The organism is Variovorax sp. 10L426, assembly GCF_056395305.1.
Window position 1 is genome coordinate 56616 of sequence record NZ_JBFTJF010000011.1, and the last position, 55654, is coordinate 112269.

The 55654-nt window shown below is 65.0% G+C and carries 56 protein-coding genes (1 of these 56 running past the window's edge); 30 read left to right on the plus strand and 26 right to left on the minus strand.

The window, feature by feature from the left end:
- The 11 genes in view from nuoG to AC1DHL_RS17095 are tightly spaced (at most 36 nt apart) and all read left to right on the plus strand, a layout consistent with a single transcriptional unit that may run on beyond the window.
- On the plus strand, positions 1–61 hold the end of the coding sequence (nuoG, locus tag AC1DHL_RS17045; protein WP_478162721.1) for an NADH-quinone oxidoreductase subunit NuoG. 2090 nt of this gene lie to the left of the window's left edge; the window shows 61 of its 2151 coding nt (coding positions 2091–2151); its start codon lies off the left edge, out of view; its stop codon occupies positions 59–61.
- Positions 58–1134, plus strand: coding sequence for an NADH-quinone oxidoreductase subunit NuoH (gene nuoH, locus AC1DHL_RS17050; protein ID WP_478162722.1), 1077 nt, complete (start codon positions 58–60; stop codon positions 1132–1134). The genes nuoG and nuoH overlap by 4 nt, the downstream gene beginning before the upstream one ends.
- A gap of 5 nt (positions 1135–1139) precedes the next feature.
- Positions 1140–1682 (plus strand): NADH-quinone oxidoreductase subunit NuoI, encoded by a 543-nt coding sequence (gene nuoI, locus AC1DHL_RS17055; protein ID WP_478103547.1) that lies wholly within the window; start codon positions 1140–1142, stop codon positions 1680–1682.
- 36 nt (positions 1683–1718) lie between these two features.
- On the plus strand, positions 1719–2366 hold the full coding sequence (locus AC1DHL_RS17060) for an NADH-quinone oxidoreductase subunit J (RefSeq protein WP_478103526.1): 648 nt from the start codon (positions 1719–1721) through the stop codon (positions 2364–2366).
- Positions 2363–2671, plus strand: coding sequence for an NADH-quinone oxidoreductase subunit NuoK (gene nuoK / locus AC1DHL_RS17065; protein WP_086922746.1), 309 nt, complete (start codon positions 2363–2365; stop codon positions 2669–2671). Before AC1DHL_RS17060 ends, nuoK begins: the two co-directional genes overlap by 4 nt.
- A 10-nt stretch (positions 2672–2681) precedes the next feature.
- Positions 2682–4709: an NADH-quinone oxidoreductase subunit L gene (nuoL, locus tag AC1DHL_RS17070; protein WP_478162723.1), complete on the plus strand. Its 2028-nt coding sequence runs from the start codon at positions 2682–2684 to the stop codon at positions 4707–4709.
- Positions 4710–4735: 26 nt separating this feature from the next.
- Positions 4736–6211, plus strand: a complete 1476-nt coding sequence (locus AC1DHL_RS17075; RefSeq protein WP_478162724.1) for an NADH-quinone oxidoreductase subunit M — start codon at positions 4736–4738, stop codon at positions 6209–6211.
- A gap of 24 nt (positions 6212–6235) precedes the next feature.
- Complete coding sequence (gene nuoN, locus AC1DHL_RS17080) at positions 6236–7723, plus strand: NADH-quinone oxidoreductase subunit NuoN (protein WP_478103521.1); 1488 nt, start codon at positions 6236–6238, stop codon at positions 7721–7723.
- 9 nt (positions 7724–7732) lie between these two features.
- Positions 7733–8035 carry a DUF2818 family protein gene (locus tag AC1DHL_RS17085; RefSeq protein WP_478103520.1) on the plus strand — a complete coding sequence of 101 codons (303 nt, stop codon included), beginning with the start codon at positions 7733–7735 and terminating at the stop codon, positions 8033–8035.
- 10 nt (positions 8036–8045) lie between these two features.
- Positions 8046–8660, plus strand: coding sequence for an NUDIX domain-containing protein (locus AC1DHL_RS17090; RefSeq protein ID WP_478162725.1), 615 nt, complete (start codon positions 8046–8048; stop codon positions 8658–8660).
- Between the two features lie 7 nt (positions 8661–8667).
- Positions 8668–9108: a DUF1178 family protein gene (locus AC1DHL_RS17095; protein ID WP_478103517.1), complete on the plus strand. Its 441-nt coding sequence runs from the start codon at positions 8668–8670 to the stop codon at positions 9106–9108.
- A gap of 22 nt (positions 9109–9130) precedes the next feature.
- Here the strand turns inward: AC1DHL_RS17095 and AC1DHL_RS17100 are convergent, their stop codons facing one another.
- Positions 9131–10915 carry an ABC transporter transmembrane domain-containing protein gene (locus AC1DHL_RS17100; protein WP_478103515.1) on the minus strand — a complete coding sequence of 595 codons (1785 nt, stop codon included), beginning with the start codon at positions 10913–10915 and terminating at the stop codon, positions 9131–9133.
- A 75-nt stretch (positions 10916–10990) separates the two neighbouring features.
- Between AC1DHL_RS17100 and AC1DHL_RS17105 the strand changes: the two genes are divergently transcribed.
- The 10 genes from AC1DHL_RS17105 (at position 10991) to AC1DHL_RS17150 (ending at position 22187) form a co-directional block, all read left to right on the plus strand.
- Positions 10991–11545 carry a MarR family winged helix-turn-helix transcriptional regulator gene (locus tag AC1DHL_RS17105; RefSeq protein WP_478103514.1) on the plus strand — a complete coding sequence of 185 codons (555 nt, stop codon included), beginning with the start codon at positions 10991–10993 and terminating at the stop codon, positions 11543–11545.
- Positions 11526–13019: an efflux transporter outer membrane subunit gene (locus tag AC1DHL_RS17110; protein WP_478103513.1), complete on the plus strand. Its 1494-nt coding sequence runs from the start codon at positions 11526–11528 to the stop codon at positions 13017–13019. Before AC1DHL_RS17105 ends, AC1DHL_RS17110 begins: the two co-directional genes overlap by 20 nt.
- Before the next feature lie 29 nt (positions 13020–13048).
- The gene (locus AC1DHL_RS17115) at positions 13049–14362 is read left to right on the plus strand and encodes an EmrA/EmrK family multidrug efflux transporter periplasmic adaptor subunit (protein WP_478103511.1); all 1314 of its coding nucleotides are present in this window, start codon (positions 13049–13051) and stop codon (positions 14360–14362) included.
- A gap of 17 nt (positions 14363–14379) precedes the next feature.
- Positions 14380–15939 carry a DHA2 family efflux MFS transporter permease subunit gene (locus AC1DHL_RS17120; RefSeq protein WP_478103510.1) on the plus strand — a complete coding sequence of 520 codons (1560 nt, stop codon included), beginning with the start codon at positions 14380–14382 and terminating at the stop codon, positions 15937–15939.
- Positions 15940–16321: 382 nt separating this feature from the next.
- The gene (locus AC1DHL_RS17125) at positions 16322–17092 is read left to right on the plus strand and encodes an ABC transporter ATP-binding protein (protein ID WP_478162726.1); all 771 of its coding nucleotides are present in this window, start codon (positions 16322–16324) and stop codon (positions 17090–17092) included.
- A complete protein-coding gene (locus tag AC1DHL_RS17130; RefSeq protein WP_478103507.1) occupies positions 17092–17802 on the plus strand; it encodes an ABC transporter ATP-binding protein in 711 nt (236 codons plus the stop codon). Before AC1DHL_RS17125 ends, AC1DHL_RS17130 begins: the two co-directional genes overlap by 1 nt.
- Positions 17803–17836: 34 nt before the next feature.
- Positions 17837–19033: an ABC transporter substrate-binding protein gene (locus AC1DHL_RS17135; protein ID WP_478162727.1), complete on the plus strand. Its 1197-nt coding sequence runs from the start codon at positions 17837–17839 to the stop codon at positions 19031–19033.
- A 41-nt stretch (positions 19034–19074) separates the two neighbouring features.
- Complete coding sequence (locus AC1DHL_RS17140) at positions 19075–20271, plus strand: ABC transporter substrate-binding protein (protein WP_478162728.1); 1197 nt, start codon at positions 19075–19077, stop codon at positions 20269–20271.
- A gap of 38 nt (positions 20272–20309) precedes the next feature.
- Complete coding sequence (locus AC1DHL_RS17145; protein WP_478162729.1) at positions 20310–21185, plus strand: branched-chain amino acid ABC transporter permease; 876 nt, start codon at positions 20310–20312, stop codon at positions 21183–21185.
- Positions 21186–21197: 12 nt separating this feature from the next.
- On the plus strand, positions 21198–22187 hold the full coding sequence (locus AC1DHL_RS17150; RefSeq protein ID WP_478162730.1) for a branched-chain amino acid ABC transporter permease: 990 nt from the start codon (positions 21198–21200) through the stop codon (positions 22185–22187).
- 9 nt (positions 22188–22196) lie between these two features.
- On the opposite strand, the gene AC1DHL_RS17155 is transcribed toward AC1DHL_RS17150, so the two are convergent.
- The 6 genes from AC1DHL_RS17155 to AC1DHL_RS17180 form a co-directional block, all read right to left on the minus strand.
- Complete coding sequence (locus AC1DHL_RS17155) at positions 22197–23252, minus strand: lipocalin-like domain-containing protein (RefSeq protein WP_478162731.1); 1056 nt, start codon at positions 23250–23252, stop codon at positions 22197–22199.
- Between the two features lie 2 nt (positions 23253–23254).
- Positions 23255–24325, minus strand: a complete 1071-nt coding sequence (locus tag AC1DHL_RS17160) for a PLP-dependent cysteine synthase family protein (protein WP_478162732.1) — start codon at positions 24323–24325, stop codon at positions 23255–23257.
- Positions 24326–24352: 27 nt separating this feature from the next.
- Positions 24353–26905: an ABC transporter permease gene (locus AC1DHL_RS17165; protein ID WP_478162733.1), complete on the minus strand. Its 2553-nt coding sequence runs from the start codon at positions 26903–26905 to the stop codon at positions 24353–24355.
- Positions 26906–26934: 29 nt separating this feature from the next.
- Positions 26935–28176 carry an RNA polymerase sigma factor gene (locus tag AC1DHL_RS17170; protein WP_478162734.1) on the minus strand — a complete coding sequence of 414 codons (1242 nt, stop codon included), beginning with the start codon at positions 28174–28176 and terminating at the stop codon, positions 26935–26937.
- Positions 28173–28529: a YciI family protein gene (locus AC1DHL_RS17175; RefSeq protein WP_478162735.1), complete on the minus strand. Its 357-nt coding sequence runs from the start codon at positions 28527–28529 to the stop codon at positions 28173–28175. Before AC1DHL_RS17175 ends, AC1DHL_RS17170 begins: the two co-directional genes overlap by 4 nt.
- Positions 28530–28622: 93 nt before the next feature.
- Positions 28623–29393 carry a hypothetical protein gene (locus AC1DHL_RS17180; RefSeq protein WP_478162736.1) on the minus strand — a complete coding sequence of 257 codons (771 nt, stop codon included), beginning with the start codon at positions 29391–29393 and terminating at the stop codon, positions 28623–28625.
- 324 nt (positions 29394–29717) lie between these two features.
- Between AC1DHL_RS17180 and AC1DHL_RS17185 the strand changes: the two genes are divergently transcribed.
- A complete protein-coding gene (locus tag AC1DHL_RS17185) occupies positions 29718–30686 on the plus strand; it encodes a threo-3-hydroxy-L-aspartate ammonia-lyase (RefSeq protein ID WP_478162737.1) in 969 nt (322 codons plus the stop codon).
- An 11-nt stretch (positions 30687–30697) separates the two neighbouring features.
- Here AC1DHL_RS17185 and AC1DHL_RS17190 read toward each other — a convergent pair whose 3' ends face one another.
- The 4 genes from AC1DHL_RS17190 to mutL form a co-directional block, all read right to left on the minus strand.
- Entirely contained in the window at positions 30698–31351 is a 654-nt protein-coding gene (locus tag AC1DHL_RS17190) for an ABC transporter ATP-binding protein (protein ID WP_478103492.1), read from the minus strand.
- Positions 31348–32337: a tRNA (adenosine(37)-N6)-dimethylallyltransferase MiaA gene (gene miaA / locus AC1DHL_RS17195; RefSeq protein ID WP_478162738.1), complete on the minus strand. Its 990-nt coding sequence runs from the start codon at positions 32335–32337 to the stop codon at positions 31348–31350. The genes AC1DHL_RS17190 and miaA overlap by 4 nt, the downstream gene beginning before the upstream one ends.
- 25 nt (positions 32338–32362) lie before the next feature.
- Entirely contained in the window at positions 32363–33328 is a 966-nt protein-coding gene (locus AC1DHL_RS17200; RefSeq protein ID WP_478162739.1) for an alpha/beta hydrolase, read from the minus strand.
- A 169-nt stretch (positions 33329–33497) separates the two neighbouring features.
- Positions 33498–35363 carry a DNA mismatch repair endonuclease MutL gene (mutL, locus tag AC1DHL_RS17205; RefSeq protein WP_478162740.1) on the minus strand — a complete coding sequence of 622 codons (1866 nt, stop codon included), beginning with the start codon at positions 35361–35363 and terminating at the stop codon, positions 33498–33500.
- An 87-nt stretch (positions 35364–35450) separates the two neighbouring features.
- On the opposite strand from mutL, the gene AC1DHL_RS17210 reads away from it, so the two are divergent.
- Entirely contained in the window at positions 35451–36098 is a 648-nt protein-coding gene (locus tag AC1DHL_RS17210) for a DedA family protein (RefSeq protein WP_478103487.1), read from the plus strand.
- Between the two features lie 48 nt (positions 36099–36146).
- On the opposite strand, the gene AC1DHL_RS17215 is transcribed toward AC1DHL_RS17210, so the two are convergent.
- The 3 genes from AC1DHL_RS17215 to AC1DHL_RS17225 form a co-directional block, all read right to left on the minus strand.
- Positions 36147–36434 (minus strand): glycine zipper domain-containing protein, encoded by a 288-nt coding sequence (locus AC1DHL_RS17215; RefSeq protein ID WP_478103485.1) that lies wholly within the window; start codon positions 36432–36434, stop codon positions 36147–36149.
- Positions 36435–36567: 133 nt separating this feature from the next.
- A complete protein-coding gene (gene ctlX, locus AC1DHL_RS17220; RefSeq protein WP_478162741.1) occupies positions 36568–37506 on the minus strand; it encodes a citrulline utilization hydrolase CtlX in 939 nt (312 codons plus the stop codon).
- A 25-nt stretch (positions 37507–37531) separates the two neighbouring features.
- Entirely contained in the window at positions 37532–38581 is a 1050-nt protein-coding gene (locus AC1DHL_RS17225; protein ID WP_478103483.1) for an ornithine cyclodeaminase, read from the minus strand.
- Between the two features lie 146 nt (positions 38582–38727).
- On the opposite strand from AC1DHL_RS17225, the gene AC1DHL_RS17230 reads away from it, so the two are divergent.
- The gene (locus AC1DHL_RS17230; protein ID WP_478103482.1) at positions 38728–39150 is read left to right on the plus strand and encodes an Lrp/AsnC family transcriptional regulator; all 423 of its coding nucleotides are present in this window, start codon (positions 38728–38730) and stop codon (positions 39148–39150) included.
- Here AC1DHL_RS17230 and AC1DHL_RS17235 read toward each other — a convergent pair.
- The 8 genes from AC1DHL_RS17235 to AC1DHL_RS17270 all read right to left on the minus strand — a co-directional run bounded on the left by AC1DHL_RS17235 (position 39138) and on the right by AC1DHL_RS17270 (position 46389).
- Positions 39138–39926, minus strand: a complete 789-nt coding sequence (locus AC1DHL_RS17235) for a metal ABC transporter permease (protein WP_478162742.1) — start codon at positions 39924–39926, stop codon at positions 39138–39140. The genes AC1DHL_RS17230 and AC1DHL_RS17235 overlap by 13 nt on opposite strands.
- Entirely contained in the window at positions 39923–40846 is a 924-nt protein-coding gene (locus AC1DHL_RS17240) for a metal ABC transporter substrate-binding protein (RefSeq protein ID WP_478103479.1), read from the minus strand. Before AC1DHL_RS17240 ends, AC1DHL_RS17235 begins: the two co-directional genes overlap by 4 nt.
- An 80-nt stretch (positions 40847–40926) precedes the next feature.
- A complete protein-coding gene (locus AC1DHL_RS17245) occupies positions 40927–42363 on the minus strand; it encodes a hypothetical protein (RefSeq protein ID WP_478162743.1) in 1437 nt (478 codons plus the stop codon).
- A 69-nt stretch (positions 42364–42432) separates the two neighbouring features.
- A complete protein-coding gene (locus AC1DHL_RS17250) occupies positions 42433–42792 on the minus strand; it encodes a DUF2946 family protein (RefSeq protein ID WP_478103476.1) in 360 nt (119 codons plus the stop codon).
- 47 nt (positions 42793–42839) lie between these two features.
- Positions 42840–44603: a chloride channel protein gene (locus tag AC1DHL_RS17255; protein WP_478103475.1), complete on the minus strand. Its 1764-nt coding sequence runs from the start codon at positions 44601–44603 to the stop codon at positions 42840–42842.
- The gene (locus AC1DHL_RS17260) at positions 44600–45025 is read right to left on the minus strand and encodes a MarR family winged helix-turn-helix transcriptional regulator (protein WP_478103474.1); all 426 of its coding nucleotides are present in this window, start codon (positions 45023–45025) and stop codon (positions 44600–44602) included. Before AC1DHL_RS17260 ends, AC1DHL_RS17255 begins: the two co-directional genes overlap by 4 nt.
- A gap of 64 nt (positions 45026–45089) precedes the next feature.
- Complete coding sequence (locus AC1DHL_RS17265) at positions 45090–45668, minus strand: ferritin-like domain-containing protein (protein WP_478103472.1); 579 nt, start codon at positions 45666–45668, stop codon at positions 45090–45092.
- Positions 45669–45693: 25 nt separating this feature from the next.
- Positions 45694–46389, minus strand: coding sequence for an RNA polymerase sigma factor (locus AC1DHL_RS17270; protein ID WP_478103471.1), 696 nt, complete (start codon positions 46387–46389; stop codon positions 45694–45696).
- A 141-nt stretch (positions 46390–46530) separates the two neighbouring features.
- Here AC1DHL_RS17270 and AC1DHL_RS17275 point away from each other — a divergent pair, with 141 nt between their 5' ends.
- Entirely contained in the window at positions 46531–46998 is a 468-nt protein-coding gene (locus tag AC1DHL_RS17275) for a hypothetical protein (protein ID WP_478162744.1), read from the plus strand.
- A gap of 19 nt (positions 46999–47017) precedes the next feature.
- Here the strand turns inward: AC1DHL_RS17275 and AC1DHL_RS17280 are convergent, their stop codons facing one another.
- Both AC1DHL_RS17280 and tsaE read right to left on the minus strand, forming a co-directional pair.
- Positions 47018–48481, minus strand: coding sequence for an N-acetylmuramoyl-L-alanine amidase (locus AC1DHL_RS17280; RefSeq protein ID WP_478162745.1), 1464 nt, complete (start codon positions 48479–48481; stop codon positions 47018–47020).
- On the minus strand, positions 48478–48975 hold the full coding sequence (gene tsaE / locus AC1DHL_RS17285; RefSeq protein ID WP_478162746.1) for a tRNA (adenosine(37)-N6)-threonylcarbamoyltransferase complex ATPase subunit type 1 TsaE: 498 nt from the start codon (positions 48973–48975) through the stop codon (positions 48478–48480). The genes AC1DHL_RS17280 and tsaE overlap by 4 nt, the downstream gene beginning before the upstream one ends.
- On the opposite strand from tsaE, the gene queG reads away from it, so the two are divergent.
- Entirely contained in the window at positions 48961–50031 is a 1071-nt protein-coding gene (queG, locus tag AC1DHL_RS17290) for a tRNA epoxyqueuosine(34) reductase QueG (protein ID WP_478103466.1), read from the plus strand. The two genes, tsaE and queG, sit on opposite strands and share 15 nt — an antisense overlap.
- Here the strand turns inward: queG and AC1DHL_RS17295 are convergent.
- Together AC1DHL_RS17295 and AC1DHL_RS17300 are read right to left on the minus strand one after the other, a co-directional pair.
- Positions 50018–50446: a hypothetical protein gene (locus AC1DHL_RS17295; RefSeq protein ID WP_478103464.1), complete on the minus strand. Its 429-nt coding sequence runs from the start codon at positions 50444–50446 to the stop codon at positions 50018–50020. The genes queG and AC1DHL_RS17295 overlap by 14 nt on opposite strands.
- Positions 50447–50455: 9 nt before the next feature.
- On the minus strand, positions 50456–51364 hold the full coding sequence (locus AC1DHL_RS17300) for an AEC family transporter (RefSeq protein ID WP_478103463.1): 909 nt from the start codon (positions 51362–51364) through the stop codon (positions 50456–50458).
- 104 nt (positions 51365–51468) lie between these two features.
- Here AC1DHL_RS17300 and AC1DHL_RS17305 point away from each other — a divergent pair, with 104 nt between their 5' ends.
- The 4 genes from AC1DHL_RS17305 to AC1DHL_RS17320 all read left to right on the plus strand — a co-directional run bounded on the left by AC1DHL_RS17305 (position 51469) and on the right by AC1DHL_RS17320 (position 55586).
- Positions 51469–52443, plus strand: a complete 975-nt coding sequence (locus AC1DHL_RS17305; protein WP_478103462.1) for a tripartite tricarboxylate transporter substrate binding protein BugE — start codon at positions 51469–51471, stop codon at positions 52441–52443.
- A gap of 142 nt (positions 52444–52585) precedes the next feature.
- Complete coding sequence (locus AC1DHL_RS17310; protein ID WP_478162747.1) at positions 52586–53674, plus strand: hypothetical protein; 1089 nt, start codon at positions 52586–52588, stop codon at positions 53672–53674.
- 110 nt (positions 53675–53784) lie between these two features.
- Entirely contained in the window at positions 53785–54696 is a 912-nt protein-coding gene (locus AC1DHL_RS17315; protein WP_478103459.1) for a bestrophin family protein, read from the plus strand.
- 29 nt (positions 54697–54725) lie between these two features.
- Positions 54726–55586 carry a class I SAM-dependent methyltransferase gene (locus AC1DHL_RS17320; RefSeq protein ID WP_478103458.1) on the plus strand — a complete coding sequence of 287 codons (861 nt, stop codon included), beginning with the start codon at positions 54726–54728 and terminating at the stop codon, positions 55584–55586.
- Positions 55587–55654 lie beyond the last annotated feature (68 nt).

A 55654-nucleotide genomic window follows, 5' to 3' on the forward strand; every position in this document is an offset into this window, starting at 1 on the left:
GCAACTCACGGCCGATGCGCGACTTGCGCGGGCGTCGACCGCTGAGGAGGTGCTCGCATGATCGATGCGTTGCACGGTTTCGGTCTCGGACTGGTGTCTGCCGGGTGGTGGACGGCCTTTGCCTGGCCGGTCATCTGGACCCTCCTCAAGATCGTCGTGGTCGTGCTGCCGCTGATGGGGGCGGTTGCCTATCTGACGCTATGGGAGCGGAAGGCCATCGGCTTCACGCAAATCCGCATCGGCCCGAACCGCGTTGGCCCGCTGGGCCTGCTGCAGCCGATTGCCGACGCACTCAAGCTGCTGACGAAGGAGATCATTCTCCCGACGGTCGCGAACAAGGGCCTGTTTCTGCTGGGTCCGATCATGACCATCATGCCGGCGCTGGCCGCCTGGGCGGTCATCCCCTTCGGACCCGAAGTCGCTCTCGCGAACATCAATGCCGGACTGCTGTTCGTCATGGCCATCACCTCGCTGGAGGTCTATGGCGTGATCATTGCCGGTTGGGCATCGAACTCGAAATACGCCTTCCTGGGTGCGCTGCGTGCGTCCGCGCAAATGGTCAGCTATGAAATCGCGATGGGCTTCTGCTTCGTCGTGGTGCTCATGGTGTCGGCAAGTCTCAACATGACCGATATCGTGATGGGGCAGGGCAGGGGGCATTTCGCCTCGATGGGCATCGGCTTCCTGTCATGGAACTGGCTTTCCTTGCTGCCGATCTTTGTCGTGTACTTCATTTCGGGACTGGCCGAAACCAATCGCCACCCCTTTGACGTCGTCGAAGGTGAGTCCGAAATCGTTGCCGGCCACATGATCGAGTACTCGGGCATGAGCTTCGCGATGTTCTTCCTGGCCGAGTACGCCAACATGTGGCTCGTCTCGATCCTGTGCGCGGTCCTGTTCCTTGGCGGCTGGTTGCCTCCGTTCGACTTCCTGTCGTTCATTCCGGGCTGGATCTGGCTGGGCATCAAGACCTTCTGCGTGGTCACCATGTTCCTGTGGGTTCGTTCGACCTTCCCACGCTTCCGCTATGACCAGATCATGCGGCTCGGTTGGAAGATCTTCATTCCGGTCACTCTGGTGTGGCTGGTGGTGGTCGGCGCGTGGATGCAGACCCCGTTCAACATCTGGAAGTAATCGCCATGTCTGCGCAAACCACCAGCGCGCTTGCGCGCTCATCATCGAATGCGGCCCAGCCGTTCTCGCTCAAGGACTTCCTGCGCAGCTTCATGCTGTTCGAGTTGTTCAAGGGCCTGGCCATCACTGGCAAGTACGCCTTTAGCCGGAAGATCACCGTGCAGTTCCCGGAGGAAAAGACGCCGCTGTCGCCGCGTTTCCGCGGCTTGCATGCGCTTCGCCGCTATGAAAACGGCGAAGAGCGTTGCATTGCCTGCAAGCTCTGCGAAGCTGTTTGTCCCGCGCTGGCCATCACCATCGAATCCGAAGTGCGCGACGACGGATCCCGCCGCACCACGCGCTATGACATCGACCTGACCAAATGCATCTTCTGCGGCTTCTGCGAAGAAAGCTGCCCGGTCGACTCGATCGTCGAGACCCATATCTTCGAATATCACGGCGAAAAGCGCGGAGACCTGTACTTCACCAAGGACATGCTGCTGGCCGTGGGTGACCGCTACGAAAAAGAAATTGCTGCCAACAAGGCAGCTGACGCCAAGTACCGCTGAAGCGGTCTGGCCCGAACCTCGCAACGAATTCCATCCATGGACGCCAAGACCGGTCTGTTCTATCTGTTTGCCGCGGTGCTGCTTTTTGCATCGTTCCGCGTCATTACCGCGCGCAACCCCGTGTATGCCGCGCTCTACCTGGTGCTGGCCTTCTTCCAAGCATCTGCGATCTGGCTGCTGCTGCGCGCCGAGTTCCTGGCGATCACGCTCGTGCTTGTCTACGTGGGGGCGGTGATGGTGCTGTTCCTGTTCGTGGTCATGATGCTGGACATCAACGTCGACAGTCTCCGCGAGGGTTTCTGGAAGCACTTCCCGCTCGCTGCAGGCGTCGGTGCGCTCATCGCGCTCGAGATGGCAGCGGTCCTGATGGGCGGCTTCCGCCTGAGTGCACCGAAGAACCCGATGGCAACGGGGCCCGACACGTCCAACACGCTCGAACTCGGCAAGCTTCTCTATACCGACTATCTCTATCCGCTGGAGATCGCGGCAGTGATCCTGCTGGTCGCGATCGTTGCGGCCATCGCGCTCACGCTGCGAGCCCGCAAGGACAGCAAGTATGTGAATCCGGCCGACCAGGTCCGGGTGAAGGCGCGTGATCGTGTCCGCATCGTCCAGATGCCGGTCACTCGCGCGGCGCAACCCGTTGCCGAGGAACCCTCGGCTGCGGCGGAGACCAAGGCATGACGCTCACGCTCGGACATTTCCTCTCGCTGGGCGCGATGCTCTTCGCGCTTTCCGTGATCGGCATCTTCCTGAACCGGAAGAACCTCATTGTTCTGTTGATGTGCATCGAGTTGATGCTCCTTGCCGTCAATGTGAACTTCGTCGCCTTCTCGTATTTCCTCGGCGACATGCACGGCCAGATCTTCGTGTTCTTCATCCTGACGGTTGCCGCGGCCGAGTCGGCAATCGGGCTCGCGCTGCTGGTTCTCCTGTTCCGCAACAAGTCGAACATCAACGTCGACGAACTCAACGCGCTCAAGGGTTAAGGGTCTTCTCATGAGCGCAACACTTTCTGCATCCACTCTCCTTGCCGTTCCACTGGCTCCCCTGGTTGGCGCCGTCGTGGCGGGCCTGTTCGGCACGAAATTCGGTGGCAATCACATCGGTCGCCGCGTCACCCATTCGTTGACGATTTTTGGTGTACTGGTCTCCTTCATCATTTCGGCCATGACGCTGAACAGCGTGGTGTCCGACGGTGCGCATTTCAACGCGACGATCTACGAATGGATGACGGTTGGCGGGCTGAAGATGGAAATCGGCTTCCTCGTCGATGGCCTCACAGCGATCATGATGTGCGTCGTGACCTTCGTGTCGCTGATGGTGCACATCTACACCATCGGGTACATGCAGGACGATGACGGCTACAACCGTTTCTTCGCCTACATTTCGCTTTTCACGTTCTCGATGTTGATGCTCGTGATGAGCAACAACATGCTCCAGCTGTTCTTCGGTTGGGAGGCAGTGGGCCTCGTGTCATATCTGCTGATCGGCTTCTGGTTCAACAGGCCGACGGCCATCTTCGCCAACTTGAAGGCCTTTCTGGTCAACCGGGTTGGTGACTTCGGCTTCATTCTTGGCATCGGGCTGATCGCGGCGTATGCCGGTTCGCTGAACTACGGCGACGCTTTCGCGCAAGCAGACCAGTTGGCCAAGATCACCTTCCCCGGCACCGACTGGATGCTGATCACGGTGATCTGCATCTGCCTGTTCATCGGCGCGATGGGCAAGAGTGCGCAGTTTCCTCTGCACGTCTGGCTGCCGGATTCGATGGAAGGTCCGACACCGATCTCCGCGCTGATCCACGCGGCGACCATGGTGACGGCCGGTATCTTCATGGTGGCGCGCATGTCGCCACTGTTCGAGCTGAGCGACACCGCCCTGAGCTTCGTGCTCGTGATCGGTGGGATTACCGCGCTGTTCATGGGCTTCCTGGGGGTCATTCAGAATGACATCAAGCGCGTGGTCGCCTACTCCACGCTCTCGCAACTCGGCTACATGACGGTGGCACTCGGCGCATCGGCGTACTCGGTCGCCATCTTCCACTTGATGACGCACGCGTTCTTCAAGGCGCTGCTGTTTCTCGGCGCCGGCTCGGTCATCATCGGCCTGCACCACAATCAGGACATGCGTTGGATGGGGGGCGTGCGCAAGTACATGCCGATCACCTGGATCACGTCTCTGGTGGGCTCACTCGCGTTGATCGGCACGCCATGGTTCTCGGGCTTCTACTCCAAGGACAGCATCATCGAAGCGGTGCACGAGAGCCATCTCTGGGGTTCGGGCTTTGCGTATTTCGCGGTGCTGTCCAGCGTGTTCGTCACGGCCCTGTATTCGTTTCGGATGTACTTCATGGTCTTCCACGGCAAGGAACGCTACGACCAGAATCCCGACGCGCATCACCACGGAGCTGACGACGGTCATGGCCATCATGACGACCACCACGAGCCACACGAGTCGCCGTGGGTGGTGTGGGTACCTCTGGTGCTTCTGGCCATTCCATCGGTCGTCATCGGCTACATGACCATCGATCCCTTGCTCTTCGGTGATCTCTTCAAGGGTGCAATCTTCGTCGACGAAGGCAAGCACGAGGCGATGAAGGAATTGGCCGAGGCGTTCCACGGCCCGATGACCATGGCCCTGCACGGTCTCACCGCCGCGCCGTTCTGGCTGGCGCTCGCCGGCGTCGTGACAGCCTGGTACCTGTACCTCGTCAATCCGGCGGTGCCTGGGGCCATCAAGCGCGCCTTCGGTCCGATCTACCGTCTGCTCGAGAACAAGTACTACATGGACTGGTTCAACGAGAACGTCATTGCCCGTGCAACGCGCGCATTGGGTGTCGGCCTGTGGAAGGGCGGTGACGAGGGACTCATCGACGGCGCCATCGTCAATGGTTCCTGGAAGGTAGTCGGCCGCGTTGCCGGCGCCGTGCGCTGGCTGCAGTCGGGCTACATCTATCACTACGCGTTCGGAATGCTGCTGGGCGTCTTCGTCCTCATGTCGTATTTCGTCTGGTTCAAACGGTAAGCGGCTCTCGCTGGAGAAAAACAAAAATGGGTCTGTTGAGCCTTGCCATCTGGATGCCGATTGCCTTCGGTGTGGTGCTGCTGGCGTTTGGTCGGGACAGTCAGGCGACTGTCGTGCGTTGGATTGCGCTCGTCGGTTCGGTTGCGAGCTTCCTTGTCACGCTACCCCTCTATACGCATTTCAAGATCGGAACCGCGGAGATGCAGTTCGTCGAGAAGACGAGCTGGATCGAGCGCTTCAACATCAGCTACCACGTGGGACTCGATGGCATCTCGTTCTGGTTGGTGCTGTTGACGGCGTTCATCACGGTGATCGTGGTGATCTCGGCGTGGGAAGTGATCACCGAACGCGTGAACCAATACATGGGTGCGTTCCTGATCCTGTCGGGCTTCATGATCGGCACCTTTGCCGCACTCGACGGAATTCTGTTCTACGTCTTCTTCGAGGCCACGCTGATCCCGATGTACCTGATCATCGGCATCTGGGGCGGCCCCAACAAGATCTACGCGGCCTTCAAGTTCTTCATCTACACGCTGCTCGGCTCGCTGTTGATGCTGGTCGCGCTGATTTACCTGTACAACACCTCGGGCGGGAGCTTCGACATCCTGACCTGGCACAAGCTGCCACTGGGTGCCAGCGCGCAGACCTTCCTGTTCTTCGCGTTCTTTGCGGCCTTTGCGGTCAAGGTGCCGATGTGGCCGGTCCACACGTGGTTGCCGGACGTGCACGTCGAGGCACCCACAGGCGGCTCCGCGGTGCTGGCGGCGATCATGCTGAAGCTCGGTGCTTACGGCTTCCTGCGTTTCTCGATGCCGATTGCGCCAGACGCTTCGCACGAATGGGCCTGGTTCATGATCGCGCTGTCGCTGATCGCCGTGATCTACGTTGGCCTGGTTGCGCTGGTTCAGCAGGACATGAAGAAGTTGGTGGCGTACTCATCGGTGGCCCACATGGGCTTCGTGACGCTGGGTTTCTTCATCTTCAACGAGATCGGCGTGGCCGGCGGCATCGTGCAGATGATTGCGCACGGCTTCGTTTCGGGCGCCATGTTCCTTTGCATCGGCGTGCTCTATGACCGTGTTCATTCGCGCCAGATTGCCGACTACGGCGGTGTCGTCAACACGATGCCCAAGTTCGCGGCCTTCGTACTGCTGTTCGCGATGGCCAACTGCGGCCTTCCGGGCACTGCCGGTTTCGTCGGCGAATGGATGGTGATCCTCGGTGCCGTCAAGGCGAACTTCTGGCTCGGGCTGGGCGCGGCCACGGCGCTGATCTTCGGTGCGGCCTATACGCTCTGGATGTACAAGCGCGTCTACCTGGGCGCTCCGGGCAACGACCATGTCAAGGAACTGAGCGATATCAGCGCGCGAGAATTTCTCATGCTGGCGCTGCTCGCGATCGCAGTGCTGTGGATGGGTCTCTATCCCAGGCCTTTCACCGATGTCATGAATTCGTCGGTGACCGAACTGCTGCGCCACGTGGCCATTTCCAAGCTGCCTTAAATCCACGCTGAACGAGAGAACGAGATGATTGACAAACTCAGCTGGATGACGATCTACCCCGAGGTGGTGCTGCTGATCATGGCGTGCGTCATCGCGCTGCTGGATCTGTCCACCACCAGCCCCCGTCGTACCGCAACCTACATCTTGACCCTGCTCACGCTGGCAGTGATCGCCGTGCTCACCGGATTCAACGCCGCAGAAGGCAAGACCATCTACGGCTTCGGTGGCATGGTCGTGAGCGATCCGATGGGCAACTGGCTCAAGTGTTTCTCCACCCTGGCGTTGATGGTCACGCTGGTCTATGGCCGGCCATATTCAGCCGATCGCGGCATGCTCCGCGGCGGAGAGTTGTTCACGATCAGCATGTTCGCCTTGCTCGGCATGTTCGTGATGATCTCGGGCAGCAACTTCCTGCTGCTCTATCTCGGCCTTGAACTGCTGACGCTGTCGAGCTATGCACTGGTTGCCCTGCGCCGCGACAACGCGGTGGCGAGCGAAGCGGCCATGAAGTACTTCGTCCTCGGCGCAATGGCCAGCGGTTTCCTGCTCTACGGCCTGTCGATGATGTACGGCGCGACCGGATCGCTCGACATCAACGAGGTGTTCAAGGCCATCGCGAGCCGCAAGGTCAACCACCAGGTGCTGGTGTTCGGCCTGGTGTTCATCGTGGCCGGTCTTGCGTTCAAGGTCGGTGCGGCGCCGTTCCACATGTGGGTGCCGGACGTCTACCAGGGCGCGCCCACATCCGTCACGCTGTTGATCGGCGCCGCGCCCGAGCTTGCGGCGTTTGCGATCATCATTCGTTTGCTGGTGGAAGGCTTGCTTCCGCTCGCGTTCGATTGGCAGCAGATGCTGGCATTGCTGGCGATCGCTTCGCTGCTGATTGGTAATCTCGCGGCCATTGCGCAGACCAATCTCAAGCGGATGCTCGCGTACTCGACCATCGCGCAAATGGGTTTCATGCTGCTCGGCCTGGTGGCCGGCGTCGTCAACGGAAATACGTACAACGCGCAGTTCGCGTACAGCGCGTCGATGTTCTACATGGTGACCTATGTGCTCACGACGCTGGCGAGCTTCGGCATCATCCTGCTCCTGGCGCGCGAGGGCTTCGAGAGCGAAGAGATCACGGATTTGGCGGGCTTGAATCAGCGCAGCCCGCTGTACGCGGCCGTGATGGCCATCGCGATGTTCTCCCTGGCCGGCGTGCCTCCACTGGTGGGCTTTTACGCGAAGCTGGCCGTGTTGCAGGCGCTGATCGCTTCGGGCCAGGCAATGTACATCGGTCTCGCTGTGTTCGCGGTGGTGATGTCGCTGATTGGTGCGTTCTACTATCTGCGCGTGGTCAAGGTGATGTATTTCGACGCGCCTCTGACCGCGACCACGGTTTCGGCACCGCACGATGTCCGTACTGTGCTGACAATCAACGGCGCTTTGATTCTGGTTCTCGGGATCTTGCCAGGCGGTCTCATGACCCTGTGCGCGCGGGCGATCGTGGCCACCCTGGCGACCTGATCGAGCCCTGTGTCGCAAAGCGCATCGGTCTGGGTGGTCTTGCTGGTCGCGCTGCTGGCGGCCAACCTCCCGTTCCTGACTGAGCGCGTGATGGGGTTGGTGCCGCTGACCGGGCGAGCGAAGTCGCTGGCGGTCAGATTGACCGAACTGGTGGTGCTCTATTTCATCGCCGGTGGGATCGGACTGCTGTTCGAACGTCGCGCGGGCCAGATTGCGCCGCAGGGGTGGGAGTTTTATGCCGTCACCGGCGCTCTCTTCATCGTGCTGGCATTTCCGGGCTTCACGTGGCGTTATCTGATGAAGCATCGGTGAGGAAGCTCGCATGACCAAGACGACCCCAGTCGATGTCGACACGCATCTCCGGGAAGACTGCACGGCGAGCGAACTGCTTTTCCAAGGCAATTTCCTGCGCGCCAGGCGCGACACCGTCCGACTTCCCGATGGGCACACGGCGACACGCGAATACGTGGTCCATCCGGGTGCCGTCGTAGTGGTGCCCCTCCTGGACGATGGACAGGTGGTTCTCGAGCGCCAATATCGCTATCCCATTGGTCACGTGATGACCGAGTTTCCCGCGGGCAAGCTCGATGCCGGCGAAGATCCGTTGCTCTGCGGGCAGCGCGAACTGCTGGAGGAAACCGGCTACACCGCACGTGAATGGGCGCGAGCCGGTGCCATGCACTTGGCGGTCGCCTATTCGACCGAGATCATCCATATCTACTTTGCCCGAGGCCTTTCTCTCGGAGCGAGGCAGCTCGATCACGGTGAATTTCTCGACGTGATCACCGCCACCCCCGACGAACTGGTGGAATGGTGCCGCGACGGCACGGTCACTGACGCCAAGACCCAAACTTGCGCGCTGTGGATGCAGAACGTGCTGTCGGGCGCATGGACGCTCGATTGGCAAACCTTCGCCCCGGTCGACGGCAGCGGATAATCGGCCCATGAAGGTTCTCAACCTCCAATGCGCCCACGGACACGGCTTCGAGGGGTGGTTCGCGTCGCAGGACGCATTTGACACGCAGCTCGCTGCCGGCCTTGTCGAGTGCCCCGTTTGCGGCAACACGGCGATCACCAAGCTGTTGGCGGCTCCGCGCTTGAACCTCGGTAACGCGAAGCCGCCGGCTGAATCACAAACGACCGCATTGCCGGCCGCTGAATCACCGGAAGGTCGCCTGCTGCGCGCAATGCGCGAAGTGATCGCACAGACCGAGGACGTTGGCGATCGCTTTGCGGAAGAAGCCCGCAAGATGCACTACGGCGAAATCGAAGAGCGTGGCATTCGCGGCCAGACCACGCGCGAGCAGGCCCAGAACCTGATCGACGAGGGGATTCCGGTCTTTTCGTTGCCGCTGCCGCCGGCGCTCAAGGAGACACTGCAGTAACGCTGCAGCGATAGCGGCGGCCTCAGGCTGCGAATTGCAGCGCCGCCAGGCGCGCATAGACGCCGTTCTGCGCCACGAGCGTCGAGTGCGTTCCCTGCTCGACAATGCCGCCGTGGTCGAGCACCACGATGCGGTCTGCCTTTTGCACTGTCGCGAGGCGGTGCGCGATCACGATGGTGGTGCGGCCGGTCATCGCGGATTCGAGTGCAGCCTGGACCATGCGTTCGCTTTCGGCATCGAGGGCGCTGGTCGCCTCGTCGAGCAGCAGCAAAGGAGGATTCTTGAGCATGGCACGGGCGATGGCGATGCGCTGCCGCTGGCCGCCAGACAGGCGCACGCCGCGTTCACCCAGGAATGTGTCATATCCCTCGGGCAAGGCTCGCAGGAAGCCGTCCGCGAACGCGGCCTTCGCTGCCGCATGGACTTCCTCGACGCTTGCGTCGGGCCGGCCGTAGCGGATGTTCTCGAAAGCGCTGGCCGAGAAAATGACCGCGTCCTGCGGCACCAGGCCGATGCGATTGCGCAGTTCGTCGAGCGAGAGTGCCGAGAGAGGGGCACCGTCCAGCACGATGCGCCCGAATTGCGGGTCGTAGTAGCGCAGCAGAAGCTGGAAGACCGTGCTCTTGCCCGCGCCGCTCGATCCGACCAGCGCCACGGTCTCGCCCGGCGCCACGGTCAGGTTGAAGTCGCGCAGGGCAGGGGTGCCGGGTCGAGAGGGGTAATGAAAACCCACCGCTTCGAAGCTGACGGTGCTCCCTGCCTCGGGAATCGGCGCCTGGGCGGGCTGAGCGGGCGACAGGATCACCGGCTTTGCGTGGAGCAGTTCCATCAGGCGTTCCGTGGCACCGGCTGCGCGCAACAAGTCACCGTAGACCTCGCCGAGCACCGCCGCTGCGCTCGCCAGGATGATCACGTAAACCACCGTTTGCCCGAGGTGGCCCGCCGTGATCTCGCCGTGCAGCACCGCTTGTGTGCCTTGATACAGGCCCCACAGCAGGGCGGCCGATGTCGCGATGATGATGAAAGCCACCAGGACGGAACGTGCCTTCGTGCGGCGAACGGCGGTGTGGAAGGCGCTATCGGTCGAAGCATCGAAGCGAGCGGCTTCGCGAGCTTCCGCCGTGTAGCTTTGGACGACCGGGATGGCGTTGAGTACTTCCGCGGCAATCGCGCTCGAATCCGCCACGCGGTCCTGGCTGGCGCGCGACAACTTGCGTACGCGCCGTCCGAACCACATGCTGGGCAACACCACGAGCACCAGGATGCCGAGCACCTGCACCATCACGTAGGGATTGGTCCAGATCAGTATGGCGAGCGCGCCCACGCCCATGACTGCATTGCGCAACCCCATGCTCAGCGAGGACCCGACCACCGTTTGCACCAGCGTGGTGTCGGCCGTCAGGCGCGAGAGTACCTCTCCCGTCTGAGTGGTTTCGAAGAAGACGGGGCTTTGCCGCAGGACGTGTGAATAGACTGCGTTGCGCAGATCCGCCGTCACGCGTTCGCCGAGCCAGCTGACCGTGTAGAAGCGTGCGGCGGAAAAAAGTCCGAGCGCCACGGCCACGGCGAACAGGGCGACAAAGTGCTCGCGCAGCGCCATCGTCTGGGCACCCTTGTCGCTGGAAACAAGTCCGCCGTCGATCAGGCTCCGCAGTGCAACAGGGAAGACCAGCGTGGTCGCCGCCGCCAGAACGAGAAAAACGCCGGCGAGGACGATCTGGATGCGGTAGGGGCGGAGGAACGGAGCCAGCCCGGACAACGACTTTGGAGAGCCTTTGGCGGGCGCGGGGGAAGCAGAAGAGGCCATGGCCCGATTCTAGCTAACGGTTGCCTTTGCAAAAGTCGCCTTGACAGTAATTGTCGCGGCAATTAATATTCAGAGATGTCCGATTCCAAGAGTCACGAAACCAAGTCCCTGGTTTCCCAGGCCGGCAAACCGCTGCCCGTCAAGGCCTTCTACAAGGCCGAGAACTATCGGTCGGAGGAGAGCATTGGCTATCTGATGCGCCGCATCATGTCGGCGGTCGGCCAGGCTGTCGAACTCCGCATGTGCGAGCCCGGCAGCCCGACTTATCCGCAGTGGGTGCCGCTGCACAAGCTCCACATGGGGCAGGCGACGACGGTGGCCGAACTGGCGCGCGAATGCGAACTCGACACCGGCGCCATGACCCGGCTGCTGGATCGTCTCGAAGCAAAAGGCCTGTGCCGACGCGTGCGCTCGGTGGCCGACCGCCGCGTGGTCAACATCGAGCTCACCGACGAAGGGCGCGCTGCCGCCGAACAAGTACCGCATTTGCTCAGCCGCGTGCAGAACGAGCACCTTGCCGGATTCACCGACGAGGAATGGGAACAGCTCAAGAGCTATCTGCGCCGCATTCTTGATAACGCACAGGCCCTGTCGGCCCGTGGAGAAAAAAATGACACATCTTCTTCCTGAGGGCGCTCTGCGCCGAATGACCGCGGTGGCGGCAGCCGCGGTCGCAGTGGCGCTCGCAGGCTGTGCCGACATGGGCAATATTTCTTCGCAGGCAAAGATGAGCGATGCCGATTCGCTCGGACTGACTGTCCCGGCTTCCACGCCGACCGCCGCTCCGGCCGCAACGTCCAGGATCGACAGCCAGTGGTGGCTTGCCTTTGGTGATGCGCAGCTGAATGCGTTGGTCAATCAGGCGCTCGAAGGCAATCCCAATCTGCAGGTCGCCCGCGCGCGTCTCGCGCGGGCGCAGGCCGCGGTCTCGGTCGCCGAATCGGCTGACAGGCCACACGTCGACGGCGCGTTGGATCTCACCCGCCAGAAGTTTTCCGGCACCTACATCTATCCGGCCCCGCTCGGTGGCTCCACACAGCCAACTGGCAATTTGCAGCTGAACGCAGGCTGGGAGATCGACTTCTTCGGCAAGAATCGCTCCGCCCTCGACAGCGCCATCGGCTCGGCCAACGCCGCTGCTGCCGACGCCGACGCCGCGCGCGTGCTGCTGGCCAGCAATGTTGCGCGCGGCTACATCCAGTGGGCGCGTCTGCATGATCGCCTGACGGTAGCCGACCGCACGCTTGCGCAGCGCGAGGAGCTCTACAAGCTGGTTCGCGACCGGGTATCCGCCGGTCTTGATACACGGCTTCAGTTGAAGCAGAGCGAAGCCAGCATCCCCGAGGCCCGTCAGCAAATCGAGGCACTGAACGAGCAGATCGCGATTGCGCAGCATGCGCTCGATGCACTGGTGGCGAAGCCGAATGCCACGCAATCGCTCGTCCCGCCGGCCCTGGGCAACCTGAAGCCGATGGCACTGCAGTCGACAATCCCGGTCGACCTGCTGGGCCTTCGGGCCGACATCGCTGCTGCACGTTTTCGTGTGGAATCGGCGACCAGCGACGTGAAGAACGCCAAGACCCAGTTCTATCCCAACGTCAACCTGGTGGCCTTCGCCGGTTTCCAGAGCATCGGCTATGGCAACCTGCTCAGGACCGATAGCCAGCAGTGGGGTGTGGGGCCCGCCATCCGCCTGCCGATCTTCGAAGGCGGCAAGCTGCGCGCCAACCTGCGGGGCAAGTCCGCCGATCTGGACGGCGCGATCGAGACCTACAACTCGACCGTTCTCGATGCAGTTCGCGACGTTGCCGACCAGATCACCAGCGTGCAGTCCGTCGCTCGCCAGCAGGTCCAGCAGCGCGAAGGACAGGATGCGGCTGAAGCAGCCTACGACATCGCTGTGCAGCGGTACAGCGCGGGCCTCGGCAACTATCTTGATGTACTGTCGGCTGAAGTCACCGTGCTGGGCCAGCGTCGCGACGGTGTGGATCTCTCCGCTCGCGCTTACGACAGCCAGGTCGCTCTTGTCCGCGCACTGGGTGGCGGCTGGCAGCCCGACATCGCCCGGACGGCGTCCTCCGAATCCAACACCGCACACCCCTGAACATTGGTCTGAACCCGAAAGATATCGCCATGGAAAACAACAACGCCGCCAATCCCGCAGCACCGGCCGAAGCCGCTGCCGACGCGCCGGCTCCCAACAACAAGCGCCGCCGCGCGCTGACCGCGCTCGCGTCGGTCGTCGTGCTTGCCGGTGCGGGATGGGGTGTGTACGAATGGCTGGTTGCCAGCCACTATGAGTCGACCGACAACGCCTACGTGCAGGGCAACGTGATCCAGATCACGCCGCAGATCGCCGGAACCGTGATGGCGATCAATGCCGACGACACCGACTTCGTGAAGGCCGGCCAACCCCTGGTCCAGCTCGATCCGTCCGACGCCAGGGTTGCGCTCGACCAGGCCGAAGCCGCACTTGCCCAGGCGGTGCGTCAGGCGCGCACGCTGTATGTCAACAACGCATCGCTCGCTGCGCAAGTTTCGCTTCGCCAGGCTGACATCGTCAGGGCGCAGAGCGACATCGCCCGCGCGCAGGACGACCTGAAGCGGCGCCAGGCGCTGGCCGGCAACGGTGCGGTGTCGAAGGAAGAGCTCAACCACTCCGAAACGGCGCTGGCCAATGCCAAGAGCGCACTGGCGGCTGCACAGGCCAGTCTGCTCTCCGCACGCGAACAACTGGCGAGCAACCAGTCGCTGACGGAAGGCACGAAAGTCGAGCAGCATCCGAGCGTGCAAGCCGCTGCTGCGAAGGTGCGCGAGGCCTATCTGGCGACCCAGCGCGTCGGCATGCCGGCGCCCGTCGACGGTTATGTTGCCAAGCGCACCGTCCAACTCGGCCAGCGCGTGACGGCCGGCACGCCGATGATGTCGATCGTGCCGCTCAACCAGCTCTGGGTCGATGCCAATTTCAAGGAAGTCCAGCTGCGCAATATCCGCATCGGCCAGCCCGTGAAGCTCACGGCCGACCTTTACGGAAAGAAGGTCGAGTACGACGGTCACGTCGCCGGTCTCGGCGTCGGCACCGGTGCGGCCTTCGCGCTGCTGCCCGCACAGAACGCGACGGGCAACTGGATCAAGGTCGTGCAGCGCGTGCCTGTTCGCATCGGCCTCGATGCAGAACAACTCAAGGCCAACCCGCTGCGCGTGGGGCTTTCGATGGACGCTGAAATCGACGTGAGCGACAAGGGCGGCAAGATGCTGGCCGACGCACCTCGCGAGAGCGCAGCCACCCAGACGGAGGTCTATAGCAAGCTGGAACACGGTGCTGACGCCGAAGTCGCGCGCATCATTGCCGCGAATCTTGGCCACGAAGTGCCGAGCAAGACGCCGGCATCGAGCGGCGGCGCCAACTCAGGCACGCCCCAGCCCACGCAAGGACAGCCGGGCTGATCGGTCGGGCTCGCGCGATGTCGAACGCCCCCGCTTCCCAGCCGTTGCCGCCACTGGAAGGCTCTGCCCGCCTGTGGGGCACGATCGCGCTCTCTGCTGCGACCTTCATGAACGTGCTGGACACGTCGATCGCGAACGTCTCGTTGCCCGCGATCGCTGGCGATCTCGGCGTCAGTTCGACGCAGGGCACCTGGGTCATCACGAGTTTCGCGGTGTCCAACGCCATTGCGGTGCCGCTCACCGGCTGGCTGACGCAGCGTTTCGGGCAGGTGCGCCTGTTCATGGCGAGCGTGCTGCTGTTCATCATCACCTCGTGGCTGTGCGGGCTGGCGCCGAACATGACCATGCTGATCGCGTTTCGTGCATTGCAGGGCTTTGTGGCGGGCCCGATGATCCCGTTGTCACAGACGCTGCTGCTGTCGAGCTATCCGCGCGCCAAGGCGGGCCTCGCGATGGCGATGTGGTCGATGACCACACTGGTGGCGCCCGTCATGGGGCCGTTGCTCGGTGGATGGATCACCGACAACATCTCCTGGCCCTGGATCTTCTATATCAATATCCCGGTCGGGCTGCTCGCTGCGGCCATCACCTGGGGCCTCTATCGCAAGCGCGAAAGCGGCACACGCAAGGTGCCAATCGACGGCATCGGCCTTGCGCTTCTGGTGCTATGGGTCGGCTCGCTCCAGCTCATGCTCGACAAGGGCAAGGAACTGGACTGGTTCCATTCGGCGACGATCCTGACGCTCGCGATCGTTGCCGTGGTCGGCTTCGCGTTCTTCCTGGCGTGGGAGCTCACCGACAAGCATCCAGTGGTCGACCTCTCGCTCTTCAAGCGGCGCAACTTCTGGTCAGGGGCTTTCGCGACGGCCGTAGCGTACGGGTTGTTCTTCGGCAACGTGGTGCTCCTGCCGCTGTGGCTGCAACAGTTCATGGGCTACACGGCGACGCAGGCCGGCATGATCATGGCCCCCGTGGGGATGTTGGCGATCTTCTTCTCGCCGATCGTCGGGCTTACGGTCGCGAAGGTCGATCCGCGCCGCTATGCGACCTTCTCGTTCCTCGTGTTCGCGCTGGTGTTGTGGATGCGCTCCAACTTCAACACTCAGGCTGACTTCTGGACGATCATGATCCCCACGATCATCCAGGGTGTGGCGATGGCGTTCTTCTTCATTCCGCTGGTGACGATCACCTTGTCCGGTCTGACGCCGGATCGGATCCCGGCGGCGTCGGGCCTGTCGAACTTCCTGCGGATCACGGCTGGCGCCATCGGCACCTCGACCGTGACCACCCTGTGGGAGAACCGGGCGGCGCTGCATCATGCGCAACTGGTCGAGTCGGTCACGCAGAGCAGCTCGGCGACATCCAGCGCCATGGCCGGCCTCGGCAGCAGCGGCTTCAGCGCCGAACAGGTGCTCGGCCAAATCAACCGTCTGGTCGACCAGCAAGCATTCATGCTCGCGTCCGCCGACGTCTTCTACGGCTCCGCCGTCCTTTTCCTCCTGCTGATCCCCCTGGTCTGGCTAGCCAAGCCCGCCCGCGGCCCCGGCGCCTCCGACGCCGCCGCTGGAGCGCACTAGCTGAGCTCGCCCCCAGGTTGGCTCACTTCGTGTAGCCGCCCACCCCCTACTGGGGGCGCCGCTGGCGGCCCGGCGAAGCCGGTTCCGTGGCGGCTCGCGCGTGGTGCCGGGACCACAAAACATGTCGACGATAGTGCGTGGCCCGCGAAGCGCGGCCCGTTCGCGAAAGACCGCGGAACCGGCTTTGCCGGGCCGCTGGTCTTGCCCCCGGTAGGGGGTGGGCGCCCGACACGAAGTGCGGGCAACCTGGGGGCGAGCCGGACAAACCCCAGTAGGCAAGTTTCGTTACAGCCGCAAACAATGGGACCGCGCGGCCCATGGTGGGACGTGCAGACTGAGCGCATGAACGAAACTTTTTTCAGCACGAGGGTGAACGCGCGAGATGACTGACATCATTCTCGAGACGCGCCAGCTCACCAAGGAATTCAAGGGCTTCACGGCAGTCAGCAAGGTTGATCTGTCGGTGGTGCGCGGATCGATCCACGCACTGATCGGGCCCAACGGCGCAGGCAAGACGACCTGCTTCAATCTGCTGACGAAGTTTCTGGAGCCGACCTCCGGAACGATCCTGTTCAATGGACAGGACATCACCAGCGAACGCCCCGCTCAGATCGCGCGGCGCGGCATCATCCGCTCGTTTCAGATCTCGGCGGTGTTTCCCCACCTGACGCTGCTCGAAAACGTGCGTCTCGGCCTGCAACGCGCGCTCGGCACTTCGTATCACTTCTGGAAGAGCGAGCAGTCTTTGACGCCGCTCAACGCGCGGGCGCGCTCGCTGCTGGCTGAAGTCGGCCTCGAAGACCTCGCCGACGAATTGACGGTGAATCTTCCCTACGGCCGAAAGCGCGCGCTCGAAATCGCGACCACGCTGGCGATGGAGCCCGAACTGATGCTGCTCGACGAACCGACGCAGGGCATGGGCCACGAAGACGTGCATCGCGTGGCCGATCTCATCAAGCGCGTGTCGGCCGGCCGCACGATCCTGATGGTGGAGCACAACATGAGCGTGGTGTCGACCATCGCCGACACCATCACCGTCCTGCAGCGCGGCGCCGTGCTCGCCGAAGGTCCCTATGCCGAGGTCTCCCGCGATCCGCAAGTGATGGAAGCCTACATGGGCACCACCGACGGCCAACTGCAGGGAGCCCACTGATGGCGACGCCTGCACTCGAGATCAACGGCCTTCAAGCCTGGTACGGCGAATCGCACGTTCTGCACGGCGTCGACATGGTGGTGCAGCCGGGCGAAGTCGTCACGCTGCTCGGCCGCAATGGTGCAGGGCGCACCACGACGATGCGTGCGATCCTGGGCCTGACCGGCGCCCGCAAGGGCAGCATCAAGGTCAACGGCACCGAGACCATCGACATGCCGACGCACAAGATCGCGCACTACGGCATCGGCTATTGCCCCGAGGAGCGCGGCATCTTCGCGAGCCTCTCGTGCGAAGAAAACCTGATGCTGCCGCCTCCGTTGAAGGGATCAGGGCCGGGCATGTCGGTGGAAGAGATCTACGCCATGTTCCCCAATCTCGCCGAACGGCGCAACAGCCAGGGCACGCGCCTTTCGGGCGGCGAGCAGCAAATGCTGGCCGTCGGGCGCATCCTGCGCACAGGCGCCAAGCTGCTGCTGCTCGATGAAATCTCCGAGGGGCTCGCCCCCGTCATCGTGCAGGCGCTTGCCCGCATGATCCATACACTGCGCGGCAAGGGCTACACCGTGGTGATGGTCGAGCAGAACTTCCGCTTCGCCGCGCCGCTGGCCGACCGCTTCTATGTGATGGAACACGGCCGCATCGTGGAGAAATTCGGTGCGGCCGAACTCGAAGCCAAGATGCCGGTGCTCAACGAGCTGCTCGGCGTCTGATCTTTATCAACCTATCAATTCGATGGAGTCCCGTATGAAGAACGCACTCACTGCACTCTCACTGGCCGTTGCCGCATTGGCATTGGCCTCCAGTCCCGCGCATGCACAGGAGAAGGTGAAGATCGGCTTCGTCACCGACATGTCCAGCCTGTACGCCGACCTCGAAGGAAAGAACGGCGCACTGGCCATCCAGATGGCGATCGACGACTTCGGCGGCAAGGCGCTCGGCCAGCCGATCGAACTGTTGACGGCCGACCACCAGAACAAGGCCGACATCGCCGCGTCGAAGGCGCGCGAGTGGATCGACACCGACGGCGTGACGATGGTCTTCGGCGGCACCAATTCGGGCACGGCGCTCGCGACGGCCAAGGTGGCGCAGGAAAAGAAGCGCGTGTACTTCAACAACGGCGCCGCCTCCTCGGCGCTCACCAACGAGCAGTGCAGCCCCTACACCGTGCACTACGCGTACGACACGGTCGCGCTCGCAAAGGGCACGGGCGGCGCAGTGGTCGATCGCGGCGGGAAGACCTGGTTCTTCCTGACCGCCGACTATGCCTTCGGCCATGCACTCGAAGCCGATACCACCGCCGTGATCAAGGCCAAGGGCGGCACGGTGGTCGGATCGGTGCGGCATCCGCTGAATGCTTCAGACTTCTCGTCCTTCCTGTTGCAGGCGCAGAACTCCAAGGCACAGATTCTCGGACTGGCCAACGCAGGCGGCGACACCATCAACTCGATCAAGGCGGCCAAGGAATTCGGCATCACGAAGACCATGAAGCTGGCCGGCTTGCTGATTTTCCTGAGCGACATCCACAGCCTGGGCCTCAAGAACACCGAAGGCCTGCTGCACACCACGAGTTGGTACTGGGACCTGAACGACGACTCGCGCAAGTTCGCCAAGCGCTTCTTCGACAAGACCAAGCGCATGCCGACCGACATCCAGGCTGCGGATTATTCGGCCACCATGACCTACCTGAAGGCCGTGCAGGCGGCAAAGACCACCGACTCCGACAAGGTGATGGCGCAGCTCAAGAGCATGAAGATCGATGACTTCTACGCCAAGGGCCAGATTCGTGCCGATGGCCGCTACGTGCACGACATGTACCTGGTCGAAGTCAAGTCGCCCGCCGAATCGAAGCAGCCCTGGGACTATCTCAAGGTGATCGCCAAGCTGCCGGGTGACCAGGTCTTCACGGCCAAGGCCGATTCCAAGTGCGCCCTGTGGAAATGACTTCCCGGGCTATTCGTTTTCCCTTCAACCCAGTCAGAGACATGAAAAAGACAATCGCCCTTTCCGCCGTTTCCATTGCTGTTGCGCTCGCGGCCGGTGCCGCCCAGGCCGAAGACAAGGTCAAGATCGGTTTCATCACCGACATGTCCAGTCTCTACGCCGACGTCGAAGGCAAGGGCGGCGCGACTGCGATCCAGATGGCCATCGACGACTTCGGCGGCAAGGTCAACGGCATGCCGGTAGAACTCGTGACGGCCGACCACCAGAACAAGGCCGACATCGCCGCATCGAAAGCGCGCGAGTGGATCGACACCGACAACCTCACGATGCTGTTCGGCGGCACCAATTCCGGCACCGGCCTCGCGATGGCGAAGGTGGCGCAGGAGAAGAAGCGCGTCTTCATGGTCAACGGCGCCGGCGCATCGCAACTCACCAACGAGCAGTGCAGCCCCTACACCGTGCACTACGCTTACGACACCGTGGCGCTCGCCAAGGGCACCGGCGGTGCGGTGGTCGCCAACGGCGGCAAGAGCTGGTTCTTCCTGACCGCCGACTACGCATTCGGCGCGGCACTCGAAGCGGACACGGCCAAGGTCGTCAAGGAGAAGGGCGGCACGGTGGTGGGCAGCGTCAAGCATCCGCTCAACGCGTCGGACTTCTCGTCCTTCCTGCTGCAGGCGCAGAACTCCAAGGCGCAGATCCTCGGCTTGGCCAATGCGGGCGGCGACACGATCAACGCGATCAAGGCCGCGAAGGAATTCGGCGTCACCAAGACCATGAAGATGGCGGGCCTGCTGGTGTTCATCACCGACATCCACAGCCTGGGCCTGAAGAACACCGAAGGCCTGCTGCTCACCACGAGCTGGGACTGGAACCTGAACGAGCAGACCCGCGCCTTCGGCAAGAAGTTCTTCGACAAGACGAAGCGCATGCCGACCGACATCCAGGCCGCCGACTACTCGGCCACCATGACCTACCTGAAGGCCGTGCAGGCCGCCAAGAGCACCGATGCCGACAAGGTGATGGCCGAACTCAAGAAGATGCCGATCAACGACTTCTACGCCAAGGGCCAGATCCGCGCCGACGGCCGCTTCGTGCACGACATGTACCTGATGCAGGTCAAGTCGCCCGCCGAGTCGACGCAGCCGTGGGACTACTACAAGGTGGTCGCCAAGCTGCCGGGTGAAGATGTCTTCACGACCAAGGCCGAAAGCAAGTGCGCCTTGTGGAAGCAATGAGGCCTGTCAACTGAGAGTGCGCGACTGTTGAACCGTTCATGACCATCTCGTTTCCCGCTTTGTTGAGCCAACTCCTCCTGGGGCTGGTCAACGGGTCGTTCTACGCCATCCTGAGCCTCGGGCTCGCGGTGATCTTCGGCCTGCTCAACGTGATCAACTTCGCCCATGGCGCGCTGTTCATGCTGGGCGCGGTGTCGACCTGGATGGCCATGAACTACTTCAACGTCAACTACTGGGTGATGCTGGTTGTCGCGCCGATGATCGTCGGGCTCTTCGGCGTGGTCATCGAGCGGCTTCTGCTGCGCTGGATCTACAAGCTCGACCATCTCTACGGCCTTCTGCTCACGCTCGGGCTGACGTTGCTGATCGAAGGCGTGTTCCGCTCGATCTACGGTGTCTCGGGCCTCGCCTACGACACCCCCGATGCGCTGGCGAGTGCGACCGATCTCGGCTTCATGATCCTGCCCAACTACCGCGCCTGGGTTGTGCTGGCCTCGCTGGTCGTGTGCTTCTCGACCTGGTTCGTGATCGAGAAGACACGCATCGGCGCCTACCTGCGCGCCGGCACCGAGAACCCTCGTCTGGTGGAAGCCTTCGGCGTGAACGTGCCGCTGATGATCACGCTGACTTACGCCTTCGGTGCGGCGCTGGCTGCGTTCGCGGGCGTGCTTGCTGCGCCGGTGATCCAGGTGTCGCCGCTGATGGGGCAGAACCTGATCATCGTGGTGTTCGCGGTCGTCGTCATTGGCGGCATGGGCTCCATCATGGGCGCCATCCTGACCGGCCTCGGCCTCGGCATCATCGAAGGCTTGACGAAGGTGTTCTACCCGGAGGCCTCGTCCACAGTCGTGTTCGTCATCATGGTCATCGTGTTGCTCATCCGCCCCGCCGGTCTCTTCGGAAAAGAAAAATAAGACGGCGCCCGCATGAAAAAGCTTTCCACTGTCATCTACCTGCTTCTTCTGGTTGCGTTGATCGTGGCGCCCTTCGTGGGCGCGTACCCGGTGTTCGTGATGAAGCTGATGTGCTTCGCGCTGTTCGCTTCGGCCTTCAATCTGCTGCTCGGCTACACGGGCCTGCTGTCGTTCGGCCATGCGGCCTTTCTCGGCGGCTCGGCGTATGTCGCGGGCCACGCAATGAAGGTCTGGGGATTGACGCCGGAACTGGGCCTCATTACCGGCACCGTCACCGGCGCGTTGCTGGGTTGGCTCTTCGGGGTGCTGGCGATTCGCCGGCAGGGAATCTACTTCGCGATGATCACGCTGGCGCTCGCGCAGATGGTGTTCTTCGTCGCGCTGCAGGCGAAGTTCACCGGGGGCGAGGATGGTCTGCAGGGCGTGCCGCGCGGCAAGCTCTTCGGCCTGATCGACCTGCAGAGCGACCTCACCATGTACTACGTGACGCTGGTCATCGTTGTCGCGGCATTCCTGCTGATCGTGCGCACCATCCATTCGCCCTTCGGCCAGGTGCTCAAGGGCATCAAGGAAAACGAGCCTCGCGCGTTGTCGCTGGGGTATGACGTGAGCCGCTTCAAGCTGCTGGCCTTCGTGATCTCGGCGGCGCTGTCGGGACTCGCCGGTTCGCTCAAGACCCTGGTGCTGGGCTTCGCCACGCTGTCCGATGTGCACTGGAGCGCGTCGGGCCAGGTCATCCTGATGACGCTGGTGGGCGGCCTCGGTACGCTTTCAGGCCCGCTGGTCGGCTCGGCCGTGGTGGTGCTGCTCGAAAACAAGATCGGCGAGTTCGGTCACCTGTTGGCGCAGATCACGACGGTGGATTGGTTCAACACCCTCGGCGAGTCGGTCACCATGGTCACCGGATTGATCTTCGTGGTCTGCGTGCTGGCATTCCGGCGCGGGATCATGGGCGAGATCATCGCCTTCATCGAACGCCGGCGCAGCCTGCCGAAGGGTTGAGGCAGGCCCTCAGAATTTCAGCGCCTGCGCATAGCCGGTCAGTTCCAGGTAACCCCGGCCGACTGCGCGGCCCTGTGCGTCGCGCAGTTCGCTCATCCCCTCCCAGTACACCGCGCCGGTCGAGCCGCGGCTGTCGAGTTCCTGGTCGTCGAGCAGCGGGTGCACGCTGAAGGTGCCGGCGGGTGTCTGGATGCGCCAGCGAATCGGGTAGTCCGCGCGTGTCCGCGGGCTGACCCATCGGCCTTCGGCCTCGAAGCGCAGATCGTCCGGTCCGAACACGCGCAGGCGTCCGTCCGGCCTGCGCATCGAGCCACCGGCCCATAGCGCCGAGCCATCGCGGCGGCGGATTCGGAAGGCCATCAGCGCGCTGCCGTCGAAGAGGTTCATGCCGATCCAGTCCCAGCCTGCCGCGTCGGGGTGCAGATAGGCATCGCTCCATTCATGGTCGAGCCACGCGGTGCCCTGCACGTCGAAACTACGACCCTGCAAGGTGAGCCGGCCCTGCGTGGCGAGCTGCGGTTCGCTGTAGTAGTAGCTGGCCTGCTCGACCTCGGGTCCCTTGCGCGAGAGGCCGGCATCGCCTTGCAACATCACAGGCTGCGTGGGCGCGAAGCGAAGGTCGAGCGCGAATCCTTCGGCCGGCAGCCGGGCCGCATAGCCCTTGCCGTCGCGCTGGAGCGTCCAGTTGCGTAGCCGGACGTCGGTGTCGTCCTCAGAGGCCGAGGCGACGCCGAAGCCGGCGCGCGCGATGCGCTGGTCGTGCCAGAGCTTGCGTCCTTCGAGATCGGTGATGGCCGCATGCGCAAAGATCAACTGCCGCGCCGCGAAGGCGGACCGCATGGATTGCGTCTCGGCGATCCGCGATCGAAAGAAGGTGATCTGAAACCCGAATTCGCGAGGCCCGGCGTGGGCCTGGCCGGTGATGTACCACCACTCGGTGTTGAGGTCGGGGTGGCTGCCGAAGTCACGCGGGAACTGCATGGTGCGTGGCGGCAGAGCCCATGCCGCAGGCGCCGCGAGCGTGCACAGCAGCAGGGCGCGCCGGGACAGTCCGTGCACAGTCATGCTCAGGCGGCGAGTGCCGCGTCAACGCGCTTCCGCGCCTCGCCCACATCGCCGAATGACTTCTGCACCCAATCGGCATCGTGATAGCTCGGCAGATAGCGCTCGCCCGCATCGCACAGCAGCGAGAGGATCGAACCCTGCTGCCCGGCCGCGCGCATTTCATGCGCCAGCGCAAGCATGCCGATGAAGTTGGTGCCGGTCGACGGCCCGACCTTGCGCCCGAGCAGGTCGGAGAGCGCGCGCATCGCGGCGATGGAATCGACGTTCGGCACCTCGATCATCCGGTCGACCAGCGTGCGCACGAAACTGGGCTCCACGCGTGGCCGCCCGATGCCTTCGATGCGTGAGCCCGGCGCCGTCAATGCCGCGTCGCCGCTTGCGTGATAGGCCATGAACACCGACCCTTCCGGATCGGCCACGCAAAGTCGTGTGTCATGGCGGCAGTAGCGCACATAGCGGCCGATGGTCGCGCTGGTGCCGCCGGTACCTGCGCCCACGACGATCCAGGCCGGCACCGGATGCCGCTCGCGCTTCATCTGCTGGAACATGCTTTCCGCGATGTTGTTGTTGCCGCGCCAGTCGGTGGCGCGCTCGGCGTAGGTGAACTGGTCCATGTAGTGGCCGCCCGTGCGCCTCGCCAATGTGCGTGCCTCGTCGTAGACCTCTCCCGCATGCTCGACGAAATGACAACTGCCGCCGTAGAAGGCGATTTGCGACAGCTTCTCCGGCGAGGTGCTGCGCGGCATCACGGCGATGAACGGCAGGCCGAGCAGTCGCGCGAAGTAGGCCTCGCTCACGGCGGTCGAACCGCTCGACGCTTCGACGATCGTCGTGCCTTCGGAGATCCAGCCGTTGCATAGCGCGTAGAGGAAGAGCGACCGCGCAAGTCGGTGCTTGAGGCTGCCGGTCGGGTGGGTCGACTCGTCCTTCAAATAAAGGTCGATGCCCGCCGACGCGAAGGCGGGCAGCGGCAATGGAATCAAGTGCGTATCGGCGCTGCGCTGGTAGTCGGCCTCGATGCGGAGGATCGCGGTGCCGAGCCAAGTGCCGTCGCTAGGGGTGGAGGCGTTCATGGGGGCATTCTGAGCCATTCGTCGATATCACCAGTCTTCCTTGACCGCCATCACCGCATCGTGCCCTGCCGCTGCACGCCCAGCCAGCCAGGCTGTGATCGTGCCGGCGGCCAGCACGGCTGCACACAGCGCGATGAGACGGGCCCATGGCACGAGCAGGTCCATGGTCCAGTGGAAGCTCTGCGGATTGACCACGTGCACGAGCACCACCGACACCGCCAGGCCGAGCACCAGCCCTGCGACGGCGCCAATCGCCGTCCACGCAGCACCTTCGCCGGCAACGACCGCGAGCACCTGTGCGCGTGTGAAACCCAGGTGTACCAGCAGCCCGAACTCCTTGCGCCGCGCAAGCACCTGCGCGCTGAAGCTGGCGGCGATACCGAACAGGCCGATGCCGATCGCGACCGTCTGCAGCCAATAGGTGACGGCGAAGCTGCGGTCGAAGATGCGCAGCGAGGTCGCGCGAATCTGGCTCACCGAGGCAATCTCGATCGGCTCGGCGGCGCCTAGTTCGCGCGCCGCCAGATCGTGGACCAACTGCTGAACCGTGCTTGAGACTGATCCGGGCGTGAGCCAGAGCGCGACGTCGCTCACGCTGCGGTCGCCTGTCAGGCGCTCGAAGTCGCGTGCATCCATCGTGATCGCGCCGAACTGGCGGACGTAGTCGCGCCAGACCCCTGCGACGAAGAACACCGGCGGCCGGCTTCCCTCGGCGACCGGCGGCCATGCGCGCGTGAGCGGCTCGAATACCGCGCCGGGCCTGGCGCCGTAGAGTTCGACCATCGCCTCGCTCACATAGATGCCTGTCTGCCCGGGCGGCACTGGCACGGCCGGACCTTGCAAGGGCAGCGATCGTGAAGCATCGTCGTCCAGGCTCCGCGAGATCAGCGTGACGGCGGGCCGGGACGGATCGAGAAGCAGCGCCCGCGTGCGCAGCGTGCCGCTGCGCGCCACTCCCGGCAGGTGGGCCAGCGCCTGCACGAACGCCGGCGAGAAAGAGGCCTGCTCGCTGGTCGAGCTTCCGCCGCTGGCACTGCGCACGTAAAGGTCCGCCGGTAGCACGACATCCAGCCATCGCGTGACCGAATCGCGAAAGCTCGCAACCATGACGGTGAGTGCCACGGCCAGACTCAGGCTTGCGACCACACCGCTGACGGCCACCGCCGCCGTGCCGCGCATGCGCCGCGCGCGCTCGATCGCCAGCAGCGGAAGAAGACGCTGCGCGAAGAGAGGGGCCAGCCGGTCATAGAGCAGGGCGATCAACCACGGCAGCGCCGTGATGCCACCGACCAGCAGAAATCCGACCGAGAGATACGCCGCGATCGGAATGCCGAAGACCGCCGGCGCCGTCGCCAGCGCAGCGCCTGCGGCGACAAGCAGCAGAGCCACGCGGTGCGCACCATTTCGCGCGGGCGCAGCGCCCAGGCCCTTCAGCGTCTGCGCCTCAGGCAGCGCCTGCGCCGCGCGCGCCGGCCACCAGCCGCCAACCAGAGCAGCCAGCACGCCGAGCGCACCATAGAGCACCGCCGCCCCCCAACTCCACCGCAAGGTCGGCGCGACGCCTTCGAAATAGCCGCCGCCCAGATCGCCGCCCAACACCTTCAATGCGAACTCGGCGAGCGAGGTGCCGAGCGCGATACCCGCCACGCTGCCGATCAGTCCGAGCACCAGCGATTCGGCAAGCACCAGCCGAAGCCGCTCGCGCGGCGTGAGGCCGAGCACGCCCAGCAACGCAAACTGCTGCGCGCGCTTGGCGACGCTGAGCGCGAGCACCGAGAACACCAGGAATGCGCCCGTGAAGAGCGCCACCAGCGCAAGCACCGTGAGGTTGACGCGGTATGCCCGAGAGAGATTGCTGACCCGCTCCGCTGCATCGCCCGGCTCGGCGGCTTGAATGCCGGACGGCCATCCCGGCAACGCACGCAGCGATCGAATGAAAGCCCCATGGTCGGTGCCGGGCGCGAGCCGCAAGTCGATGCGGGTGAGTTGTCCGCCGCGGGCGAACTGATCCTGTGCCGCGCCGATGTCCATCACCGCGATCGCCGCGCCGCCCGCCGCGACTTGGCCGGCGACGTGAAGCGTGTGCGTTTGCGTGTCCACACGCAACTGAACGGTGGTAGCGGCATCGCCCAAGGCCTTGCGCGCGGCAGCGTTGAGGAACACGTTGCCTGGCGTGAGGGACGCCAGGCGATTGCCGCCTTCGGCCACCCGAGGCGTCAGTGCCGGCGCAATGGTGGGCAACACGAGCGGATCGACGCCGATCACGCGCAGCGCCACACGCCGATCGCCGACCAGCGCGATGCCTTGAAGCTCGAGGACCGGGCTTGCCAGCATCACCTGCGGCTGTCGTGCCACCTGCGCAAAGACGGCTTCGTCGAAGCTGCCTTGCACGGCGCGCAGTTCGAGGTCGGGCTGGCCATTGACCGAACGCACCGCGCTCGAGAACTCGTCGAGCGCCGAGGCGTTGATCAACTGCACCGAGAAAGCCAGCGCCACGCCCAGCATCACGGCAATGATCGCCGCCGCGTTGCGCCAGGGATGGTGGCGCAGTTCCTGCCATGAAAAGGTGCGGAGCAGCATCGGGCGATTGTCTCGCCTTGCGCCGACGATCAGAGTCGCGCGGCTGCCGAAGCCAGGTAGTCGCGAACCGCCGGACTGGTGCTGAGGCCCGCTGCACGCGCATAGGCCTGTCGCGCTTCGGCCGCGTTGCCGGTCTGGCCGAGGAGATGCGCGCGGGCCGCCCAGTAGGGTTGGTAGTTGGCGACGTCGGCCGGCGCGAAAGCATCGAGCGCGCGGAGGCCTTCGGCTGGGCCGGCGGCGTTTGCGACGGCGCAGGCGTAGCTGACGTGCGCACCGATGCTCGGGCGCAAGGCGAGAAGCCCGTCGTACAGCGCGACCAGCGCCTGCGGCGGCACCTGCGCGCCGAGCCGCCGTGCGCAGTGCGCGGACTGGATGGCAGCTTCCATCTGGTAGGCACCCGGCTGGTTCATCGCTGCCGCGGCGCGCAATGCCTGCTCGGCCTGCTCGCGCAGCGCGTGGTTCCAGCGCGTCGTGTCCTGGTCGTCGAGCGGCACGTAGTCGCCCGCATCGCCGCGACGCGCCGCAGCCCGGCTTTCGCAGAACAGCATCAGCGCGAGCAACCCCAGCGGTTCGGCCTCGCGGGGCATCAGGCCGCACAGGATGCGGCACAGGTCGATCGCTTCGGCCGTGAGGCCGCGCTGCGTGGCTTCGGCGCCGTCGATGTCGTCCCAGCCGGTGCCATAGGTGGCGTAGATGCCGTCGAGCACGTCCTGCAGCCGTTGCGACAGATCTTCCGCGCGCGGGTATTCGAAGGGAATGCCGGCCGCGCGGATGCGTGCCTTGGCACGCACCAGCCGTTGCCCGAGCGTGGCGGGCGAGGTGAGGAAGGCGCCGGCAATGCGGGCGGCGTCCAGCCCCAGCACCGTCTGCAACATCAGCGGCGCGCGCGCGGCGGCGTCGATCGCGGGATGCGCGCACACGAAGAGCAGGCGCAGACGCTCGTCCGGCACCGCATCGCGGCCCGGCGCGTCGACACCGACCTCATCGGCCAGTAGCACGAGCGTCTGGGTGGCGTCATCCTGCACGCGGGAGTGGCGCCAAGCGTCCAGCGTGCGATTGCGCGCAACGCTCAGCAGCCAGGCTTCGGGCTGTGCGGGCACGCCGTCGACGGGCCAGTGCTCCAGCGCGCGCGCAAAGGCGTCGGCCAGTGCGTCTTCCGATGCGGCGATGTCTCGTGTGCGTGCCGAGAGGATGGCCACGAGGCGACCGTACGACTGGCGCGCGGCCTTTTCGGCGGCCGCGCGCGCCTCGTGGACCGCGAGCGGCGTCACATCTGGGGTGTGGTGAAGACCGGCCGCACCTCGACGCCTCCGGTCGAGGCGCAGGGAGCGCGCGCTGCCCATTCGAGCGCCGTGTCGAGATCGGCGACGTCGATCACGAAATAACCGCCGAGTTGCTCCTTGGTGTCGGCGAAGGGGCCGTCCTGCACCTGGCGCTTGTCGCCGCGAACCCGGAGGGTGGTGCCGGTCATCGGCGGTTGCAACCCGTGGCCGTTGAGCGTGATACCCGATTCGCGGATGGCGCCTACGTAGTCCATCCAGCCGGCGCGGTAGGCCTTGGCGGACTCTTCAGAGCGCTGATTGAAGTCGGATTCGGGTTGATAGAACATCAGCATGTATTGCATGGAAACCTCGCAAGAAAGTACATCGAGCAGGATCGCTCGTGTAATGACGGCGCGCAAGATGCCATTTCGACAACGCGCGGCGAGGTCTGCAAATTATTTTCTGGCGGCGGGGGTCGAATAGTCGTATCTCGGCCCTGGACCGATCGCAATGGGTGGGCCTGGGTCGGAGCTTGGCGCCGCGGCAGATGAAGAGGGCGCGCGGACTTCCGGGCGCACCTCATAGCGCGGACCCGGCCCGGCGACGACCGGCGGACCCGGATCGTCATAGCTGCGCTGCGACGGGCGCGTCCAGCTGTACTGCGGACCGGGTCCGGGGGCGATGGGCGGACCCGGATCCGGATAGGTCCTGGGCTGAGGTGTCGGCATCTGGTAGGCCGGCTCGTAGTCCGCTTCCTCGTCGCGCAGAATCCGCCTGGCGCGCTCGCTCGTGCGCTTTTCGGGCCCGGCGTTCCTGGTTGGCGGATTGGCGACGGACGCGGTCTTGCTCGCCGGTGCCAATGCCAGTGCGGCTGCCGGCGAGGTGGCAGGCGCAGGCGCGGAGTCTGTCGGCCGAACAGCCGCTGTCGCTGTCGAACTCGTTGGCGCCGGTGCAGGTGGTGCCGGTGCTGCGGGCGCGGGCGCCGCCGCAGGCGCGAGGGCGGTCGGCTGTACCGGTACGGTCGACTCCGGAGCCTTCGCTTTCACGACGGGCTCCGACTGCCGCAGTTCCGGCGTGGGCGCCATCATTCGCGTGAGCTGGGTCCACGGGGCGGTGCCATGGTGCAGGACGTACACGCACCACGCGACGAAGGCGATGATCATCGTCAGGCCCACCAGCCCGAGGTGAAGCCAGAACGAGGTGGGCGTGCTGCCGGAGAACGTCACATCGGGCCCCGGAGCACGCGCAGAAAAAGCGGGTTGCGCAGAAAAGGGCGCCCCGTCAGCCTTCAACGCCATGGTTCCGGACGGCGCGAAGCCCGGCAGCCGGCCTGCGCAGCCGATACAGAACTTTGCATTCGATCGGTTTTCGCTTCCGCAGATTCCGCAGACGATGGGCATGGGAGTTCAGCCTCCCCTTGGACTTGGACGCATCCCTCAACTTTGCACGCGTGCGAGAGGCTGTCTGTCAGCAATTTCCGACAGCGGTGTCACTGGCGTTCCAAAAGCGACGGAGTGTTCCATCACCCGGAGCGAGATTAAGCTCCGGGTATGCACACACTTCCCACTTATGACGACGTGATCGCCGCTGCGGCGCGACTCGAAGGCCATGCGCACCGCACGCCGGTGATGCGCTCGCGCACCGCGGATGTGCGCTGGGGCGCGCAGTTCTTCTTCAAATGCGAGAACTTCCAGCGCATGGGGGCCTTCAAGTTTCGCGGCGCGTTCAACGCGCTGTCGAAGTTCGATGCGGCGCAGCGCAAGGCCGGCGTGATCGCCTTTTCTTCCGGTAACCATGCGCAGGCCGTCGCACTCGCGGCCGGGATTCTCGGCATGCCCGCGGTGATCGTGATGCCGAACGACGCGCCCGCCGCCAAACTGGCCGCCACACGCGGTTACGGCGCGGAGGTGGTGCTCTATGACCGCTTCGCCGAAGACCGCGAGGCGCTCACGCGCAGGCTTGCCGAGCAGCGCGGCATGACGCTGATCCCGCCCTATGACCATCCCGATGTGATTGCGGGGCAGGGCACGGCAGTGAAGGAACTGATCGAGGACGCTGGGCCGCTCGACGTGCTCTACGTGTGCCTCGGCGGTGGCGGATTGACCAGCGGATCGGCGCTGTCCGCACGCGCCCTTGCGCCGGCCTGCAAGATCTACGGCGTGGAGCCCGAAGCAGGCAACGACGGACAGCAATCTCTGCGCGCGGGACGCATCGTGCATATCGAAACGCCGAAGACCATCGCTGACGGCGCGCAGACGCAGCACCTGGGCGAGTACACCTTCGGCATCATCCGCCGCGACGTGAACGACATCGTGACCGTGAGCGATGCGCAGTTGGTCGAAGGCATGCGTTTCTTCGCCGAGCGCATGAAGATGGTGGTCGAGCCGACCGGATGTCTCGCATTTGCGGGTGCATGCGCGGCGGGCGATGCGATCCGCGGCGCGCGCGTCGGCGTCGTCATCAGCGGCGGCAATGTCGACCTCGGCCGATTCGCCGCGCTCCTGACGGGCGAAAGCTAGCGCGCGGCTCGCTAGCCGAATCCCGTCGCGCTCAGGTGCAGCACGCGATCCGCGCGCGCCGCCGCCGCTTCCGAATGGGTGACCAGTACCAGCGCCGCGCCATGTTCGCGCGTCTGCGCGAGCAGAACGTCCATCACGCGAGTGGCGGTGCTCGGATCGAGATTGCCGGTCGGTTCGTCCGCCAGCAAAAGCGCAGGCCGATGCACCAAAGCACGTGCGATGGCGACACGCTGCAACTGGCCGCCGCTGAGTTGCTGCGGAAGGCGTTCTCCAAGTCCGGCCAGGCCTACCGCTTCAAGCATCTTCGACACACGCTCATCCGCTGCCGCACCGCGCTGCCCGAGGAGCATCAGCGGCAGCGCGACGTTTTGCGCGACGTCCAGATGCGGCAACACGTGGAAGGCCTGGAACACGAAGCCCACGTGCCTGCGTCGCCAGAGCGCGCGCGCCTCGGCGTCCAGCGCGCCGATGTCGATGCCGTCGTGCATGACGGTGCCGGCATCCCAGGTGTCGAGTCCGGCCATGCAATTGAGCAGCGTCGATTTGCCGACACCCGATTCGCCCACGATCGCCACGAACTCGCCGGCCGCGATGTCGAGCGACACGTGTTCGAACACCGGCACCTCGCCGTAGTGCTTGCCCAGATCCGTGATGCGCAGCGTCATGCGATGTCCGTGACCTGCCGGAGCACCTGATCGATGGCGTCAGGCGCCTCGGCGGCGATCACGCGGCGTTGCGGCATGCTGCGCAGCCACGTAATTTGCCGCTTGGCGAGTTGCCGCGTGGCTGCGATGCCGCGCTCGCGCAATTCGACGATCGGCCGGGCGCCGTCGAGCGCCTCCCAGGCCTGGCGGTAGCCGACGCAGCGCATCGAGGGCAGATCTGCCACCAGATCGCCACGTGCGCGCAGGGCTTGGACTTCTGCGATGAATCCCGCCGCCAGCATCGCATCGAAGCGCGCCGCGATGCGCTCGTGCAGCCATGCGCGGTCCGTGGGTTCCAGGGAGAGCAACGCGGCGGCCGGCCATCCGCCACTGACTGCGCCCGCATTTCCGGCGCCGTGGAAACTCGACAGGGGCTGCCCGCTGGTGTGCCAGACCTCCAGCGCGCGCTGGATGCGCTGGCTGTCATTGGGCGCCAGCCGCCCGGCAGTGACGGCGTCGACTTCCGCAAGCCGGGCATGCATCGCGGGCCAGCCCAGCGCAGCGGCATCGACTTCGAGCCGCTTGCGAACCTCGGGGTCGGCCGGGGGCATCGCATCAATGCCGTCGGCGAGTGCCTTGAAGTAGAGCATCGTGCCGCCGACCAGCACCGGCAGCCTGCCGCGCGCTGAAATCTCCGCGATGAGCTGCCGCGCGTCCTGCACGAACGCGGCCGCGCTGTAGGACTCGCGCGGGTCGCGGATGTCGATCAGGTGGTGCGGCACTTCAGCGCGCTCGGCGAGCGTGGGCTTGGCGGTGCCGATGTCCATGCCACGGTAGACCAGCGCCGAATCGACGCTGACGATCTCGAGCGGCCGCACGCGCGCGATCGCCAGCGCCGCCGCAGTCTTGCCCGATGCGGTGGGGCCGGCCAGGGCCACGTAGCGTGGCGCCGCAGGCGGGGAATTCGGAGAGGAAGCGGAGCGGGCCGGAGTGGCAGGGGGCGGCATGCGCCCAAGGGTAACAAAGCCCGCGTCAGATCGACGGCGCCGTCGCCAGGTTGCGGTGATGAACCACCGAGGGCAGCGCAGGCGCCGGCGCGGGTGCCGGAACCGCCGGCGTGGTGTTTTCGTCGGAAGCCATGTCGGTCGGCGGCTCCTTCATGCGGAACAGTTGCGAGAGGGCCGAGCGGTACTGCGCCTGTCCGATCGAATTCAAGTTGTGATGCGACCCGCCTTCGACCAGGACGAACATCTTGGGCCCGGGCGCTGCGTCATAGAGCTTGCGGCCCAGTGTCGGGTTGATCAGGCTGTCAGCCGTGCCGTGCACCACCAGCAACGGCGAGCCGATGTTCTTCACCTTGCTGATGGCCTCGAAGCGCTGCGTGATGAAGGGGCCGAAGGGCAACCATCCCCACTTGAAGCTGCTGACGACGTCGGCGATCGAGGTAAAGGTGCTCTCGACGATCACGCCGTTTTCGTCGGTGACACGGGAAGCCAGGTCGATGCCGATCGCGCCGCCGAGGGAGTGGCCGAAGATGTAGCGCGGCTGCTTGGGATGATGGGCCGCGAGCCATTGCCACGCTTCGAGCGCATCTTCGCGGGCCGAATCTTCGGACGGCAGGGCCTTGGAACTCTTGCCGAAGCCACGGTAATCGATGGCGAGCACCGAGAAGCCCAGATCGTGCATGCGGCGCATGCGCGGTGCGGAGCCGGCCACGTTGTAGCGGGCGCCATGAAGGTAAAGCATCACCGGCTTGTCGGGTGATTCAGGTGGATTGCCGAGCCACAGGCCATGAAGGCGCACGGGTTCACCGGTGAGTGTGGACTTGAAGTCGATCCAGACATCGTCCATGCCTTGGCTCATGGCTTCCGAATTACCCCAACTGCGGTCGCTGGGCTGGAAAATCCATTCGCGCTGACGCTCGTCGAGCGTCGAGCAGCCCGCTGCCATCAGGGCGACCAGTGCGGTGGCGGATGCGAACAGGGACCAGGATTTCATGAAGGCTGAGGGACAGGCGATTAGCCGGAAAGTTCAACGAAAGACCCCATGCAACGCGCGTGCCCAGCCTGCCGATGACCCTGGAAAACCCTTGAATCCGGCGCCGCCAAGGCCAGGAATACCGCAGAACCGGCTTTGCCGGGCCGCTGGTATTGCCCCCGGGCGAGCTTCACCTGCCGCGCATGAACAGCGCGTCAAGCTCGCGGACGGACAACTGGCGCCACGTCGGCCGGCCATGATTGCACTGGTCCGAGCGCTCGGTGGCTTCCATTTGGCGCAGCAGCGCGTTCATTTCATCGATCGTGAGCTTGCGGTTGGCGCGCACCGCGCCGTGACAGGCCATGGTCGACAGCAATTCGTTCTGGGCGCGCTGCACGACGGTGCTGGCGTCGTGATTGGAGAGTTCGGCCAGCACGCTGCGCGCCAGTTCGACCGGGTCGCCGTCGGCCAGCGTGCTCGGCACGGCACGCACGGCCAGCGTGCGCGGCGAGAAGGGCGTGATTTCCAGTCCGAGCGAGGGAAGCACTTCGGCGCAGGCCTCGGCGGTCGCCACTTCCTGAGGCGTAGCGGCGAAGCTGGCCGGGATCAGCAACGGCTGGCTTGCAATGGCGGCGCCATCGAGCTGCGTCTTGAGGCGCTCGTAAACAATGCGTTCGTGGGCAGCATGCATGTCCACGATCACGAGGCCCTGGCTGTTTTCGGCCAGGATGTAGATGCCCTGCAGCTGGGCCAGCGCGCGGCCGAGCGGCCAGGCTTCTGCATCGGTCGGTGTGGCGGGGCTGTTCGATCGTGTGGTTGCCGCGGTCGCGAGCGCCGAGGGCGTCGCCCCCGTGTCGCGCAAGATTGGAGCCGTCACGTCCGTCAGCGGCTGCTGTCGTTGGGTGGGCCACATCGCGGCGGCGTCGCCGAGGCCGCGTTCCGATGCGAACGGGATTCCAGGTTGGGCCCACGACGCGGAGGCCGGCAACGCGCGCGGCTTGAAGAAAGGCTCTGCGGGCGCGGCAGTGGCCTCCCCCGCTCGCGGTGCGGCGAGTGCATCTTCGATCGCATGGCGCACCGCCTGGTGCACCTCGCGCCCATCGCGGAAGCGCACTTCGATCTTGGTCGGGTGCACGTTGACATCGACGCGCGCCGGATCGATCTCGAGATACAGCGCATAGACCGGCTGGCGCTGGCCGTGCAGGACGTCTTCATACGCGCTGCGCACCGCGTGCGCGAGCACCTTGTCGCGCACGAAGCGCCCGTTGACATAGAAGAACTGCTGGTCCGCCCGCGAGCGCGCCGCATCGGGAATGCCCGCGCGGCCGGTGACGCGCACAGCGCCCGCGACGTGGTCGACTGCAACGCTCTGCGCCACGAATTCGTCGCTCAACGTATCGGCCAGTCGCTGATCGCGCGAGGCGGCTGCGCGCCATTGCTCGACCAGCCGACCTTCATGCCAGATCGAGAAGCCGACCTCCGGCCGCGCAAGCGCATGGCGCCGAACCGCTTCGATGCAGTGTGCCAATTCGGTCGCGTCGGTCTTCAGGAACTTGCGACGCGCCGGCGTTGCGAAGAACAACTCGCGGACTTCGACCGTGGTGCCGGCTGCGCGCGCCACGGGCCGCAGCTCGCCGGTGCGTCCATCCAGGGCGAAAGCACTGTCCTCACCGGCAAAGCGAGAGAGGATGCTGAGCTCCGCGATGGCGTTGATGGCCGCGAGCGCTTCTCCACGAAAACCCATGGTGCCCACGGTTTCAAGGTCATTGAGGCTGGAGATCTTGCTGGTGGCGTGGCGGCGCAAGGCCAGCGGCAATTCGTCGCGCGGCAGACCCAGTCCGTCATCCTCGACCGAGATCAGCCGCACGCCGCCGGCCGAGAGTCGCACGGTGATCTGGCGTGCGCCCGCATCGAGCGCGTTGTCGAGCAGTTCGCGCACCACCGAGGCGGGCCGTTCGACCACTTCGCCAGCCGCGATCTGGCTGATGAGTTCGTCGGGCAGGTCGCGGATCGGGCGACGCGCAGGCGCGGCAGTGGAAGATGGGAGTGCGCTCACGAGGACATTCTAGTTTTCCATCATGCGATCAAGTGCTGCCCGCGCCGCACGAAGTGGACAAGCCTGGGGGTGAGTGACAATCCTTCCATGGAATTCATCAGCTTTATCGTCGATTTCATCCTGCATATCGACAAACACCTCCAGGACTTCGTCGTCGCCTACGGGTATTGGGTCTACGGGCTGTTGTTCCTCATCGTGTTCGTCGAGACAGGGTTGGTCGTGATGCCTTTCCTGCCGGGCGATTCGCTGCTCTTCATCGTGGGTGCGCTTGCGGGCGCGGGGCTCATGAGCTATGCCGTGGCGGTGCCGATCCTGCTGGCCGCGGCGATCCTGGGTGACCAGTGCAACTTCAGCATCGGACGCTATTTCGGACCCAAGGTATTCAAGTGGGAGAGTTCGCGCTTCTTCAACAAGAGGGCCTTTGATCAGGCGCATGCGTTCTACGAGCGCTACGGCGGCGTGACCATCATCCTCGCGCGCTTCATGCCATTCATTCGCACGTTCGCGCCCTTCGTGGCAGGGGTTGCCGACATGACGCGCGGGAAGTTCACGCTCTACAACATCGTCGGCGCATTCCTCTGGGTGTTGAGCATCTGCACCGCCGGCTACTTCTTCGGAAACCTGCCGGTGGTGAAGGACAACCTCGAGAAAATCATCTGGGGCCTGATCCTCATCCCGGGTCTGATCGCGATCTTCGGCGCGTGGCGCGCGCGCGGCGCGTCCACGGCGCGCTAAAAAAAAGCGCGCCCTGTGCGGCGCGCTCCTCCAAACGCATGTACCTACTCAGTAGCGAGGCCCGTTGTTAGGGTAGTAGGTGTTGCTCGGGTAGTAGGGTTGCTGGTTGTAGTAGTTGCGCTGGTCGGCGCTGCGTCCGACCTGATTGCCAATCAAGCCGCCGACCGCGGCGCCGCCGACGGTAGCCGCGGTGTTGTGGCCGATCGCCTGGCCGACCAGTGCGCCCCCTACCGCACCACCTGCCGTCCCCAGCTGTTCATTGGGTCCGGCGGCACATCCGGCCAGTGCCATGATCGAAGTAGCAGCCGCGGCGGTGATCCAGAGTCTCGTCTTCATGATGTCCACCTTTCATTGGGTTGGTGAAATCATTCTGAAGAAGCCTGCATCCCGGGGTGTAGGAGGCGACCCCGGTGTCTTGACCGAATGCGCTATCGACCCTTGCGCGCCACCATCTTGCGGCGCAGCAGTCTCATCGCTGCCTCGGCGCGAGGTGAATGCCCGCGATCATGCAGCGCACCGAACCGCCAGCCATTTCGATCGTCGGCACCGACAGGGGAACGAGACGCGCGGAGCGTTCGATCACTTCTTTCTGCTGCGCCGTGAGGGCGTCGCAAGCGCGTTGCGACAACGCGAGGATTCGACCATCGCAACCCGATAACTCGATCGCATTGCCGGCAAAGTTGGCGATCTGCGCCGCGCTCAGCGCAACAACTTCGCGTCCCGATTCTTCGAGCCGCTCGCGCACCTGGTTTGCGCGACGCGTGTCAGGAATGGGGTCGAAGCCGACCATCGCAAACTCGGTTGCCACGCACATCAGCACGTTGGTGTGATAGACCGGCCGGCCGGCCGGATCAGCCGTGTCGAACACCATCGGCTCGAAGTTGAAGTGCGTGCTGAAGCGTTCGAGCGCGACGGGATCGGCACGCTTCGAACGCGCGACGTAGGCCACGCGCGCCATGTGGTCGAACACCATCGCGCCGGTGCCTTCGAGGAACAGGCCGTCATGTTCCAACCCGGAATAGTCGATCACTTCCTGCACGCGGTACTCGGCCTTGAGCATCTCGATGATTTCCGGACGGCGTTCGCGCCGGCGGTTCTCGCAGTACATCGGATAGAGCGCGACGTGGCCGCCCGGGTGCGTGGAGAACCAATTGTTGGGGAACACCGAATCGGGCGTATCGCGCTCGCCGCGGTCTTCGAACAGATGCACGCGCACCCCTTCGGTCTCCAGGCGTTCCGCTGCAGCGGTCACTTCGCGGTAGGCCGCGCGAGCGACGGACTGTGCCGATTCCTTCTCGGCAAGGCTTTGGAAGGTGTTGTCGGCGGCGGTCTCCGGATTCGGCGTGAAGCCGTGCGGCCGGATCATGACGATGGCGGAGGGAGCCTGGATGGAGCGGAGCTTGGACATGCGATGCGGTTCCTCTGGATCGACCTCAGGCGACCCGGCGCATCACGGCGCGCGAGGTCCCGGTGCGGGTGTAGCGAAACAGGTCCTTCGGGTCGTCGGCCCACGGCACGAGTTCGACGTCGGTGCCGAGATTGCGCTTGGTCGCTTGTTCGAGCACATAGCGCAGCGTTGAATAGTCTTCGAGCGCGAAGCCGACCGAATCGAAGACCGTGACTTGTGCGTCACTCTGACGTCCCGTTTCGATGCCGGCCAGGACGCGCCACAGGTCGACCACCGGAAAATCCTTCGGCAACTGCTGGATGTCGCCTTCGATGCGCGTCTGCGGCTCGTACTCGACGAAGACGCGCGCGCCGCGCAGCACGTCGGCATGCAGTTCAGTCTTGCCGGGGCAATCGCCGCCGATGGCGTTGATGTGCATGCCCGGCTCGATCATGTCCGGCGTCAGGATGGTGGCGTAGGCCTTGTCGGCGGTGACGGTTGTCACGATGTCGGCGCCGCGCACGGCTTCGGCCGTGGAAGCGGCCCGAATGACCTTCAGTGCAGGGAAGACGGAGAGGTTGCGAATCAGCTTCTCGGTGGCGCGCGCATCGACGTCGTAGACGGCGATCTCGTCGATGCCCAGGTGCGCATGAAGCGCGACAGCCTGGAACTCGCTTTGCGCGCCGTTGCCGATGAGTGCCATGCGGCGCGCATTGGGTCGCGCCAGCGCGCGTGCCGCCATCAGCGATGTCGCGCAGGTGCGCAGCGCGGTGGCAACCGTGAGTTCCGACAGCAGCACCGGATAGCCGGTCTCGACCTCGGCCAGCACGCCGAACGCCATGACGGTGTAGAGGCCCTTCGCCGTGTTGCTCGGATGGCCGTTGACGTACTTGAAGGCATAGGTCTTGGCGCTGGACACCGGCATCAGCTCGATCACGCCGATCTCGGAATGGCTCGCCACGCGGGCCGTCTTCTCGAAGTCCGCCCAGCTCACGAAGTCCTGCTGGATGAAGTCCGCCAACTGGCCGATGAGTGGAATCACGCCGACGTCCTGGATGAGGCGGGACATGGTCGGGACATCGATAAAGCGCGTCATGGTTTTCTCCTCTGCGGAGGGGCCGCAGCGATCTCTCTATGCGTTCAATTGTTCCTCCGAAGGGTGCCAAATTGAACCCCGCAACCTGTCAATTCCGGCTTGGATGCTTGCATTTCGCTCGCTGGAGATTGCAAAATGTCAAATCCATGGACGACATCGACCGCCAACTCATTGGCCTATTGCGGGACAACGCGCGCATGTCCGTGGTGGCGCTCGCGCAAAAGCTCCGCGTGGCACGGGCCACCGTGCAGAACCGGATCGGCAAGCTGGAAAGCGATGGCACCATCGTCGGCTACACCGTGCGGCTACGGCCCGACGCGGAACCCCACCGCATCAGGGCTTTGATGAGCATCGAAGTCGACGGCGCGCACGGTGAGGCAGTGCGCCGCGCGCTACGGGGTCACCCCAACGTCACGGCGCTGCATTCGACCAACGGGCGATGGGATCTCCTGGCCGAACTGCGCGCCGACACGCTGGAGGCGTTCGACAGGGTGCTCACCGCCATCCGTTCGATCCCGGGGATCTCGAGTAGCGAGACGAGCATCCTGCTGTCGACCTACAAGTTGTAGTCCGGCTGTGGCTGCGCAGCGTCGGGCCGCACCGCCAAGGCGCCGGCCAGCGCGCAGGCCGCCAGCGTCCACACGATCACCGCGCCCGAAGGCAAGTCGAACAAGGCCGACAGCGCGAGCCCGAGCGCATAGCCCGCCACGCCCATGCCATAGGCGACCTTGAAGCGCCGCGCGCCGCTCAGCCCGCGCGTGCCCAGCGCCGGAATGATCAGGCTCGAAAACACGAGATAGACGCCCACGAGTTGCACCGACGCCGTCACTGCGAGCGCGAAGGCAGCGTAGAAGCCGAACCGGCCGAGCCGCCCGACCCAGCCCATCCACAGTGCGAGCAACAGCGCGGCCGAGATTCCGCCCAGCCACAGCAACTGCGTCGTGTTGACCCACAGGATCTGCCCGACGAGCAGGTCCTTGAGGTGCTCGCCGCCGTGCGGATTGCTCGACAGCAGCAGGATGCCGGCGCAGGCCGCGAGGATGAACATCACGCCGATCAGCGCCTCTTGCTGTTGCGGCGCGCGGCGTTCGGTCCACGTCAGCAGCCATGCGCCGAGCAGTGCCGCGGAGACGGCGGCGAACTGCACCGCCACGCCGCCCTCGGGCATGCCGAGCGCATCGGCGGCGATCACGCCAAGACCTGCGATCTGCGCGATCGCGAGATCGATGAAGACGATGCCGCGGTCCAGCACCTGCATGCCGAGCGGCACGTGCGTCGCAAGCACGAGGAGCCCCGCGATCAGGGCGGGCCCGAGGATGCCCCAGTCGAGCGCGCTCCAGTTCACGACTTGGCTCCGGCGCCGAGAAGTCGCGCGAGCGTGTCGTCGAAGAGCCCGAAGAGATCTTTCGCGCCTTCCGTGCCGCCGACGGTGAAGGGGAGCTTGACGGCCGGAATGCCGGCGTTCTTGCTGAGCCAGTCGGAAGGTCGCGAGTCCTGGTAGGCGGCATAGACCACCATGCGCGCCGGCGCGCCCTTGAGCGTGGCCTGCACCTCCTGCAGGTGCGATGCCGTCGGCTCGACGCCGGGCTTGGGTTCGAGCACGGCCACCTCCTTCATCCCGAGCCAGTCATAGAGATAGACGAAGGCGTTGTGCTGCGAGACCACCGGCGCACCCTTGAGCGGTGCTGCCTGTGTGGACCAGCGCGTCATCGCCTGCTGCCAGCGCTGGGTGAAGTCGGCCTGCCGCTTGGCGTATTCGGCTGCGTTCGCCGGATCGACTTCCTGCAGGCGTTTGCCGAGCGCTGCGGCGACGAGCGCGATGTTGCGCGGATCTGTCTGGATGTGCGGATTGCCGGCCGCATGCACGTCGCCTTGCGAGCGGTCGACCTGCGTCGGCACTTCGAGCTTGCGCACGAAATCCGCCGCCGCGAAGTTGCCCGGCTGGCCGGGCTGGACCTTCGCGTTGCCCGACTGTTGCAGCAGCACGGGCAGCCAGCCGATCTCCAGTTCGGCGCCGGTACAGACCACGAGGTCGGCGCTGCGCGCACGAGAGATCAGGCTCGGCTTGGCCTGGATCTGGTGCGGGTCCTGAAGCGCATTGGTGGCGACCGACACATCGACCAGGCTGCCGCCGAGTTCCTGTGTCAGCGCGCCCCATTCGGGCTCGCAGGCAAAGACGCGGAGCGCCGCGTGGGACGGTGAGGCCAGCAGCATGAGCGGCGCAGCCAGCAATGCAAGAAGAGAGAGTGAAGAGCGCTTTTTCATGATGAGCTCCTGTGAAAGAAAGGTTGCCCCCGGAGAGGGGGTTGGCGAAGCGACACGAAGTGCGCGAAGCCTGGGGGTGATCAATAGCTATGCGCGCCATGGGCGCCGAGGCTCATCTGGTATTGCAGGAAGATCTGGTTGTCGGTGCGCCCCTGGGTCGCGCGGTCCTGTGCGAACTGCAGCCTGATGCGCGAGAACTCGCTGGGGTTGAAGTCGAGCATCACGGAGTTCTTGCGTGGCCGGTAGTCGGTGAAGAGCAAGGCGGACCCGAACCCGAAGTCCGGCGTTCCGGGGTCCAGCTGCTCCGTGCGAACGCCGATGCGCCAGCGCGGCATGAACTGGTAGACCCCCTGCACATACCAGCCCGATTGCGCCGCTCGGTAGTTGCCGAACGCGTCGAGATTGCCCACGTCATAGAGCAGGTTGCCGTTGCGCGTGCTGTGCAGGTATTCGCCCTGCAGCTTGAAGTTGGTTCGCGTGGCGTTTCCGTTGGGCGCCCACTTCCAGACGCCGTCGAGCACCCAGACGCGCGTGTCGCCGTTGAAGATGTCGTTCACCGATGCGCCGGCTGCGTTCGTTGCGACGAGCGCCTGGTTGCTGGCCTTGGCGTTCAGCACCGAGACGCCGGCGCGCCAGTTGCTGCTGTCGCCGATGTCGCCGCCCGTGTGCAGGCTCAACGCGGTCATTCCCGCGCCGTTGATGCTCGAATCGCTGCCCGGGAAAGTGAGACCGCGGCCGATTTCGGCATTGAGCTCCAGGTACTGGTCGATCGGTGCGATCCAGCTCAGTTGCATGCCGTCGTCGCCGTACTGGGTGCCCAGCATGGCCTGGTAGGCCAGCGGGGCGTCGACGAAGTCCCAGGTGTGGGAATGCTGCGGATTGAGGTAGCCGATGCTGGAGAAGAAGCGGCCCGCCTTGAGCGACAACCCGTTGTCGAGCGAAGTCGTCTGGACGAAGGCTTCCTCGATCGACACCGAGTTGTCGGGTTCCACCGCGATGTTGGCTGCGCCTCGCAGCCAGGGGTCGATGCTGGCCGAGAAGCCAAGTTCGGTTTCCGAGAGGCTGAAGCCGCGTGTGCCCGGCCCGATCTCGGCATTCGGCGGCAGGGGGAAGCCGGTGATCGAATACTTCGCCGGGTCTTGCGACGTGTTGGCGTAGCCGCCCGAGAGGATCAGCGACATCGCGGGGTTGAACGCATTGGCGCCTCCGCCGCCCGACGAGGCGACAGCCGGCGCGGCGGGTGCCGCCGGTGCTGGCAGTGCGGCCGGTGCGCTGGCAGGTGGCGCCGCGCTCGCTGTCGCCGGCGGTGCGCTCGCCGCGGCGGCGGTCGCATTCGCCGCCGCCGCTTCGGCCGCCTTGACGCGTTGTTCGAGTGCCTGCAGGCGCGTTTCATAGTCCGCGCGCATGGCTTTGATCTCCTGTCGAAGCGCGTCGACATCGGAGGATGAAGGGTCGGCCATCGCACCAAATGGCGTGGCCAGGACCAGCGCGAGGCTGATCCGGGAAAGGGTTCGCATGAAAAAGACGCTCCTCGCAAGGACGTTGGAAGGCGCCCGCCCGCTCGGGAAGCGGATCGGGCACGACGGTCAACGATCGATGGAAGGCGTCGGCGGAGCGCGGCTCTGGTAGATGCGCGTGGGCGATCCCGGCCACACGCCCGCGAAGGCGACGGCCGGAGCCTCGTGCCGCGCGGAAGGTTGAGCAAAGAGAACCGGTGTGCTGGGCAGCGCGCCGCCGTGGATGGCGGCTGCCGTCAGACAGAGGTCGCAATGGGCGGCGTCAGGCGCCTGCTTGTCGTGGAGGCCACCGCTTTCGGCGACCGCCTGCGCGGTGTGCGACACCGTGTGCCAATTCGCCGCCGCTTGCGCGATGGGAAGCAGCAGCGCGATCCACATCAGCCACGCGAGGTGGCGAGGCGGACGGGTGCGCGCGCGAAAGGTAGTCATGGCGAAGACCCGCATCTTAGCGAGTGGCGGGCGGGTCGCCAGCGCGACTACGGCTGAGAACGCCAGGGCATGCTGCGCAGACGTTCGCGCTTTTCTTCTTCATCGAAATGCACGATCGAAGGCTTGATCAGATCGCTGCGCGCCACGATGCCGATGAGCGTCATCGAGGCCGTATCCGCCACGACCGGAAGCCGTTCGAGCCGATGCCGGGCCATGCGCGTGGCCACCGTGCGGCAGTTCTCGCCGGGCAGCGCGAAGTGCAGCGTGGACCCATCGCACGCACCGCCCACCGTGGCGATGGGCATGTGCAGGCCGCGCGACACCAGCATGCCGCGATCGACGACGCCCTTCAGCGCGCCGCCGTCAAGCACCGGGAATGCCCGGTGTGCCTGCCCTGCGCCGAAATGCGTCGCCATGGCCTGGTCGACCGTCAATGCCGCATCGATCGTCACCACGTCGCGCGTCATCACTTCTTCCACGAAATGACGCTCCAGCGGATCGATGCCGTATTCGCGGTAGATGTGGTAGCCGCGCCGCGCGATCTTCTCGGTGAGGATCGAACGCGGCATCGTCAGCACCGTGAATCCATAGGCTACCGCCGAAGTCGCGAGCAGCGGCAGCAGGGCATTGCTGTCGTGCGTGAGGCCAAAGGCGAAGATCGTCGCCGTCAGCGGCGCGCGCATCACGCCGCCAAGCGTCGCGGCCATGCACACCAGGGGCCATAACATCGGGTCGTTGCCGGGCAGCACCTGGGCCAATCCGACGCCCAGGCCTGCGCCCATCATGAGCAGCGGCGCCAGCACGCCGCCCGAAGTGCCGGAGCCGAGCGCGATCACCCAGATCACCGCCTTGACGGCAAGCAGCGCCAGCACGACGCCGATGGCGAGGTGGTTGTGCAGCAGATCGCCGATCACGTCGTAGCCCACGCCCAGCGCACGCGGCTGCAGATAGCCGCCGATGCCCACGGCCACGCCACCGATCGCCGGCCACCACATCCAGTGGACCGGCAGCTTGCCGAAGAGGTCTTCGACCTTGTAGAGCGAGGTCGACAGGGCGATGGCCAGCAAGCCGCACATCAGTCCGGCGATGACGCAGGACATCATCGCCAGCGGACCGGGCGCGGCAGTCTGCAGCGGAAAGAGCGGGCCCGGATCCATCAGCAGCGGCCGCGTAAAGCCCGCCACCGCGCAGGCGACTGCCACGGGCAGCAAGCTGCGTGGGCGCAGTTCGAACAGCAGCAACTCGACCGCGAGCAGCACCGCCGCGACCGGCGTGCCGAACACGGCGGTCATTCCGGCAGTGGCGCCCGCCACCAGCAAAGCCTTGCGCTCTCCTGCTGTCAGGTGGAAGTACTGCGCGATCAGCGAGCCGATGGCGCCGCCGGTCATGATGATCGGCCCCTCGGCGCCGAACGGTCCGCCGCTGCCGATCACGATGCCTGACGAGATCGGCTTGAGCAGCGCGACCTTCGCCGACATCTTGCTCTTGCCGAACAGAATGGCTTCGATGGCTTCGGGAATGCCGTGGCCGCGGATCTTGTCGGAGCCGTAGCGCGCCATCAGGCCGACGATCAGCCCGCCGATCACCGGCACCGCGATGACCCAGGCGCCGAGCGTGTGCGTGGCCGGCGAGCGGTCGGCGATGGAAAAGGTCTGGAAGAAGAACAGGTTGGTGAAGAAGCGGATCAGGTCGAGCAGCACGAACGCCGCGACGGTGCCGAGCGCGCCGATCACCGCGGCCATGGCCGTGATTCTGAAAAGCCGGGTGTTGAGCGCGAAATCGCCGCGATGGCCGCCGTGGGTATGGCTCATGGTGCGCCCGGATGGTCGATCTGTGGAACCTGGAACACGCCCTTCAGGGACTTGAGTTCCGCCCGGTGCACGGCGGCGAGCCGCTGGAGCAGTTGCTCGCCTTGTTCGAGCAGGTGCACCTCGACTTGGCGGCGATCCGTCTCGCTGGGCCGGCGCTCGACCAGTTTCAGCGCCTCGCAGCGCGTGACCAGCGCCACCGCGCCGTGCGGCTGCAACTGGAGGCGCTCGGCGAGTTCACCCACTGATGCCCATCCGCGGCCCGGGAAGCCCTTGATGTGCAGCAGCATCAGGTACTGCTGCGGCGTGATGCCTTCGGCCTGTGCCGCGCGCTCGGAGAAGCGCTCGAAGCGGCGCATCTGGTAGCGAAATTCGGAGAGAGCTTCGAAGTCTTTCTTGATCAGTGGACGTGGGGGAGGCGACATCGGTTGCGGCGTAAAAAACCGCATTTATATCACAACGTGATATATATGGATCGCCTCCGGGGCTTCAGGACACGAAGGCCCCAGGCACTGGCGCTTCGCCGACGGCCTGGCGCAGCACGGCCCAGTGCATGGCCTCGTCGCCGAGGATGCTGGCGGCCGCCTTCGCCAGATCGCGCTCGCTGAAGAGCGGCACCGCGCCCAGGTAGGCACTGACCGCCCCTTGCTCGAGCTTGGCCGCGAACTTCAGCACGTCGGCCTGCGATTTCAGTTGGTCGACCGGAAAGTCGTACTTGGCCTTGGCCGCGACCGGCTGGCCGCCCAGTTTCGCGACGGTGCCGGCCAGCAAGGCGGCGTGTGCCCTGTGATGGCCCTGGAAGGTCACGGCGAGGTCGAGCACGGGCTTCTCCAGCAGCTTGCTGTCGGCGCCGAGCTGGTAGGCGGCGATGGCTTCGAGTTCTGCACCCAGCGCGGTGTTGAGGATCTGGACGTCGCTGCTGTCGGCACCGCCCGACTTGGCCGCCAGGGCGTCGTTGCCGGCCAGCAGCGCGACGGCGGTTCCCGACAACAGCAACCCCGATTGGCCGAGGAACAGGCGTCGCGCCGCGACGGGGGTGGGCATCTGGAGGAATGAGAGGAACGACATGGTGGGTTTCCTTCCGTGGGTGGGTTCAGTCGTGAGGGAGCCTGGCGAGGACGCCGGCCACGATGCGGTCGCATCGCGCGCCGTCGAACGAGAAGGCGTCGTCGACCGCCAGATCGATGTCGCGCGACAGGCATTCGCGCAACATGCCGCGTGCCCTGAGAAAACGCGTGCGCACCGTGGCCTCGGTCAGGTCGAGGACCACGGCCGTGTCCGCGACGCTCATTTCTTCCACCGCACGCAGCACGAACACTGTGCGGTAGGCGTCGGGCAGCCGGTCGATGCGGCGTTCGATCAGTTGACGGATTTCCTCACGCATGGCGACGCGCTCCGGCTGGTGGTCCGGGTCGCCGGGCACCTGTGACTCCATGGTCTCGCCCGTGGCGGACACCGCGGGGTCGAGGGGAATCACCAGTGCGCTTCGGCGGCGCAGTCGACCCAATGACTCGTTGATGACGATGCGCGCGAGCCAGGTCGAAAGCCGGGCGTCTTCCCGGAAGCTCCCGATCGCGCGCCAGGCGCGAAGGTAGGCCTCCTGCAAGGCGTCTTCCGTCTCGTCGTCGCTCTTGAGGATGCTGCGCGCCGTGCGGAACAGCAATTGGTTGTGGCGCCGCATGATGCATTCGAACGCGGCGGCATCGCCCCGGGAGGCGCGCGTCGCGAGTTCGAGGTCGGACGCCTGTTCCGGCGGCGGGGTTTGGGGGGTGGGGGCGGTAGAGGGCATGGCTTCCTTCGCCCATTAGATGGCACGCCCCCTTCGCACGTTTCAACTTTCTGGTCGAAGCGCCGCCGGCCATGTACATCCGCGCCGACTGTCGGCAATATCGCGCCTGTCGGCCGGGGTGCCGGCGCAACAGGAGAAGGCATGGATCGGGTCCCGTGCATGGCGTGCGCCATGGTGGTTCTTGTGCTCGCGACGGCGTTCGCGGGCCCGGGCATCGCCGCGACCAAGGCGGACCTGGAGCGCGAGGTCCAGCGCTTCAGTGTCGCGTGCGCCAAGAACGAGCTCTACGTCGATCTCTACGATTGCAAGTGTCTGACAGAGGGCTACAGGAAAGGGGTTCAGGCGGCCGATTCGACGCACCAGCGAAAGGCGATCGTGCGCGATATGAAGCTGCTGGAGTCGTGCCCCGCGCCGAAGCAGAGCATCTTCGGCTGGTTCAAGCGCGACTGCGTTTCGTCCTTTCAAAAGCAGGCCGATCGCACTCAGCGTTGCGAATGCGGTGCCGATCGTTTCTCGACGGCGTTCCGCGGCGCCCCGCCGGCGTCGCGGCGCGACCTCGACCTGATGAAAAAGTCGTCGCTGCAGGCCTGCGGCCTGCCTGGGAAATAGGAAATAAGCGAAATAAGCGCTACAGCTGCCGGCTGCGCGCCAGCGGCGGGTTCTGCGCAAAGTAGCGCTGGATGCCGCGCATGAGCGCATCCGCAAGGTCTTCCTGGTAGGCCGTGCTGCGCAGCTTGGCTTCTTCCTCGGGGTTGCTGATGAAGGCCGTCTCGACCAGCACGCTCGGGATGTCGGGCGCCTTGAGCACCGCGAAGCCGGCCTGCTCGACCTGACCCTTGTGGAGGCGGGCGCCGATGCCCCGGATCTCGCCGAGCATCGCGCCGCCGAGCTTGAGGCTGTCGTTGATCTGCGCCGTGGTGCTCATGTCGAGGATGGCGCGTTGCACCTGAACCTCATGGGAGCCCACGTTCACGCCGCCGACGCTGTCGGCCGAGTTTTCCTTGTTGGCGAGCCAGCGGGCAGCGCTGCTCGATGCGCCGCTCTGACTCAGCGCGAACACGCTCGCGCCGCGGGCGTCAGGCGTGGTGAACGCGTCGGCATGGATGCTCACGAACAGGTCGGCCTGCACGCGGCGCGCCTTCTGCACGCGCACGCCGAGCGGCACGAAGAAATCCGAGTCGCGCGTGAGAAATGCGCGCATGGGGTTGCCGTTGACGCTGCTCGCGTTGATGCGTTCGCGCAGCCGGTGCGCGATCTGCAGAACGATGTCTTTCTCGCGCGTGCCGTTCGATCCGGTCGCGCCAGGGTCTTCGCCGCCGTGGCCCGGATCGAGCGCGACGATGATGATGCGATCCGTCTGGTTCGCCGTGGCGCCACCGCGCGCGACGGTTGGCGGCGGCCCGCTTGCCACGGGCGGCACTTGCAGCGGCAGGCCGGCGCCCGCCGGTGGCCGATTGCCGGGTGCAGGAGAGGGCTGCGGCGGACGCGCTGCCTGCTGCGCCATCAGCTCGCCGAGCGGATCGGGTGCTTCCGCCGGCGGCGGAGCGCTTCGTGGCGCCGCGCCGGCAACGGCCGGCCCCTTGGAGGCTTCTCGCATGCGCTCGGCAATCAGCGCTTCGAGGGGATCGATGGCCTGCTGCGGATAGAGATCGAGCACAAGCCGGTCGCGGTACGCCGCCACGGGCGCCAGCGAAAACACCTGCGGCGCCACTGCTTGCTTGAGGTCGAAGACGATGCGCACCACGCTGGGCGCGAACTGTCCGACGCGCAGGCCGTTGATGTAGGGGTCGTCAGGCTTGATCTTGCCGACCAGCTCGCGCAGCGCCGGATTGAGATCGATGCCTTCGACGTCCACCGCCAGCCGGGGTGGATTGCCGACCACCAGTTGCTGCGACTTCAGGCGGCCATCCGATTCGATGGTGACGCGCGTGTAGTCTTCGGCGGGCCAGACGCGGACCGCCACGATCGTGGCGCCCCGGGCGATCTCCTGCACGCCGAGCAGCAGGGCGAGGCTGCCGCCTTGCAGCAGCGCGCGTCGCTTGAGTCCCTTTGGAGTCAATGCTGCGCTCATCGAGTTCGGCGCGGCGCTCATGCAGCGTCGGCCAGCAACCGGGTGCCGCGCGGTGTGTTGGCACGGAGGGTCACAGTGCGAGTGTCGTCGGTCATTGCTTCGATTTTAATAGCGAGGTCGGCAAGCGGGATGCGCCCCGCGGCGTTTTCTGGCCATTCGGCCAACTTGACGCCCGGACCGGCAAAGATGTCACGGAAGCCCGCGTCTTCCCATTCGCGCGGATCGCTGAAGCGGTAGAAGTCGAAATGGAAGATGGCGAGCCCGTCCGGCGCTTCGTGCGGTTCGACCACCGCATAGGTCGGACTCTTGATGCGACCTGTGATGCCCAGGGCGCGCAGCAGGTGGCGAACGAAGGTCGTCTTGCCGGCGCCCAGGTCGCCTTGCAGCGAAATGAAGGCGTCGCGCATGGCGGGCGATCGCGCCAGCGCGCGCGCCAATGCATCCGTATCGTCTTCGGTTCGCCAGACCCGTGTGGTGCTGTGCGTTTCTACAATCGGCAGGTGATCGGCAGCCATCAACTCGTGATTCGGATTCAGGCCTTGGCCCGGGAGCTGGGATTCTCCCAAATCGGGGTCGCGGGTGTCGATCTGTCGAGCGCCGAAGCGGGCTTGATGCAGTGGCTGGCCGAAGGTTTTCATGGCGACATGCACTACATGGCTGCCCACGGCACCCGGCGCGCGCGGCCGGCCGAGCTGGTGCCCGGCACCGTGTCGGTGATCACGGCGCGCATGGATTACTTGCCGCGCAAAACGCCAGACGACTGGCAGGCCGTGGAGTTCGCAAGGCTTCAACGGCCTGGCGAGGGCATCGTGTCGATGTATGCGCGAGGCCGCGACTATCACAAGGTGCTGCGCTCGCGTCTGTCGAAGCTCGCCGAGCGCATCGCGGAAGAAGTGGGGCCCTTCGGCCATCGCGCCTTCACCGATTCGGCCCCGGTGCTCGAAGCCGAGCTTGCATCGCGCAGCGGCCAGGGGTGGCGCGGCAAGCACACGCTGGTGCTCGACCGCGAGGCGGGCTCGATGTTCTTCCTGGGCGAGATCTATGTCGACATGGCGCTGCCGCCGAGCGCACCCGTCACGCCGCACTGCGGAAGCTGCAGTGCCTGCATCGACGTGTGCCCGACGCGGGCCATCATCGCGCCCTATCGGCTCGATGCGCGGCGCTGCATCTCCTACCTGACCATCGAGCACGCGGGGTCGATCCCGCTCGAACTTCGGCCGCTGATGGCCAACCGCATCTACGGTTGCGACGACTGCCAGCTGATCTGTCCGTGGAACAAGTTCGCGAAGAAGAGCACGTTGCCGGACTTCGATGCGAGGGACGGGCTCACCGGCTGCCAGCTGAGCGAGCTCTTCGCCTGGAGCGAGGAAGACTTTCTCCGCTACACCGAAGGCAGCCCGATCCGGCGCATCGGCCACGAGCGCTGGCTGCGCAACGTGGCCGTGGCGCTGGGCAATGCGCTGAGGGCCGGCGACGAAAGCGCTCGCGCCGCGTTGGCCACGCGCCGCACGCACCCGAGCGCACTGGTGCGCGAGCATGTCGAATGGGCGCTGGACGTCAGTGGCGGATGATGGCCGAGATCTGGGCAGTTCCGGCATCCATCGAGCGGATCGAACTCAACCGGAGCGATCCGTACTTCAACACCGGGTTGTTGAGCAGCTTCCCGTTGTAGTGGCCGTTGAAGCGCGCGTCCCGGCAACCGCTCACATCGAGATCGATCGACGCATTGATCGCTGAGATGTAGTCCGTGCTGGACCCCGTCATCATGCAGGCCGCATCGGGCACGCTGCCGCGCACGGCGCCATCGGCTTCGATCTGGAGCGTGCCCGGATAGACCGCCGGTGGCCCCAGTGCGCCGGTGTCCTGCTGCGCGACATAGAACAGGAAGGGTCCGTTCCAGGCGCCGCGGTAGTGCGTGTAGTCCTGCGCCTGCGCCATGCCTGCGAGCGAGGCTGCGGCGGCAACGGCCAGGAGGGAGGGACGCATCAGCGGATGTTAGCTGCTGATCAGCGCCAGCGCGAAGGGAAGACTTGCCACGCCGAGCACCGTCGACAACGTCACCAGTCCCGCGACGTACGGGCCGTTGTAGCCCATGCGTGCGGCCAGCACGTAGGCGCTCGACGCGGTCGGCACGGCCGAGAAGGTCATCAGAACGGCCGCCTGCGACGCATCGAGCTTCAGCACCGTCGACAAACTCCATCCAATCAGGGGCAGCGCCAGATGGCGGATGGCGAGCACCGACGCAGCCAGCACCTTGCCGCGCGCGAGCGTCGCGAACTGCATGCCTGCGCCCGCCGCCATCAGGCCCAGTGCAAGGGATGCTGCGCCAATGCGCGACAGCGTCGGCGCCAGCCAGGTCGGCACTGCGAGGCCCAGTACGTTGGCGATGAGGCCGGTCACCGTGGCGATGATCAGCGGGTTGCGCACCAGTTGCCGCGCCAAGCCGGTTTGCGCATGTCGCGCCATCGGCCACACGGCCGCGATGTTGAAGAGCGGCACGCACACGCCGATAAGCACGGCGATCATGAGCAGGCCCTCGGGCCCGCCGAGGCGTTCAGCCAGCGCGAGACAGATGAACGAGTTGAAGCGAAACGAAACCTGCGCGCTCGCCGCATGATCGCGACGGTCGATGTGCGAGCCGATCAGCGGCAGAAAGGGCAGGGCATACGCCAGCGCGATGCCGGAGAGCCCGACCCCTACACCTGCGGTGAGCAGGTTCGACGTGGCGCCGAAATCGAGAGGGCTGCGGATGATCGAATGAAACAGCAGCACCGGGAAGAGGAAGTAATACACCAGGCTTTCGACCTGGTCCCAGACACGGCGATCGAGTGCGGTGTAGCGGCACAACAGCCAGCCGCATGCGATGAGAGAGAAATCGGGGAAGAGCAGTTGCGCATAGTTCACCCGGTCGAGGATAACGGCGCGGGCCGTGGGTTATCCACGAAGCGGAGAGAGGAGCGAGCCGGTAGCATCGTGGCTTTCATCTCGTGGCTCAAGGAGGCCAATCAATGAACCGTCGTCAATGGAATGCGCTCGCCGGCGCTGCCTCGCTGCTCGCGTTCGCAACGTCCAGTTGGGCGCAGGGCTATCCGAACAAGCCCATCGAGTTGCAGGTCCCCTTCGCGCCCGGCGGCACCACCGACATCGTGGCGCGCGTGATTTCCGAGCCGCTGAGCAAGGCGCTCGGCCAGAGCGTGGTGGTCATCAATCGCGCAGGCGGAGGTGGCATCGTGGGCGCTGCGGAAACCGCGCGGGCCGCGCCCGACGGCTACAAGCTCGGCGTGGCGACCGTGTCGAGCACCGCGGCCAATCCGGCCATCAACCCGAAGACGCCTTACGACCCGATCAACGACTTCACGCCGATCGTCAACATCGCGGCCACGCCGAACATCATCGCGGTGAACCCGAGCTTCCCCGCGAAGAACTACGCAGAGTTCGTCGCCGAACTGAAGAAGAACCCGGGCAAGTATTCGTACGCCTCGTCAGGCACCGGCGGCATCGGCCACCTGCTGATGGAACTCTACAAGAGCCTCACCAACACCTACGTCACGCACATTCCCTATCGCGGCGCCGGGCCGGCGCTGAACGACGTCGTGGCCGGCCAGGTGCTGATCATGTTCGACAACATCCCATCGACCCTGCCCTTCATCAAGGCCGGCAAGCTGGTGCCGATCGTGGTGTCGGCGCCGCAGCGCCTGAAGGAACTGCCGAATGTGCCGACCTTCAAGGAAGTCGGCCTGGAGCCCGTGAACCGCATGGCCTACTACGGCATCCTGGGCCCGAAGGGCCTGCCGAAAGACGTGGTCGACAAGATCAATGCCGGCGTCAAGAAGTCGGTCGAAGACCCCGCCGTCCGCAAGCGCATCGAGGACACCGGCTCGCTCGTCGTGGCCAACACGCCCGAGCAGTTCGCCGAGCAGATCAAGGCCGAGTTCGCCATCTACAAGGACGTGGTCGTCAAGCAGAAGCTGCAGCTCGACTGAAGAGCATCTCCTCACTTCGGGCGATGCGCCCTGCAGGCTTTCGTGAAAGCATGCAGTGGCGCTCGGGAGCCTCTCTGGCGACCTTCGTTTGCTGGGCATCCACGGGCCGGGCCGCGGCAGCGCGGCATGGGGGAGTCCCAGGATGTCCGAAACACTCACTGTTCAGCCCGCCGTTCGGTCCACTGGCCAGCCCCACCGGCTGAATCTGCTGGTCGGGCTCTCTCCGCGAGCATTGCTCCGGGCCATGGGGCTCATCTCCGACAAGGACGCCAGCGCCAAGGAAGTCGCATCGACGCTCTACCGGTTCTTTCGATCCGCGCACGTGGTCGACCTCAAGCTGATGTTCACCTTGGGCCTGTCCGTACTGCTTGCCTGTCTGGTGTTTATCTTCGTGCAGGTCGTTGCGTCGTGCCTGCATCTCGACGCCCTCAAGGATCTGCTGCAGCCGCTTTCGAAGCTGTATGCGGGTTCGGTGCTCACGGTAGGCGGCGTCGTTATCGCCTGGGCCTATCGCGCCGCTTCCACCAGGCTCGGTGTCGTGGATCTGTTTGCCTGCGAGATCGGCACGCTTTGCAGGGTCGGCACGATTCTCGATGTCAGCACGCGCTACGTCGAAATGTACGAGCGCGCCAATGCCGGAAACTCCCCTGACATGCCCGTCAGCCGAACGGGCGACGGTGCATCGTCGTCGGGCTCCTACACCTTCGTCTCCGAAGAGCAGTACTTCCCGGTGTTCGACAACAACGCTCGGGACTTGCAATTGCTCGAGGCGAAGGTCGTCAACAACATCGTCGAGTTCTACACCTACATGAAGGCAATGCGCGACTTGATGCGGCGGCTCGCCCAACCGACGAAGGTCACGCCGGATGCCTGGAGGGAGTCGATCACCGACGTGGTCTATATGTTGTTCCTCGCGTACGAGAGCGCCAGGAAAGCCGTCAAGGATCTCGTCGAGTTCGAACCCGCCGAGGCCGAGCGAACCATGGTCATCCTCGTCACCGAGCTGAGGTGCTATGCCCTGTTGCTCAAGTGCTTCGACCACGACGATTTTCGATGCAAGCGCTTGCGGCTTCGCAAGTTCGACTACGACATTCTGGTCAAGGACCTGTGCAAGACCGTGCGCTCGCACAGCAGGGCCGAGAAGGATTGGTGGCAGGCCCAGGAGACGGTCGATGAATTGGAAAAGCGGTACGAGGAAGTGTTCGGCGAGAGGCCGGCGGCGGCGGCTTGACAGCCCCGGCGGCCGTGGCGCGCGTGATTCATCCGTCGGACCGACGGAGATCGGCCCCACTATGATCTCTCGATGGATGCAGTTCCTGTCGTTCAGCGCTCGCGGCGGTCATGATCGTTCGACCGCGTCCGCACTGGCTGCGCATGCTCTTCGTCTGGCGCGGGTCCGTGTTGCCGAGCATCGCAGTGCAACTCCTGGCGACCACTGCTTTCGCCGTTCTCGTGACCGTCCTGCACGGCCGCGTGTTTCAGTGGAAGATCCCGCTCAACTTCGTACCCTTTTCGCTCATTGGCCTGACGCTGGCCATCTTCCTGGGCTTTCGCAACAGCACGAGCTACGCGCGCTATTGGGAAGCGCGCACTTTATGGGGCGCCGTGCTCAATGAAACCAGATCGCTGCTGCGCCAGGCATTGACCTTGGCCGATCCGCCCTCGGAGGCTGGAGGACTCGCAGCGCGGCTGATCGCCTTCGTGCACGCGCTTCGTCATCAGTTACGCGGTACCGAGCCGACGCCGGATTTCGATCGTTTGCTTTCACCCGAAGATGCATCGCGCCTGGCGCCAGTACGCTACAAGCCGGCGATGCTGCTGCTGATGGCTGGCGAATGGCTGAGGGATCGACGCGCCAGCGGCCGCTTGCCGCCCGCGCTGATTCAGGCCATGGAAGTCCCGCTGGGCCGACTGACCGAAGCGCTGGGCGGGTGCGAACGCATCGCCGGCACGCCCATTCCCTTTACCTACGCGGTGATCATCCACCGGACGATCTACCTGTACTGCGTGCTGCTGCCCTTCGGGCTGGTCGACGCCATCGGGCCCATGACGCCGGTGGTCGTCGCCTTCATCGCCTATACGTTCTTCGCCCTCGAAGCGCTCGCGGCTGAAATCGAGGAGCCTTTCGGCACCGAGGCAAACGATCTGCCGCTGGACGCGATGTCGCGAATGATCGAGGCGACTCTCAGGGAAATGATGGGCGAGACGCCGCCCGAGCCGGAGGCAGTGCCGCAAGACTTCAACCTGACCTGATGCGCAGCCACTTGAAAGGATGGAATGCGATGAACGACAAGCCGGATGCAGCACCCGACAGCACGGCAGCGCGAGTCGCCTTGTGGCGCGCCCTGCATGTCGAGGCCGACCCATCGCCGCATGTGTTGGAAGACCAGGTCGGCCTGCAATTGCTGGCCCCGGACAAGGACTGGCGCAGCCGCGGGGACATGGACCCGCAGTTCACGCGTCCTTTCCGCGCCTCCATCGTGGCGCGTGCGCGCTTCATCGAGGATCTGGTCGTCGAACAGGCCGCCCGCGGGCTCGGGCAATACGTCATCCTCGGCGCCGGCCTCGACAGCTTCGCGCAGCGGAGGCCGGAGATCGCGTCGCGCCTGACAGTCTTCGAGGTCGACCCGCCCGGTCCTCAGGCATGGAAGCGTCAGCGCCTGGTCGAACTCGGCTACGGCATTCCGGAGTGGCTGCGCTTCGTTCCGGTCGACTTCGAGGCGGGAGAAGCCTGGCGCGACCGGCTTGTGACCGCCGGCTTCGACGAGAGCGAGCCGGCCATCGTGGTCTCCACCGGCGTCAGCATGTACCTGACCAAGGAGGCAAACGCGGCCGCGCTGCGCCAGGTCGCGACACTCGCCCCGGGATCGACGCTCGCCATGACCTTCCTGCTGCCGCTCGAAATGGCGGACCCGGAAGTGCGTCCCGGGCTTGAGATGGCGGAGAAGGGCGCGCGGGCAAGCGGGACGCCCTTCATCAGCTACTTCACCCCGCCGGAAATGCTGGCGCTGGCCCGCGAGGCCGGCTTCGCAGAAGCACGGCACGTCTCGGCGGCGGACCTGACCCTGCGCTACTTCTCGGGCAGGACCGATGGCTTGCGTCCGCCAAGCAATGCGGAGGAATTGCTGCTCGCAAATACGTAGCCGCCTACAGCCGATTCCCCGGATTCACAGCAGAATGACGGCATCGCGAAGGCGCTGCCTTGGAACCC

Excerpts from the sequence above, each read along its gene's own strand:
- AC1DHL_RS17240 (WP_478103479.1), bottom strand. The coding sequence starts at position 40,846 with ATGAAAAAGCGCTCTTCACTCTCTCTTCTTGCATTGCTGGCTGCGCCG.
- AC1DHL_RS17145 (WP_478162729.1), top strand. The coding sequence starts at position 20,310 with ATGACCATCTCGTTTCCCGCTTTGTTGAGCCAACTCCTCCTGGGGCTG.
- AC1DHL_RS17255 (WP_478103475.1), bottom strand. The coding sequence starts at position 44,603 with ATGAGCCATACCCACGGCGGCCATCGCGGCGATTTCGCGCTCAACACC.
- AC1DHL_RS17125 (WP_478162726.1), top strand. The coding sequence starts at position 16,322 with ATGACTGACATCATTCTCGAGACGCGCCAGCTCACCAAGGAATTCAAG.
- AC1DHL_RS17100 (WP_478103515.1), bottom strand. The coding sequence starts at position 10,915 with ATGGCCTCTTCTGCTTCCCCCGCGCCCGCCAAAGGCTCTCCAAAGTCG.
- miaA (WP_478162738.1), bottom strand. The coding sequence starts at position 32,337 with ATGCCGCCCCCTGCCACTCCGGCCCGCTCCGCTTCCTCTCCGAATTCC.
- AC1DHL_RS17175 (WP_478162735.1), bottom strand. The coding sequence starts at position 28,529 with ATGCAATACATGCTGATGTTCTATCAACCCGAATCCGACTTCAATCAG.
- AC1DHL_RS17135 (WP_478162727.1), top strand. The coding sequence starts at position 17,837 with ATGAAGAACGCACTCACTGCACTCTCACTGGCCGTTGCCGCATTGGCA.
- AC1DHL_RS17295 (WP_478103464.1), bottom strand. The coding sequence starts at position 50,446 with ATGCGTCCCTCCCTCCTGGCCGTTGCCGCCGCAGCCTCGCTCGCAGGC.
- AC1DHL_RS17110 (WP_478103513.1), top strand. The coding sequence starts at position 11,526 with ATGACACATCTTCTTCCTGAGGGCGCTCTGCGCCGAATGACCGCGGTG.
- AC1DHL_RS17165 (WP_478162733.1), bottom strand. The coding sequence starts at position 26,905 with ATGCTGCTCCGCACCTTTTCATGGCAGGAACTGCGCCACCATCCCTGG.
- AC1DHL_RS17075 (WP_478162724.1), top strand. The coding sequence starts at position 4,736 with ATGGGTCTGTTGAGCCTTGCCATCTGGATGCCGATTGCCTTCGGTGTG.
- nuoI (WP_478103547.1), top strand. The coding sequence starts at position 1,140 with ATGTCTGCGCAAACCACCAGCGCGCTTGCGCGCTCATCATCGAATGCG.
- AC1DHL_RS17130 (WP_478103507.1), top strand. The coding sequence starts at position 17,092 with ATGGCGACGCCTGCACTCGAGATCAACGGCCTTCAAGCCTGGTACGGC.
- AC1DHL_RS17305 (WP_478103462.1), top strand. The coding sequence starts at position 51,469 with ATGAACCGTCGTCAATGGAATGCGCTCGCCGGCGCTGCCTCGCTGCTC.
- nuoH (WP_478162722.1), top strand. The coding sequence starts at position 58 with ATGATCGATGCGTTGCACGGTTTCGGTCTCGGACTGGTGTCTGCCGGG.
- AC1DHL_RS17260 (WP_478103474.1), bottom strand. The coding sequence starts at position 45,025 with ATGTCGCCTCCCCCACGTCCACTGATCAAGAAAGACTTCGAAGCTCTC.
- AC1DHL_RS17225 (WP_478103483.1), bottom strand. The coding sequence starts at position 38,581 with ATGACGCGCTTTATCGATGTCCCGACCATGTCCCGCCTCATCCAGGAC.
- AC1DHL_RS17105 (WP_478103514.1), top strand. The coding sequence starts at position 10,991 with ATGTCCGATTCCAAGAGTCACGAAACCAAGTCCCTGGTTTCCCAGGCC.
- AC1DHL_RS17120 (WP_478103510.1), top strand. The coding sequence starts at position 14,380 with ATGTCGAACGCCCCCGCTTCCCAGCCGTTGCCGCCACTGGAAGGCTCT.
- AC1DHL_RS17185 (WP_478162737.1), top strand. The coding sequence starts at position 29,718 with ATGCACACACTTCCCACTTATGACGACGTGATCGCCGCTGCGGCGCGA.
- AC1DHL_RS17315 (WP_478103459.1), top strand. The coding sequence starts at position 53,785 with ATGATCGTTCGACCGCGTCCGCACTGGCTGCGCATGCTCTTCGTCTGG.
- AC1DHL_RS17210 (WP_478103487.1), top strand. The coding sequence starts at position 35,451 with ATGGAATTCATCAGCTTTATCGTCGATTTCATCCTGCATATCGACAAA.
- AC1DHL_RS17200 (WP_478162739.1), bottom strand. The coding sequence starts at position 33,328 with ATGAAATCCTGGTCCCTGTTCGCATCCGCCACCGCACTGGTCGCCCTG.
- AC1DHL_RS17250 (WP_478103476.1), bottom strand. The coding sequence starts at position 42,792 with ATGACTACCTTTCGCGCGCGCACCCGTCCGCCTCGCCACCTCGCGTGG.
- AC1DHL_RS17150 (WP_478162730.1), top strand. The coding sequence starts at position 21,198 with ATGAAAAAGCTTTCCACTGTCATCTACCTGCTTCTTCTGGTTGCGTTG.
- ctlX (WP_478162741.1), bottom strand. The coding sequence starts at position 37,506 with ATGTCCAAGCTCCGCTCCATCCAGGCTCCCTCCGCCATCGTCATGATC.
- AC1DHL_RS17320 (WP_478103458.1), top strand. The coding sequence starts at position 54,726 with ATGAACGACAAGCCGGATGCAGCACCCGACAGCACGGCAGCGCGAGTC.
- tsaE (WP_478162746.1), bottom strand. The coding sequence starts at position 48,975 with ATGGCTGCCGATCACCTGCCGATTGTAGAAACGCACAGCACCACACGG.
- AC1DHL_RS17270 (WP_478103471.1), bottom strand. The coding sequence starts at position 46,389 with ATGCCCTCTACCGCCCCCACCCCCCAAACCCCGCCGCCGGAACAGGCG.
- nuoL (WP_478162723.1), top strand. The coding sequence starts at position 2,682 with ATGAGCGCAACACTTTCTGCATCCACTCTCCTTGCCGTTCCACTGGCT.
- AC1DHL_RS17310 (WP_478162747.1), top strand. The coding sequence starts at position 52,586 with ATGTCCGAAACACTCACTGTTCAGCCCGCCGTTCGGTCCACTGGCCAG.
- AC1DHL_RS17160 (WP_478162732.1), bottom strand. The coding sequence starts at position 24,325 with ATGAACGCCTCCACCCCTAGCGACGGCACTTGGCTCGGCACCGCGATC.
- AC1DHL_RS17190 (WP_478103492.1), bottom strand. The coding sequence starts at position 31,351 with ATGACGCTGCGCATCACGGATCTGGGCAAGCACTACGGCGAGGTGCCG.
- AC1DHL_RS17095 (WP_478103517.1), top strand. The coding sequence starts at position 8,668 with ATGAAGGTTCTCAACCTCCAATGCGCCCACGGACACGGCTTCGAGGGG.
- AC1DHL_RS17245 (WP_478162743.1), bottom strand. The coding sequence starts at position 42,363 with ATGCGAACCCTTTCCCGGATCAGCCTCGCGCTGGTCCTGGCCACGCCA.
- AC1DHL_RS17275 (WP_478162744.1), top strand. The coding sequence starts at position 46,531 with ATGGATCGGGTCCCGTGCATGGCGTGCGCCATGGTGGTTCTTGTGCTC.
- AC1DHL_RS17115 (WP_478103511.1), top strand. The coding sequence starts at position 13,049 with ATGGAAAACAACAACGCCGCCAATCCCGCAGCACCGGCCGAAGCCGCT.
- AC1DHL_RS17140 (WP_478162728.1), top strand. The coding sequence starts at position 19,075 with ATGAAAAAGACAATCGCCCTTTCCGCCGTTTCCATTGCTGTTGCGCTC.
- AC1DHL_RS17230 (WP_478103482.1), top strand. The coding sequence starts at position 38,728 with ATGGACGACATCGACCGCCAACTCATTGGCCTATTGCGGGACAACGCG.
- AC1DHL_RS17090 (WP_478162725.1), top strand. The coding sequence starts at position 8,046 with ATGACCAAGACGACCCCAGTCGATGTCGACACGCATCTCCGGGAAGAC.
- AC1DHL_RS17215 (WP_478103485.1), bottom strand. The coding sequence starts at position 36,434 with ATGAAGACGAGACTCTGGATCACCGCCGCGGCTGCTACTTCGATCATG.
- nuoK (WP_086922746.1), top strand. The coding sequence starts at position 2,363 with ATGACGCTCACGCTCGGACATTTCCTCTCGCTGGGCGCGATGCTCTTC.
- AC1DHL_RS17280 (WP_478162745.1), bottom strand. The coding sequence starts at position 48,481 with ATGAGCGCCGCGCCGAACTCGATGAGCGCAGCATTGACTCCAAAGGGA.
- AC1DHL_RS17060 (WP_478103526.1), top strand. The coding sequence starts at position 1,719 with ATGGACGCCAAGACCGGTCTGTTCTATCTGTTTGCCGCGGTGCTGCTT.
- AC1DHL_RS17265 (WP_478103472.1), bottom strand. The coding sequence starts at position 45,668 with ATGTCGTTCCTCTCATTCCTCCAGATGCCCACCCCCGTCGCGGCGCGA.
- nuoN (WP_478103521.1), top strand. The coding sequence starts at position 6,236 with ATGATTGACAAACTCAGCTGGATGACGATCTACCCCGAGGTGGTGCTG.
- AC1DHL_RS17155 (WP_478162731.1), bottom strand. The coding sequence starts at position 23,252 with ATGACTGTGCACGGACTGTCCCGGCGCGCCCTGCTGCTGTGCACGCTC.